A 56,917-nucleotide genomic window follows, 5' to 3' on the forward strand; every position below is an offset into this window, starting at 1 on the left:
GGGTGAGGCGCCACACGTCGCGAGGTTGCCTCTCCTTCGGCCTCGACGTGCGGTGCGAAGCTGTATGGACAAGCTCCTGTGTGCCCGGGACGGCTCCCGAGGCCCCCACGCGTTGCCGCGACGCCTAGGACAGCCGCTTGACCGCCGCGTCCACGCGCTCGTCCGAAGCCGTCAGCGCCACCCGCACGAAGCGGTCCCCGGCCGGCCCGTAGAAGTCGCCCGGCGCCACGAGGACGCCGAGCTCCGCGAGGTGCGCCACGGTCTCCCAGCACGGTTCGTCACGCGTGGCCCAGAGGTAGAGGCTCGCCTCGCTGTGCTCGATCCGGAAGCCGTGCGCCTCCAGCGCCGCCCGCAGGACCGTGCGCCGCCGCGCGTACCGCGCCCGCTGCTCCGCCACGTGCGTGTCGTCGCCCAGTGCCGCCACCGTGGCCGCCTGGACCGGGGCCGGCGTCATCATGCCGCCGTGCTTGCGGATCTGGAGCAGCTCACCGAGGACGGCCGCGTCACCCACGACGAAGGCCGCGCGGTAACCGGCGAGGTTGGAACGCTTGGAGAGCGAGTGGACGGCGACGATGCCCTCGTACGTGCCGCCGCAGACGTCCTCGTGGAGCACGGAGACGGGATCGGCCTCCCAGCCGAGCTCCAGGTAGCACTCGTCGCTGAACACCAGCACGCCGTGCTCGCGCGCCCAGGCGACGATCCGGGTCAGCTCGTCCTTCGGCAGGACACGGCCCGTCGGGTTGGACGGAGAGTTGAGCCAGAGCAGCTTCAGGCCCTCCGGGTCCAGCTCCGTCGGGTCGTCGTAGACGACGGGCTCCGCGCCGCAGAGCCGCGCGCCGACCTCGTACGTCGGGTAGGCGAGCCTCGGGTGGGCGACCTTGTCGCCCGCGCCGAGACCCAGCTGGGTCGGCAGCCAGGCGACCAGCTCCTTGGAGCCGACGACCGGCAGCACGTTCCCGTGTGTGACACCCACCGCGCCGAGCCTGCGCTCCGCCCAGCCGGCCAGGGCGTCCCGCAGCGCCTCGGTGCCCCACACCGTCGGGTATCCGGGGCTGTCCGCGGCGGCGGTCAGCGCCTGCTGGACGAGCTCGGGCACCGGGTCGACGGGCGTGCCGACCGACAGGTCCACGAGGCCGTCCGGATGGCCCGCGGCCGTCGCCTTGTAGGGCGCGAGCTTGTCCCACGGGAAGACCGGGAGGCGGGAGGAGACGGGAACTGCTGCGGACACGGAACTCTGCTTTCTCGTACGGGGGCGGGGCGCCCCGGGAAACACCTCGGTCCCGCACGGGGACGAGCCGTACGGGACCGGGCGGCGCGCGTGCGGCCGCTTACTGGTTCTGCGGCGGCAGCGCGGCGATGAACGCGTGGTCGCGCTCGATGAGACCCAGCTTGGAGGCGCCACCCGGGGAACCGAGGTCGTCGAAGAACTCGACGTTGGCCTTGTAGTAGTCCTTCCACTCCTCGGGGGTGTCGTCCTCGTAGAAGATGGCCTCGACCGGGCAGACCGGCTCACAGGCTCCACAGTCGACGCACTCGTCCGGATGGATGTACAAGGACCGTGAGCCCTCGTAGATGCAGTCGACGGGGCACTCTTCGATGCAGGCCTTGTCCTTCACGTCGACACAAGGCTGCGCGATGACGTAGGTCACGCTGTCGTTCCTCCTCGGTAGGGCGTTGGCTCTCGCGCGGGAGCGCGGCGTCGTCGATGCCCGCCCCTAGTATCTCCGTTCCGGGGCACGATCCGTACAGGAGGGGCAGACAGGGCTGTGGAATTCACCATGAGCGGACGGCTCGAAGTGCGCTTGACCCCCGCTGACGTGGGAAAACGAGTTTCCGTGCGATGCGTCGTCGGCACTCCGGCCGAGGGCGCGCGGCTCACCGACACGGTCGGCGTTCTCACATCGTGGGACGGCGGGGTGCTCTCCGTCACGACGAGGAGCGGCGAGGGCGTCCGCATCGCCGAATCCTCACTGGTCGCGGGCAAGACGGTGCCCCCCGCCCCGGCGCGCCGCCGCGGTCCCGCCGCGTCCTTCGCCGAACTCGCCCTGGTCACCGCACGTGCCTGGCAGCCCGTGGAGAGCGAACTCCTGGGCGAGTGGCGGCTGCGCGCGGCCGGCGGTTTCACCCGCCGCGCCAACTCCGTGCTGCCGCTCGGCGATCCGGGCCTTCCGCTCGGCGAGGCGCTCGGGCGTGTCCGGCGCTGGTACGCGGAACGGGGCCTGCCCGCCCGCGTGCAGACCGCCACGGGCGCCGAGGGCACGCAGGAGCGGCTCTGTGCGGGCCTGGAGGAGCACGGGTGGCGGCGTGAGGTGACGGCCGAGGTGCGGATCGCGGCCCTGGCACCGGTCGGCGACCTGGACCCGGACGTCTCCGCCGTACGGACGGGGCGGGAGACGGACGATGCCTGGCTCTCCCGGTACCAGCGTTCCGGGACCCCGGGCCCACACGTGCTGAAGGTGCTGGGCAGCGGCCCTTCGGTGTGGTTCGCCTCCGTGCCGGGCGACGGTCCGGACGGGACGCCGGCCGCGATCGGGCGCTGCGTGGTGGACGGCCGCTGGGCGGGCTTCATGGCCGTCGAGGTCGGCCCGGAGTACCGGCGCCGCGGCCTCGCCACGGCCGTCATGACCGCGCTGGCACGCAGGGCGCTGGAGGAAGGCGCCTCGGCCGCGTGGCTCCAGATGGAGGCGGACAATGAAGGTGCCCGTGCGCTGTACGACGGCATGGGCTTCACCACCCACCACCGCTACCACCACTTCCGCCCGGGTGGCGGGAACAGCAGCAGGGATACGGACAGCACATGAGCGTCGAGGATCGCGGCACGGCCGAGCGACGGCAGCGGTTCGCCGAGGAGGCGCGCGCCGAGCGGCCGGACGTCGCCCTGCTCTGCCTGCTGCTGGGCGCGGAGGCCACCCCACCGCTGCCCGGGAACGCGGATCCGTACGGCGTCGACGCGGCGCAGATCGAGCTCGACCGGCTGGCCGGCCTCCTGCCGTACGGCGCCCGCGGGGCCCGCGCATGGGCGTCGGCGCTCGCCGAACTGCTCGGCGAACGCTGCGGATTCGCCGGTGCCGCCCAGGACTACCAGCGGCTGGACTCCTCGCTGCTCCAACAGGTGCTGCGGCGTCGCAGGGGGCTGCCCATCCTGCTGTCCGTGGTCTGGACCGAGGTCGCGCGGAGGGCGGGGGCGCCCGTGTACGGGGTGGCTCTGCCGGGCCACTACGTGGTCGGTTTCGGCGATCCGGCGGAGCGGGTGCTGGCCGACCCCTTCGCAGGTGGCGCCCCGCTGAGCCCCGAGGACGCCGAGCTGATGGTGACGGGGGCGACCGGAGCACCGCCCGAGACGTCGACACCGGTGCCCGCCAGGCCGCTGGAGACGGTACTGCGGATCCTGAACAACGTCCGGGCCTGGGCGGCGGCACGCCCCGAGCGTACGGACGTGGCGCTGTGGGCGCTCGAGCTCTCCCTGCTGCTGCCCTCACACCCGGCCAGGCTCCGTTACGAGCGCGCCCAGCTCCTCGTGCAGCGCGGGGAGTTCCTGCGCGGGGCCGCGGAGATGGACGAGTACGCCGAGATCGTCGACACCTTCGAGCCGACGGCGGCCGAGGCCATCCGCCACCGCGCCCAGGCCGCCAGGGCGCTGCTCAACTAGCGACCGCGCCCGAGGCGGCGGGCCGGAGGCACCCGGGTCCGAGGCGCAGGAGCCTGTGAGCGGACCGGTCCCCGTAGCCAGGCACCCGGAACGGGGGATCGGCCGAGCGGTCACCCTGTGAACTCACGTGCGGTGCGATCTGCTGACGAACCGGCCCTTATGCCTCACCGCCGACGCCAGATGTTGCCCTTGTCGCAATCGAACGAGGCTCCTTCCGCACACCTCTTGACGTGTCCAGGACGACAGCGGTTACATCGGCAGCGCGAGAGAGAGCGCTCTCTCGCTTCTCTCAAGGTTCCGTCGTGCACCCGTACCACGACCCAGGAGACGTCATCCATGCAAGTTCCCCCCACACATCCCGCACCCCCCACCGCTCCTCGCCGACACCGTCGCTCCAGGGCGCTCGGATTCGCCGCGCTCGCCGTCTCGCTGCTCATGGCCTTCCCCACAGCCCAGTCGGCGTTCGGCGAAGAGGCCGAGGCGATCCCCGGCGGGGGCGATCTCGGCCCCAACGTGCTGGTCTTCGACCCCTCGACGCCCGACATCCAGGGCAAGGTCGACGAGATCTTCAAGAAGCAGGAGTCCGCGCAGTTCGGCAGCGACCGCTACGCGCTGATGTTCAAGCCCGGGACGTACGCCAACATCAACGCCCAGATCGGCTTCTACACCTCCATCGCCGGACTGGGCCTGAAGCCCGACGACACCACCTTCAACGGTGACGTCACCGTCGACGCCGGCTGGTTCGACGGCAACGCCACCCAGAACTTCTGGCGTTCGGCCGAGAACCTCGCCCTCAATCCCGTCAGCGGCACCAACCGCTGGGCCGTCTCCCAGGCAGCCCCCTTCCGCCGCATGCACGTCAAGGGCGGACTCAACCTCGCACCCGACGGCTACGGCTGGGCCAGCGGCGGCTACATCGCCGACAGCAAGATCGACGGCCAGGTCGGCCCCTACTCCCAGCAGCAGTGGTACACCCGCGACAGCTCCATCGGCGGCTGGGGCAACGGCGTCTGGAACATGACGTTCTCCGGCGTCGAGGGCGCACCCGCCCAGAGCTTCCCGGAACCGCCGTACACCACCCTGGACACCACCCCGGTCTCCCGCGAGAAGCCGTTCCTGTACCTCGACGGCGACGACTACAAGGTCTTCGTCCCCGCCAAGCGCACCAACGCACGGGGCGTCTCCTGGAACGGCACACCCCAGGGCGAGTCCATCGCCCTCGACCAGTTCTACGTGGTCAAGCCCGGCGCCACGGCGCAGACCATCAACGCCGCCGTGGACCAGGGCCTGCACCTGCTGTTCACCCCGGGCGTCTACCACGTCGACGAGCCCATCGAGATCAACCGCGCGAACACCGTCGCGCTGGGCCTCGGGCTCGCCACGATCATCCCGGACAACGGGGTGACCGCGATCAAGGTCGGCGACGTCGACGGCGTCAAGCTCGCCGGCCTCCTCGTCGACGCCGGAACGCAGAACTCCCCGGTCCTCGTCCAGGTGGGCCCCGAGGGCGCGTCGGCCGACCACTCGGCCAACCCGACCAGCCTCCAGGACGTCTTCGTCCGGGTCGGCGGCGCGGGAGCCGGCAAGGCGACCACCGGCATGGTGGTGAACAGCGACGACACGATCATCGACCACACCTGGCTCTGGCGCGCCGACCACGGCGACGGGGTCGGCTGGGAGACCAACCGGTCCGACTACGGGCTTCAGGTCAACGGCGACGACGTGCTGGCCACCGGCCTCTTCGTCGAACACTTCAACAAGTACGACGTCCGATGGTCCGGCGAGAACGGGAAGACGATCTTCTTCCAGAACGAGAAGGCGTACGACGCCCCCGACCAGGCCGCCATCCAGAACGGCGACATCAAGGGCTACGCCGGCTACAAGGTCGACGACTCCGTCACCACCCACGAGGGCTGGGGCATGGGCAGCTACTGCTTCTTCAACGTCGACCCGACCATCCGTCAGCAGCACGGCTTCCAGGCACCGGTGAAACCCGGGGTGAAGTTCCACGACCTGCTCGTCGTCTCCCTCGGCGGCAAGGGACAGTACGACCACGTCATCAACGACACCGGATCCCCCACTTCCGGTACGGACACCATTCCGTCCCAGGTCGTCTCGTTCCCGTAGCACCGGCAGCGCGGGGCCCGGTCACGCTCGTGGCCGGGCCCTGTCCCGTTCGTGGCCGGGCCCTGTCCCGTTCGTGGCCGGGCCCTGTCCCGTTCGGAGCAGGCGCCGGCTCAGAGCACGCAGAACTCGTGGCCCTCCGGATCGGCCATCACCACGTGGTCGGGCCGCCCCCGCAGTTCGTGCACCCGGATCACCGTGCCGCCGGCGGCCGTCAGCCGCTCCACCGCCCCGGCCACCCGGGGCCATCTGATCTCCCACGGGATCTCCCGGCCACCGCCCGCCTGCACATCGAGGTGCATCCGGTTCTTCGCCGTCTTCGGCTCCGGGACCTTGAGGAAGGACAGCCCAGGGCCCGTGCCGTCCGGGTCGGACAGGTAGGCGCCGTCGTCCCACTCCTCCTCCGGGACGTCGTGGTGGCTGAACCACTCCTCCCAGCTGCCGAAACCGACGGGTGGCGGCTTCTCCACGTACCCGAGCGCCGAGGCCCAGAAGGCTGCCAGTGATTTCGGGTGCGCGCAGTCGATCGTCAGGCTCCACCTGGTGGACACGGGCTCTTCCTCCTCTGCCGGGCCGTACGAAGCCGCCCCCGCCCGGAGATCCGGACAGGGGCGGCCGTACGGCGGTGACGGGGCCGGTCAGCCCTCGCCGTCCAGGTTGATCGAGACGGTGCGCTCGGCCGTCGTCCTGCCGAGCAGCGCGCCCTGCATGGCCTGGGCCACGTCGGTCGGGCTGACCTGGTGCTTCTGCCCGTCACCCTTGGTGATCATGATGCCGTCGAAGACACCGTCGAGCAGCTTGTCGATCGCTTCCCTGTCGTAGACCGCGACCAGCTTGCCGTCGACGGGCTTCATGGACAGGATCTGCGGCAGGGACCTCGCGGGTCCGAAGTCGATCTGCTTGGGCCCGGCCTTGATGGTGATCAGCCCGGACATCGCCGGCTCGGCGAACTCCTTCATCGCCCGGTCCAGTTCGGCCTTGGTGATGGTGGGTTCGGTGGCCGCCACCGGCAGTTCGACGACGGCCGGCTCGCCCGTCTGGACCTGCGCCCGGTAGGCGTCGCGTACGGAGATCAACGACCGGTTGACGTCCAGCGCCTTGCCCGCCTTGCCGGGGACGGCAACGGCCTTGCCGGGCAGGAACTTGATCGTGCCGTCGTTGGCGGAACCGGAGACGCCCGCCAGGTCGGACAGCGCGACCCCGAGCTTCTCCTCGTCGACCGGGATCACCGGGTCGGCGGAGCGTGCCCCGCCGAACAGGGAACCGATCACCGAGACCGGGTTGTAGTCGCTGCCCGCGGCGCCGCGGACGGTCTCCTGGCTGTCCAGGGTCAGACCGGCCTTGTCGGGGGCGAGCTCCTCCGCCTTGCCGTCCACGGTCAGCCGGAGAGGGCTCTGGGCCCGCTTGCCGAGGGCGGCGTCGAGCTTGGTGACCGCCTCCTCCTTCGTGCCGCCGCCGATGTCGACGCCGAGCACGGTGGTCCCCTTGGGGACCTCGGAGTGGTTCATCAGCAGGCCGGCTCCGTAGGCGACGCCGAACAGCACGACGACACCCGCACCCAGGAGGACCAGCTTGGAGCGGCCCTTCCGGGCGGGCGGGACGGCCTTCGGAGCGGGCCTGGGGGAAGGGGCGGGCGCCTGGGCGCGTTCGCCCGCCGGTCCGCCTCCCATCGGCCCCTCGGGCGGCCGGACCCCGCCGGGCCCTCCCGGGAACGGCGTGCGGGGCTCCGCGGGGATGACCGGGATTCCGCTCGTCAGCGTGTCGCCGGAGACGTTGCCGCCGGGGCCGGACCCGGGGGCCGGTGCGGGTGCCTGCGGCGTGAGGATCGCGGTGTCGTCCGACATCCGCGGAGGTACGCCGCCGGGGCCCCCCGGCCGGGGGCCGGACGGACTGCCGGGCGCCGGCAGGCCGGCCGCACCGGGAAGCCGGTCGAGGTTCGGCGTCAGGGACGAACTTCCGGTGGCCGGGCCGGTGGTGGGCCCGGAGGGACCGGAGCCGGGGCCGGCGGGCGGCCGCACGCCGGGGCCCGGCGCGGACCGCGGACCGGCGTCCAGGTCGTCGAGGGCGCTGCGGCCCGGACGGGGGGCGCCGCCCCTGTCGCCGGGCTGCTGCGGACCGTCCGGGAAGTACGGCGCGTCCGGACGGGACGGCGCCGGGTGCCCGGAATCCCGGCCCGCGCCGGAAGGACCGCCCGAAGAGGGACCACCGGGACCGGAGCCGGGCGTCCCCGCAGCCGCGGGCGCCGCACCGGCGCCGGGCGGAGGGGCCTTGCGCGGGGCGAACCAGTCGCTTCCGCTCTTCTCCCTGGCCGGCTTCTCGGACGGGGCCTCGGAGGCCGGGCCACCGTCACGCACGTCCGGGCCGGTGCCGGGAGCCCCGCCGGACGACGGCGCGGGTGCGCCGGGCCGCAGGGTACTGCCGGTCCGCTCGGAGGCCGGACGCCCGCCGGACGCATCCGTCTCACTCATCGGCGTACGCATGACGACGGGCGGGATCGGACGCGAGCCCGGGATGTTGATCCGGATACGCGTCGTCAGCGTCGTCTCTGTTCTGGGCTCCTCGGACCGAGGCGGATCCACAGGCTCCGGAGTGTCCTCCGGCCCGTCCTGAGACGGGTGCAGCGACGGATACTGGCGTGATCCGTACGGCGGCGTACCCGATGGGTACGCGGCTCCGCCGCGCCCCTGAGGCCCGGAGGACGAACTGTCAGTTTCACGACTCAAAGCAGGTTCTCCCGATTGGCTCCGCCGCCCGTACTTCCCCCGTGCCGCAGGCCAGGGGACGGCTCGGCGCGCGCACCACCATACTGGCCGCCACCGTAAGACTCTCCGCGCCCGGGGGGAACAAGAATGCACCCACCACCGCACGGAGGGGCAATCCGGGGGCGGACATACCACATCACGCGCCAGGCCGACCGGTGGCGTCGGCCGGATACGGCAGCCGCGACATCGTGGCACAGATCACAGCCGCGGCCATCCCTCCGAGCATGAAGAGGGCCAGGCCGATCTCCTCGCCGAAGACGTAGTCGCCCTCGGGCCGCCCGCCGAGGAGGACGATGACGGCGATGAACCATCCCACCGCGGGCACCAGCGCGCCGAGCTGCGTCCTGGTCAGCACCCGGCCGCCGTAGAACAGTCCCGCGGACGCGGCGAGCGCCAGCAGCAACCCGCCCGGGAACAGGGCCGCCTGGACGAGGGTGCCGGCGAGCCCGACGGCCGCGCCCAGCACCGCGAGACCCACGTACAGGGGAATCCGCCGGGGGTTAGGGGGCGCCGCGAGGCCGGACGGCTCGGGGCTCCTGGGCGGGGCGTTGGTGCGCGGAGACTCCGACGAGGCGCGCTGCCTCTGCCTGCCGCTCATGCCCGTGCCCCCGGTGCGAGGGGCTCTTCCGGCAGGCCGGCGAAGAGGTCGCGCTCCCTTTGGCCTTCCTCCACGCCCGGGGTGCCCCGAACCAACTCGTAGTACTCGGTGGTGAAAACGGGCTGCCCGAGGTCGTTCGAAAGAGCGAAGAACGTTCCGTCCACGGCGATCTGGGTGGCGTGTGCCCGCATCGCGGCGGTCTTCGCCCCGGCGTACGCCGTGCCGTCGATCTCCGTGGTGATCCCGGCGTCGTCCACGACACCGGGTACGTCGTCGATCGCGGCGATCCCGGGGAAGGCGTCGGCGGCGGTGTCCCTCAGCCGCGCGAAGGCGTCCTCGGCCACGGAGCGGGGCACCCGGTTCCAGTAGATCTTGGCGACGGTGTGCGGGGCTCCGGCTCCGGCGTCGTACGCGGGATCGGCGGCCAGGTCCGCCGCACGCGTCGCGACGCGGTGCGCCTGGATGTGGTCGGGGTGGCCGTAGCCGCCGTCGGGGTCGTACGTCACCAGGACCTGGGGGCGCAGGGACCGGATCACCCCCACGAGGTGGCCGGCCGCCTCGTCGACGTCGGCGGCCCAGAAGGCACCCGGCCGGTGGTTCTGCTCCGTGCCCGTCATCCCGGAGTCGTGGAACCGGCCGGGACCGCCCAGGAAGCGGTGGTCGGTGACCCCGAGCTTCCGCATGGCGGCTTCGAGTTCACCCGCGCGGTGTTCGCCCAGGCCGCCCTCCCGGTCCGCTGCGAGATGCGCGAGACCGGGCGGGATGACCTCACCCTCCTCGCCGAGGGTGCACGTCACCAGGGCGACGTGGGCGCCCTCGGCCGCGTATCTGGCCATGGTGGCGCCGTTGATGATCGACTCGTCGTCGGGGTGGGCGTGCACCAGGAGCAGACGGCGGGCGGGAAGGTCCTTCATGGGACCACCCTACGAGCAGGCGGCCCCACGGACCGAACGCCCACGGTGTTCCGGGGCGCCCGTCAGAACTTGATCCCCCCGATCATGCCTGCCACGTTCGACGTCACCTCCGAGATGGTCGGGGCGATCGACGAGCTCGCGAGGTAGAACCCCAGCAACATGCAGACCACCGCGTGTCCGCCCTTCAGTCCGGATTTCCGGATCAGCAGGAAGACGACGATCGCCAGCAGCACCACCGCCGAAATCGAGAGTGCCACGGCGGTTCACCTCCATCAGTACGGTCGGGACGGGCAGCACACATGGAGCCAGCGGGTTCTTACCCACCGAGCGCTACGGATCATAACTATCCGTGCCGACGCATTGATCGGGGCACAGCAGCACGAGGGGCGCACGGACCGCCCGCCGAGGGCTAGGTTCGGTGCCATGACCTCGCAGAAGCTGTCTTTTCCCCGCCAGCACGCCCGGACCCAGAGGTTCACTCTCGGCGCACCGCGGGCTTTCACCGTCTCACCGGATGGGACGCGGGTGCTCTTCCTCCGCTCGTCCTCCGGCAGCGACCGGGCGACTCGGCTGATGGTGCTGGACACCACCACGGGAGAGGAGCGGGTCGCCGCCGATCCCGTGGCCCTGCTGGGTGGTTCGGTGGAGAAGCTGTCGCCGCAGGAGCGGGCGCGGCGCGAGCGGACCCGGGAGGGTTCGGCGGGCATCGTGGGCTACTCGGTGGACGACGCGGCCGAGTTGGCCGCCTTCGCCCTCTCCGGAAAGGCGTACGTCGCCGAGCTGAGGGCGGGCACGGCGCGCGCCCTGCCGGTGCCGGGCCCGGTGATCGATCCCCGCCCCTCCCCCGACGGCCGGCACATCGCCTACGTCGCGCGGGGCACGCTGCGCGTCGTGGGGGCGGAGGGAGACGGTGACCGGCCGGTCGCCGAACCGGAGGACGCCCACACCTCGTACGGCCTCGCGGAGTTCATCGCGGCCGAGGAGATGAGCCGCTACCGCGGTTTCTGGTGGTCGCCGGACTCGGACCGCCTGCTGGTCGCGCGGGTCGACGACAGCGCCGTACAGCGGTGGTGGATCGCCGATCCCGCGCACCCCGGGAACAAGCCCGCGGAGGTGCGCTATCCGGCGGCGGGAACGGCCGACGCGGAGGTGCGGCTCTTCGTGACCGACCTGGACGGGAACCGCACGGAGGTGGTCTGGGACCGGTCCCGCTTCCCCTATCTGGCGCGGGTGCACTGGTCCTCGCACGGCGCCCCGCTGCTGCTGGTGCAGGCCCGTGACCAGCGCAGCCAGCGGTATCTGGCCGTCGACACCGAGAGCGGCGCGACCCGCACGGTGCACGTCGACGAGGACGACGTCTGGCTCGACCTCTTCGCCGGGGTGCCCGCCTGGGCGCCCGACGGTCAGCTCGTACGGGTCGCCGACGAGGGGGGCGCACGCGTGCTCTCGGTCGGGGACAGGCCGCTGACCGGCGGCCGGCTGCACATCCAGGCGGTCCTGGACGTCGGGGAGTCGGACATCCTGGTGCAGGCCGTCGCGGGCGAGGACGCCGCGGACCCGGAGACCGGGCAGAGCCATGTGTACCGGGTCAACGAGCTGGGCGTGGAGCGCGTCAGCGAGGGCGTCGGGGTCCACTCCGCGGTGCGCGGGGGCGGCGTGACGGTGCTGGTGTCGGCTTCTCCGGAGTACCCGGGAACGGCCGTACAGGTACTGCGTGACGGCAAGCGGATCGCCACCGTGGCGAACCTCGCCCAGGAGCCGGTCCTGACCGCGAGGGTCCGGCTGACAGAGGGGGGCGCACGGCGGATTCCGTGCGCCGTGTTGCTCCCCACCGGCTACAGGGAATCAGACGGGCCGCTTCCGGTCCTGATGGATCCGTACGGCGGCCCGCACGGACGCCGGGTGGTCGCCGCCCACAACGCGCATCTCACGTCGCAGTGGTTCGCGGACCACGGTTTCGCCGTGGTCGTCGCGGACGGCCGGGGCGCGCCGGGACGTTCGCCCGGCTGGGAGAAGGCGGTCCGGGACGATTTCACCCTCACACTCGACGACCAGGTCGAGGCGCTGCACGCGCTGGCCGCCCGCTTCCCCCTGGACCTCTCGAAGGTGGCGATGCGCGGCTGGTCGTACGGCGGCTACCTCTCCGCCCTCGCGGTGCTGCGGCGCCCCGACGTCTTCCACGCGGCCGTCGTCGGCGCGCCGGTGACGGACTGGCGGCTCTACGACACCCACTACACCGAGCGCTATCTCGGCGACCCGGCGAAGCAGCCCGAGGTGTACGCCCGCAGCTCCCTGGTGACCGACGAGGGGCTCTCCGGACCCGCCGGCGTGGCACGGCCCATGATGATCGTCCACGGAATGGCCGACGACAACGTGGTGGTCGCCCACGCGCTGAAGCTCTCGTCCGCGCTGCTGTCCGCCGGACGCCCTCACGAGGTCCTGCCGCTGAGCGGGGTGACGCACATGACGCCACAGGAACAGGTCGCCGAGAATCTGCTGCTGCTCCAGGTGGACTTCCTCAGGCGGTCCCTGGGGCTGCCCCGGCCGTAGGGCCTGGCTACCAGCCGGGCGGCGGGGACGCGGGCTGCGGCGGGGTGCCTGCGCCGCCGCCCGGCGGCCGGCCGTGGCCGGGCGGAGCGCTCGGCGGGTACCCGTAGCCCTGCGGGTAGCCGTAGCCCGTGGCTCCGCCCCAGGGTGAGCCGATGGTCCAGACGCCCGGCAGCCGCAGGACGAGCGTGACCAGTCCGGTGGCCACCAGCGCGGACGCGGCGACAGGGGAGCGCAGCGCGGCGATCAGGGCGAGCACGTGGACGACGAGGAGCATGGGATCGGCCTGCGGGGTGGCGGGCTGCTTCTTCGGCCATCCGTCCGAGTAACCGGCCCGGTAACGCAGCAGCGAGCGGATCGCCGACGGCCCGCAGATCCCGCACGATCCAGCCCGCGACGACGGCCGCGAGCACGGCGCAGAGCACCGCTCCGGTGACTCCGGCTCCCCGTGTGAGTATCACCCCAGCGATACTCCACCGCGGTCCGCCGATGGACAAGGGGACCTGTGGGGCGGCGGGGTGGGAAACCGGCCGGGGCGACGTGATGAACGCCCCGGCCGGTTCACGGCACCCGCACGGCCGTACGTTCACCATGGTGGGACGTTCGTATATCGGCGTGGCGACGGTCGAGTTGCCTGTGTGTTAACGGATCTGAGGCCCGTTCACCAGCCCTCGTCAGCCGGGATCCGGCCCTTCGGGATCCCCTTCGCCCGGGGACGACGGCGGCGGCTCCTCGTCCTCGGGCGTCTCCCGAAGCCCTTCCGGCGGCACCACCTGCTTCTCCTCGGCGAAGTGGCAGGCCGAGTCGTGCCGGGCCGGTGTCTCCGATTCCCGGAAGACCGCCGGTACGGCCAGCAGCGGCACCTCGAGCCGGCACCGCTCCTGCGCCTTCCAGCAGCGGGTGCGGAAGCGGCAGCCGGACGGGATGTTCGCCGGGGAGGGCACGTCTCCGTGCAGGATGATCCGTTCGCGGTGCTCACGGGCCGTCGGGTCGGGCACCGGGACGGCCGACAGCAGGGCCTGGGTGTACGGGTGCGTCGGGTGGTCGTAGATCTCCTCGTCCGTGCCGATCTCGACGATGCGGCCGAGGTACATGACGCCGACCCGGTCCGAGATGTGCCGGACGATGGACAGGTCGTGCGCGATGAACAGGAAGCTCAGGTCGAATTCGGCCTGCAGCCGGTCCAGCAGGTTGACGACCTGGGCCTGGACCGACACGTCGAGCGCGGAGACCGGCTCGTCCGCGACGATGATCTCCGGGTTGAGCGCGAGGCCGCGTGCGATCCCGATGCGCTGGCGCTGGCCGCCGGAGAACTGGTGCGGATAGCGGTTGATGTACTCCGGGTTCAGACCGACGACGTCGAGCAGGTCCTGGACCTTCCGCAGCCGGCTCCCCTTGGGCGCCACCTCGGGGTGGATCTCGTAGGGCTCCCCGATGATGTCGCCGACCGTCATCCGGGGGTTCAGCGAGGTGTACGGGTCCTGGAACACCATCTGGATGTTGCGGCGCACGGCCTTCAGCGCGCGGCCGGACAGCTTCGTGACGTCCTCGCCCTTGTAGCGGATCACGCCCCCCGTCGGAGGCTCGAGGTGCACGAGCATCTTGGCGACGGTCGACTTGCCGCAGCCGGACTCCCCCACGATGCCGAGCGTCTCGCCGGCCGCCAGGTCGAAGTCCACGCCGTCGACGGCCTTGACCGAACCGACCTGCTTCTTGAAGAGGATGCCCCTGGTCAGCGGGTAGTGCTTGACCAGGCCGCGCACCTCCAGGATCGGGTCCCCCCCGGCGTACGGCTTCGTACGGCCCGCCTCCCGCGCCTCGGAGAGCAGCGTGGAGCCCCCCGCGGCGTCCTCGCGTCCGGTGTCCTCAGCGTGCATCGAGCGTCTCCTTCCAGAAGTGGCAGGCGCTCCGGCGTTCCTCGTCCACGGTGTAGAGCGGCGGCACGTCCGTGCGGCACACGGCCTGGGCCATGGGGCAGCGCGGGTGGAAGGCGCAGCCGGGCGGGATGTGGAGCAGGTTGGGCGGCAGCCCCTTCACCGCGTACAGCTCCCCGCCCTTCTGGTCCAGCCGGGGGATCGAACGGAGCAGGCCCTTGGTGTACGGGTGGGCGGGCGCCCTGTAGATCGCGTGCACGGGCGAGGTCTCCACGATCCGGCCGGCGTACATCACCGCGATCTTGTCGGCGACGTCGGCGACCACGCCGAGGTCGTGGGTGATGAGGATGAGCCCCATGTTGAGCTCGCGCTGGAGTTCGGCGAGGAGGTCCATCACCTGGGCCTGGACGGTCACGTCGAGGGCGGTGGTGGGTTCGTCCGCGATGATCAGCGACGGCTCGAGCGCCATCGCCATGGCGATCATGATGCGCTGGCGCATGCCGCCGGAGAACTGGTGCGGGTAGTCACCGACCCGCTCCCGGGCGGCGGGGATGCGCACCCGGTCCATCAGCTCGATGGCTTTGGCCCTGGCGTCCCCCCGGGACATCCCGCGGTGCACGACGAACATCTCGCCGAGCTGCTGGCCGACGCTCAGCACCGGGTTCAGCGAGGACAGGGCGTCCTGGAAGATCATGGCCATCTCCTGGCCACGGATCCTGCGGCGCTCCTCGGGCTTGAGCTTCAGCAGGTCGCGGTCCCGGAAGAGGATCTCGCCCCCGCTGATCCTTCCCGGCGGCATGTCGAGGATGCCCATGACCGCCTGGGCGGTGACGGACTTGCCCGAGCCGGACTCCCCGAGGACGGCGAGCGTCTCGCCCTCGGCCACCGAGTAGTTGACCCCGTTGACAGCCTTGGCCACGCCGTCCCGGGTGTGGAACTCCACGTGCAGATCGCGCACTTCGAGCAACATGGCAGCGGGCTCCTCAGCGCAGCTTGGGGTCGAGGGCGTCGCGCACCGCGTCGCCGAGCATGATGAACGCGAGCACGGTCACGGCCAGCGCGCCGGCGGGCCACAACAGCATATGCGGCGCGTTACGGACGTACTGGGAGGCAGCGGAGATGTCGATGCCCCAGGAGACGGCCGGCGGTTTCAGGCCGACCCCGAGATAGGAGAGGGTCGCCTCCAGCGAGATGTACGTCCCCAGGGCGATGGTCGCGACGACGATGACGGGGGCGATGGCGTTGGGCGTGATGTGGCGCAGCATCATCCGCGAGTTGGAGGCTCCCAGCGCCCTGGCGGCCTGGACGTAGTCGTTCTGCTTGGCCGTGATGACGGAGCCGCGTGAGATACGGGCGATCTGGGGCCAGCCCAGCAGCACGATGAAGCCGATCACCGGCCAGACGGTGGAGCTGGTGACGACGGACAGGAAGACCAGGCCCCCGAGGACCACGGGGATACCGAAGAAGACGTCCGTGATGCGGGAGAGCACGGCGTCCCACACCCCGCCGAAGAAGCCGGCGAGACCGCCCAGTACGCCGCCGAGCAGCGAGACTCCGAGGGTGGACAGGACACCGACGGTCACCGAGGTCCGCGCGCCGTAGACGGTGCGGGTGTAGACGTCGCAGCCCTGTCCGTCGTAGCCGAAGGGGTGCCCGGGCTGGGAGCCCTCCTGGGCCTTGGCGAGGTCGCAGTCGAGCGGGTCCTGGTCGGTGATCAGCGACGGCCAGATCGAGATGATCACCAGGAAGAGGATGACCAGCCCGGAGACGATGAAGACGGGGTTGCGGCGCAGGTCGCGCCAGGCGTCGGACCACAGGCTGCGCGGCTTGCCGGCGGGCCCGGTGCCGTCCGGACCGCCGGGCGTCTTCTCCAGTGTGGTGCCCTCGTCGACGGCGAGGTCCATGGCCCCGCCCGCTCCGGCCCCCGAGATCGCTCCGTTGCCCGTCGTCCCGTCCCACGGCTTCTGCTCAGGCATAGCGGATCCTCGGGTCGAGTACGGCGTACAGGAGGTCGACGATCAGGTTCGCCGCCAGGAAGACGAGGACCAGGACGGTGACGAACCCGACGACGGTCTGGGAGTTCTGGCGCAGGATGCCCTGGTAGAGCTGGTAGCCGACCCCGTGGATGTTGAAGATCCGCTCGGTGACGATCGCCCCGCCCATCAGGGCACCCACGTCGGTTCCGATGAAGGTGACCACGGGGATGAGGGAGTTGCGCAGCAGGTGCCGCACGACCACCCGCCGCCGGGGCAGCCCCTTGGCGACGGCGGTGCGGACGTAGTCGGCGCGTGCGTTCTCGGCGATCGAGGTCCGGGTGAGCCGGGTGACGTAGGCCAGGGACACGGACGCCAGGACCAGCCCGGGGACGATGAGCTCGTCGAGCGGTGCCTCGGAGGAGACGGACGGCTTGATGATGCCCCACTCCACGCCGAGGAGGAGCTGGAGCAGGAGGCCGGTGACGAAGGTCGGTACGGCGATGACGACCAGGGTCAGGATCAGCACGGAGGTGTCGACGGGCCGGCCGCGGCGCAGTCCGGTGACGACGCCGAGGCTGATGCCGATGACGATCTCGAACACGATCGCGACGATGGTCAGCCGGATGGTGATGGGGAAGGCGGTGGCCATCAGTTCGGTGACCTTCTGCCCGTTGAAGGCCGTGCCGAAGTCACCGGTGAAGATGTTGCCCATGTAGGTCAGGTACTGCTGCCAGACCGGCTTGTCGAGGCCGAACTCGGTGCGCAGCTGGGCGGCGGTCGCCGGGTCGCACTGGCGGTCACCGCAGAGGCCCGCGATGGGGTCGCCCATCACGTTCACCATGAGGAAGATCAGCAGCGTGGTGCCGAAGAAGACGGGGATCATCTGCAGCAGCCGCCGGATCACATAACGTCCCATGAGGGGCTCCGGGGGTCGGGGCGAGCGGGCGGACGGACCGGAAAGCCGGGGGCCGGTGCGGGACGCCGCACCGGCCCCCGGCTTCAGGGGGTCACTTGACCTTGATCTGGTCGTACACCGGGACGCTGAAGGGGTTCAGCGAGACGTTCTCGACCCTGTCCGAATAGCCCGCGCTGCCGTTCTGGTACCAGAGCGGGATGACGGGCATCTGGTCGACGAGGACCTTCTCGGCGTCCTGGAAGGTGGTGACGGCCTTGGCCTTGTCGCTCTCCGCGTTGGCCTTGTCGACCAGGTCGTCGAACTTCTGGTCGCTCCACTTGCCGTCGTTGGACGGGGCGTTGGTGTAGTAGAGCGGCTGCAGGAAGTTCTGGATGAGCGGGTAGTCCATCTGCCAGCCCGCACGCCAGGCCCCGGTCAGCTTCTGCGTGGAGACCTGGCTGCGGAAGTCGGCGAAGGTACCGACGGGCCCGCCGACGCACGCCTTGTTGTTCCCCATGACGTTGTTGATGCTGTTGCAGACCGCGTCGACCCACTCCTTGTGGGAGCCGGTGTCCGCGTTGTACGAGATCTTCAGCTGGCCGCCGGGGATGCCGCCGCCCTCCTGGATCAGCTTCTTGGCCTCCGCCTTGTCGTACTCGCACGCGGAGCCGCAGAGTCCCTTCTTGAAGCCGCCCTCCTCACCGAGGACCGGGGAGGTCCAGTCGGAGGCGGGGGTGCGGGTCTTCTGGAAGATCTGGTTGGTGATCTGGTCGCGGTTGATCGCCATCGACAGGCCCTGGCGGACCTTGACCGCGTCGGGGGTGTCCCATGCCTTCTCGTAGAACGGGAAGGCGAGCGTCTGGATGATGCCGGCGGGTGTGTTGATGTACCGGTCGCCCAGGTCGGCCTTCACGTTCTTGAGCTGCGCCGCCGGGACGTCGTCGACCAGGTCGAGGTTGCCCGCGGTCAGGTCGGTGTAGGCGGTGTTGTTGTCGGTGTAGACCTTGAGGTCGATGCCGCCGTTCTGCGCCTTGTCGGAGCCGGGGTAGTCGTCCCACCGGCGCAGGTTCATCGAGGAGCCCTTGGCGTACTGGTCGATCGTGTAGGGACCGTTGCCGATCGGCTTGGAGAGCCAGGCGTCGTGGTCGGAGTAGAAGGCCTTGGGCAGCGGCACGAAGGCCGCGTAGCCGAGGGTGTCGGGCCAGAGCGAGAACTTCTGCGACAGCTTGGCCGTGAAGGTCGTGCCGTTGACCACCTTGAGGCCGGAAAGGGTGCCGGCGGTCGCGCTGCCGGACTCGGGGTGGACCTTGTCGTAGCCGTCGATGTACTGGAAGAAGTAGGCGTTCTTCTGGTTGTTCTTCAGCGCGGCGCCGTAGTTCCACGCGTCGACGAAGGACTTCGCGGTGATCTTCTCACCGTTGCTGAAGGTCCAGTTGTCCTTGATCGTGATGGTGAAGTTCTGGGAGTCGGTCGACTCGATCTTCTCGGCGATCTCGTTCTGGGCCTCGCCCGTCTTGGGGTCGTACCGCACGAGCCCCCGGAAGACCATGTCGAGGACCTTGCCGCCCTGCACCTCGTTGGTGTTCGCCGGCTCCAGCGGGTTCTGCGGATCGCCCCAGGACGAGCTCACGATCCCGTCGGCGCCACCGCCACCGCCGCTGTCCCCTCCACCGCAGGCCGTGGCCGTCAGGGCGACGGCTGCGGCACATGCGGCCCACCTGGCTCGTGTGGCTCCGCGCATGGAGTGCCTCCTAGGTGTCCCTTGAGTTGCCCAATGCCCCATATCACCCCATCAGCCATTCCGTCGCACGTTCACTACGGCCGTCCGTGGCGCCCGGGGCCGAGGGGACCCCGAAGAGGGCTGCCGGTCCCCTGCGAAACTGTGGCGGTCCGGCATCGGCGAACAGCGGGGGCACACATGACGGCACGTCCGGAGCACGGGACACCGGCCGGCGGCTTGATCATCTTCTTGAACGGCACCTCGAGCTCCGGCAAGTCGAGCATCGCCCGGGAGCTTCTCGGCGTCCTCGGCGAGACGTACTTCCACATGCCGGTGGACGCCTTCCACGCCATGCGCCGGGGCCCCGAGCTCCCCCGCGACGAGCTCGCCGCCATGCTCGAACGCACCTGGAGAGGATTCCACCGGGCGGTCGCCGGCATGGCCGCGGCAGGGAACAACATCGTGGTCGATCACGTCTTCAGCGAGCCGTGGCGCCTCCATGACTGCCTCGGCCTCTTCACCCCCCGCGACGTCGTCCTCGTCGGGGTCCACTGCTCCCTGCCCGAGCTGGAACGGCGCGAGCGGGCTCGGGGCGATCGCCCGGCAGGACTGGCCGCCCGGCAGTTCGACCGCGTCCACGCCCACGGCATCTACGACGTCGAGTGCGACACCGGGTGGGCGAGTGCCTCGGAGTGCGCCCGGCGGATCGCGGAGTTCCTTCCCGGGCGGCCGCGCCCGACCGCGTTCGAGCGGATGAGGGCGGAGCCGGGCCCACCGCCACCGGGGGCACCGGGGCCGCTCCGGGCAGGAACGCCGTAGCCGCGAACGCGTCCGGGGGGCCGGGACGCCTGAAGCGTCCCGACCCCCCGGACCTGCGACCGGAGCCTACGGCTACTCGGTGTCCGCGTCCTTCTCGAGCTGCGCGAGCGCGGGGTCGAGAACGATGTCCGCGCCGGTCTTCGCGGTCGTCGGGTCCTCCGGGAAGTGGCAGGCCGTCAGGTGGCCTTCGCGGTTGCCGGAGATCTGGACCAGCGGCGGCTCCTCCGTCGCACACTTGTCCTGAGCCTTCCAGCAACGGGTGCGGAAGCGGCAGCCGGACGGCGGATTGACGGGCGAGGGCACGTCGCCCTCGAGCCGGATCCGCTCCTTGCTCGCGCTGTCCACGTCCGCCTCGGGAACGGCGGACAGCAGGGCGTGGGTGTAGGGGTGCCGGGGCCGGTTGTAAAGGGAGTCGCGGTCGGCGACCTCCACCACCTTGCCCAGGTACATCACGGCCACGCGCTCGGAGAAGTGCCGGACGATGGCCAGGTCGTGGGCGATGAAGACGAAGGCGATGCCCATCTCCCGCTGAACCTTCTGCAGAAGGTTCACCACCTGCGCCTGGATCGAGACGTCCAGGGCCGACACCGGCTCGTCCGCCACGATCAGCTTCGGCTGGAGCGCGAGGGCGCGCGCCACTCCGATGCGCTGGCGCTGGCCGCCGGAGAACTCGTGCGGGAAGCGGTTGTAGTGCTCGGGGTTCAGACCGACGAGCTCCAGCAGCTCCCGTACCCGGTTCTCCCGGCCACCGGCCGGGTTGATGCCGTTGACCTCCATCGGGCTCTTGATGATGGTGCCGACGGTCTGCCGCGGGTTCAGCGAGGAGTACGGGTCCTGGAAGATCATCTGGATCTCGGACCGGATCGGGGCCAGCTGCCGGCGCCCGGCGTGGGTGATGTCCTGGCCCCGGTAGGTGATCTTCCCGCCGGTCGGTTCGAGCAGGCGGGTCATCATCCTTCCGGTGGTCGACTTACCGCAGCCGGACTCGCCGACGAGGCCGAGGCTCTCGCCCTCGTACACCGACAGGTCGATGCCGTCGACGGCCTTGACGGCGCCGACCTGGCGCTTGAAGGGGAAGCCGCCGTAGATCGGGAAATGCATGGCCATGCCCTCGACCGAGAGCAGTTCGCGACGTTCACGAACCCCGTCCGTGGAACCCTGCTGTTCAGGCAGAGTGACGTTTTCACTCATGTCTCTGCGTCTCTCCTAGCCCAGCCGGGGCTTGATGTCGTCGATGAAGATCGTGCGCTTCTGCTCCGGCGTCAAGTGGCAGGCTGCCGCCCGGCCCTCGGCCAGTGACGGCCGCTCGGTGCCGCACAGTCCCCCGTCGACCTTCTCGGCGAAGGCACAACGCGGATGGAACGCGCAGCCCGAAGGCGGGTTGAGAAGGCTCGGAGGCGAGCCGGGGATCGGCATGAGCGCCTCGTTGATGTCACCGCCCAGCCGCGGCATCGAGCTCAGCAGACCCCAGGTGTAGGGGTGCTTGGGCTGCTGGAGCACCTCACGGACGGTGCCGCGCTCGACGGCCCTGCCCGCGTACATCACCAGCAGGTCGTCCGCCATGTTGGCGATGACCCCGAGGTCGTGGGTGATGAAGATGATCGCGGAACCGAACTCCTGCTGCAGGTCCTTGAGCAGGTCGAGGATCTGGGCCTGCACCGTCACGTCGAGCGCGGTGGTCGGCTCGTCCGCGATCAGCAGATCGGGGTTGCACATCAGCGACATGGCGATCATGGCGCGCTGCCGCATACCACCGGAGAACTGGTGCGGGTAATCGTCGAAGCGCAGGGCGGGCTGCGGGATACCGACCTTGGTCAGCATCTCGATGGCCCTGGCCTTGGCCTCCTTGCGCGAGGCACCCGTGTGCTTCCGGAACGGCTCGGCGAGCTGTCTTCCCACGGTGTAGTACGGGGAGAGCGCCGTCAGCGGGTCCTGGAAGATCATCGCGGCCCGGTTTCCGCGGAGCCGCTCCATCTCCTTCTCCGAGGCCGCGATCAGGTTCTTGCCGTCCAGCAGGATCTCTCCCGTGACGTCCGAACTCTGCGGATTGTGCAGCCCGAGGACGGCCAGGTTGGTCACGGACTTGCCGGATCCCGACTCACCCACGATACCGAGCGTCTTGCCCCGCTCGACGTCGAACGAGAGCCCGTCGACCGCCTTGACGACGCCGTCCTCGGTGGAGAACCGCACCCGCAGGTCGCGTACCGAGAGGAAGGCGTCCGGCCCGGTCGGGGCCGGAGTGTCTTCGGTCTTGGTCAGTGTGGTCACGGTCGTTCTCCTAGGCGAGGCGCACGCGCGGGTCGATGTAGGCGTATGCGAGGTCGACGATGATGTTCAGGATCAGGATGAAGAAGGCTCCGAACAGCATCACCCCCATGGTCACCGGAAGGTCCTTGGTCAGCGAGGACTCCACCGCGAGACGCCCGATACCTGCCAGGTCGAAGGTGAACTCGGTGACCACACCGCCGGCGAGGAGTCCGCTGAGGTCCATGCCGAGGATGGTGACGATGGGAGCGAGCGAGCCTCGCCAGGCGTAGCGGAAGAAGACGTACCGCTGAGGCATGCCCTTGGCGCGTGCCGTGCGGACGTGCTCTTCCTGGAGCTGTTCGATCATCGTGGAGCGCGACATACGGGTGTACTGCGCGGTGAAGATCGTCGCCATGACGGCCCACGGGATCAGCAGCGCGAGGGCCCACTTGAGCGGGTTGTCGAGGAACGGCAGGTACTTCGGATTCTCCATCCAGCCCGTGCTGTAGACGAAGATGCCGAGGACGATCGGACCGAGGAAGTAGATCTGGAACGAGCTGAGCACCATCGAGGCGCCGCTGACAGCCTTGTCCAGGGCGGTACCGCGCTTCCACGCCGCGAGCAGACCCGAGCCGAGGCCGATCACCAGGAAGATCACCAGGGCGCCGACGGTCAGCGACAGCGTCAGCGGGAACCGGTCCATGATCGAGTCCCACACGAAGTCACCGGTGCTGAAGGACTGTCCGAGGCACGGAGCCGCGCAGTGTCCGACGGCGAAGTCACGGCCGGCGACGATACCGCGCATGAACTCCCAGAACTGCGTGGTGATGGGCTTGTCGAGGCCGAGGTTCTCACGGATGACCGCAATGTTCTCCGGCGAGCAGTTCTTGCCGCAGGAGAGCTGGGCGAAGTCCTGAGGGATTGTGTAGAACAGGAAGAACGTGAAGGCGCCGATCAGGAACATGATGACGACTGCGCCGGTCAACCTGCGGATGAGGAACTGAAGCATCGCGGGAGGCTGCTCTCTTCGGAAGCGGCGGGTTGTAAGGAGGGGTCCGTGGGGGTGCGCTCCGCCTGGCGCGCACCCCCACGGAGTAGCCGATCTGAGGTGTTACGGCTTCTTCAGGTACAGACGGTTGATGTCGATGTAGCTCGAGTTGGTGCTGTACCGGGCGCCGCCGATGTTGGAACCGAAGAGCTGGAGCTGCTTCGAGTAGTAGACCGGGGCGGCCGGGTTGATCTCCTCGACGATGCGCTTGTGCGCCTCTTCCCACTTCTTGGCCGCGGCCTCGGGCTCGAGGACCAGCGCCTCCTGGATGAGGCTGTTGACCTTGGAGTCGTTGATGTGGGAGTAGTTCGGCTGACCGTCGGCGACCAGGGTGCCGTCGTAGACCGGGGTGACGACCGTGGACTGGGAGGCCCAGTCCTGACCCCAACCGGTCATGTACAGGTCGAAGCCGTTGTCGATCTTGCCGATCTGCTCGTAGAAGGTCGCGCGGTCGATCTCCTTGGCCTGGACATCGAAGCCGACCTTGGCGAGCGCGTCCTTGATGATGACCATCTGCTTCTGGCCACGCGGGGTGTTGGAGTAGGCGTAGGTGAGCTTCGTGCCCTCGGCGACACCCGCCTCCTTCAGCAGCGCCTTGGCCTTCGCCGGGTCACCGTTGGGCTTCTTCAGCTTGCCGAACGGGTCGTACGTCGCGTCGTAGCCCGGCAGGGTCGGCGCGAACAGACCGCCGGCGAGCTCGCCGCCGTACTTGCCGCCGTCAGCCTGGATCATGGACTGGTTCGGGATCGCGTAGGTGATCGCGTCGCGGACCTTCTTGTCCTTGAGGCGGTCCAGGTTGAAGCTCATCTGCCACACGTAGGGCTGGTAGCCCTTGATCGTGCGCTTGTTGACCGCCGCGTCACGGATCACCGAAGACGTCTGCGCCGGGTCCACGGAGTCCGTGAACTGCATGGCGTTCTTCGCTTCGCCCTGGTCGGCGATCAGACGCTTGGTCTGGCTGGGCTGGTCGATCGTGGTGGTGAAGTCGTAGCCGTCCACGTACTGGTGGCGAACGGCGTCCGTCTTCGGGTCCCAGTTGGTGTTCTTGACCAGCTTCAGGGACTTGCCGGACTTGTACTCGGCGATCTTGTACGGGCCGAGCGACTTGGGAGCCTTGTCGTACTTCTCCTTCGTGTCCGCCTTCTCGGGCACGATGGCGTAACCGGCCATGGAGAGCGCCTGGGGCAGGTCCGGACGCGGCTTGTCGAAGTTGAAGACGATCGTCTTCTCGTCCGGGGTCGACAGCACGCTGTCGGGAAGGTGCTTGCCCTTGTACGGGCCGTCCGGCAGCGCCTTGCGGTAGTCCGAGCCCGAGAGCCAGGTCTGGACGAAGGACGGGCCGTCGAAGATGACCTTCGAGTACTGACGCTCGAAGGTGTGACGGACGTCGGCCGAGGTGATGGCGTTGCCGTCCTCGTCCTTGATGCCGTCCTTCAGCGTGTACGTCCAGGTCTTGCCGCCGTTGGAGGACTTGCCGGCGTCGGTGGCGATGTCACCGACGACCGTCAGGTTGCCCTTGTCGTCCTCCTGGTAGTTCGTCAGCTTGCGGTGGACCAGGTTGGCGAACTGGCCCGCGTCGCTGACGTAGATCTGACCCGGGTCCATGTGGGACAGGTCGGACTGCGTGTAGATGTTGATCATGCCGCCGGGCTTGGCGCCCGGGACCTCGGCCGCCGGGCCGGTCGAGTCAGCGGCCTCGCCGTAGACGACAGGCTTCGACTGGGACGCGGCGTCCTTCTGGGACTTGGACTCGTCCTTTGCGTCCTTGCCACTGTCCTTCGAGCAGCCGGTGAGCGCCAGCGAACCGGCAGCGGCCGCGACGACGATGACGCGTGCGGAACGCGATCGAATGGGATTCATGATGCTCTGTGCACCTACCTGTCGGTTGTTATCCAGAGAAGTGCTGCCTGACCGTCCGGTTGCCCGGTGCGGGGGCGGCAGCCACCCCCGCCCATGGACGTCACCGTCCGGTCTTGGGGTCGAACGCGTCCCGGACCGAGTCACCAAGGAGGTTGAAGCACAGAACGAAAACCACCATGGCAATGCCCGGGAAGAACATGAAGGCCGGATCCTGCTCGTAGATCTCGGCACCGATCGCGAACATCCGGCCCCAGTCGGGTGTCGGCTCGACGAAGCCGACACCGACGAAGGAGAGGAACGCGATGCTCAGGATGGAGCTGGGCAGGGTGTATGTGCCCTGCACGAGGATCGGCGTCACGATGTTCGGCAGGATCTCCTTGCGCACGATCCGCCACCGCGAGGCGCCCGAGACCTTGGCCGCCTCCACGAACTCCCGCTCACGCAGGGAGAGCACGGAACCGCGGACCAGACGGGCCATGCCCATCCAGCCGAGGAACCACATCACCAGGAGGATCGCGACGGCGCGCATGTACGTGGGCGTCTCGTCCGTCGGTGAGACGAACAGCGCGGTCACGACCGGCATGAAGGCGATGAAGAAGAGCTGGCTGGGGAAGGAGAGGAAGAAGTCGGTGACACGGCCGAGCCAGTAGTCGACCTTTCCTCCGAAGTACCCGCCCACCATGCCGATGAGCACGCCCGTGAAGACGCTGAGCACCGTCAGGACCAGGGCCATGTACAGCGACGTCCGCATGCCGTAGAGCAGCATGGTGAAGACGTCCCGGCCCAGGTTCGGCTCGACACCGAACCAGAAGTCCCCGGACATCCCGCCGAAGGAGCCCGAGGGCATGGCGAAGTCGTCGAGCAGGAACGGGTAGTCCGGCTCCTGCGCGTAGAGCGTGTACGGGTCCTTGCCGTACAGGCTGGAGATCACCGGGGCGAGCGCAGCAATGGCGAAGTAGAAGATCACTACGACCGCGGAGATCATGCCGGTGCGGTCGCGCTTGAAGCGCATCCACATCAGCTGCCCCGGGGACCGGCCTGCGGGAGCACCGGTCTCAACGGCCTTGCTGTTCGCCGGGGTCTCATCGTCCAAGGCGACAGAGGCCGTGGCGTCCTCGGCCTCGATTGGACTGGTCATGATGCGTCCATTCACAAATGTCGGGTACCGGCGCCCGGTCAGGCCGCGCGGTGGAGTTCGGTTCACTCACTGCGTCATGCCTGCTGTGTGGCGGCCCCTCCGAGCCGGCCGCATCCTGTGACCGGGTGCGGCGGCACGACTGTCCGCCTGTCGGGAATTACCTCAGGACTCAACAGTCGAAGGAGCGCCAACAGGAGTGGGTTTCACTCCCGGACGCGCGTAGAGCGAGTGGGACGGGCCGGAACGCCGTCAGGCGTCGCCGACCACAGGACCGGGTGAGCCGAGATGTACGAAACCGTGCGGTCGCGCCGTACCGGACGGCTCGACCGCGTTATTACCCAGGGCGGCGCACATGGGTTCCTCCTCGTGAGTCCACGTAAAACAGTTGCGGCACCTGCTGCCCGTCGACACCCCTGACGACGGGAAGAGGGACACACCGTGTGCTCGCGAGCCGACACCTTCGCAGTGCGTGACCCGTTGACCCGAGCTCAACTGAGCCAACTATTGAGCACAGTCGGGCCGTAAACCACACTTAAAGGGTCTCGGTTTGACAACATCAGGAGACCCCGGATGGTCAAAATTCGGACAAAGTGATCCTAGACAGACACGCCCGAAACGGACCGTTAACACACGCTCCGGTGAACCATGCACGATATCCGGACGTCTGACGCGGGAAAACGGGTTGCGCACCCACGGTCGCGGGGGTGGGGCACCGGGGCGACGGAGCGCCCCCGGCACCCCGTCGAACTCGGGTCACCGGGGGCGCGGCCATGCCTCGGGCCAGGAGGTCAGCAGTACTTCTTCTCGGCGACCGCCGGGGAGGTCTTGGGCGGCTTGGTGGCGCAGCGCACCCCGCCCTCGGTGGAGACCGTCCAGCTCTGGGCCTTGCCGTAACGGCCCGTCTTGATCCACTTCGTACCGCGGTCGCAACGGTGCTGCGTGTAGTAGCCCTTGGCCTTCTTCGTGCCGGCGTAGAAGACGTAGGTGCCGTCCTTCGTCACCCGGAAGCTGACGGACTCGGACTTCTCACGCGTCCAGCTTGCCCTCGGCCATCAGCTCCAGGCCCAGGGAGCCCTCCAAGCCGGCCATGACGACCGTCCCGCTCACCTTCGCCCCGGCCGTCGCGGTCACCGAGGCGCCGACCTCGGTCACCTTCTGCGCACTGTACGTCTTGGTGGCGGTGCCACCGGTGTAGTTCTCCAGCACCTTGCGGTGCGTCACGACCCAGGCCTTGCTCTTCTGGGCCCACGTCAGCTTGGTGCTCCCCGGATTGCACATCGGGTCGCTGCCCGCCGCGCCGGCGAGTGCGGCAGCTACGACTTTCTGCATCTCTCCCCCTTGCATGTGCGAATGGAAACGATTCGCACAGCAGTCGAATGTCACATGACCCGACGTGACGACGACCACTCCGTCGCCCCGCCAGGGACATCTCCAGCGACATGCGCAAGGCCTGAGGTACGCGTGACGAGTCACGCACGTAAGGTAACTGGACGTTTTGCGTCCGCTAATTGCCCGGCGTGGCGCATCCGAATGCGCAGAGAGGGGTGAGGCGCATGACTGAGGCCCAGGTACCCGTGGGTACCTGGGCCTCAGTCATGCGCCTCACCGGCGCACCGGGTCGGTCAGCCGTTCTTGGCGCGCGAGGCGGTACGGCCACGCTGCTTCGCGTCCAGGACGACCTTGCGGATACGCACGGTCTCCGGGGTCACCTCGATGCACTCGTCCTCGCGGCAGAACTCCAGGGACTGCTCCAGCGACAGCTTGCGGGCGGGGACCACGTTCTCCGTGGTGTCCGCGGAAGCCGCACGCATGTTGGTGAGCTTCTTCTCCTTGGTGATGTTCACGTCCATGTCGTCGGCGCGGGAGTTCTCGCCGATGATCATGCCCTCGTAGACCTCGGTGCCGGCCTCGGTGAAGATGACACCGCGCTCCTGGAGGTTGACCATGGCGAACGGCGTCACCGTGCCCGAGCGGTCGGCGACCAGCGAACCGTTGTGACGGGTGCGCAGCTCACCGAACCAGGGCTCGTGGCCCTCGAAGATGGAGTGCGCGATGCCCGTACCGCGGGTCTGCGTCAGGAACTCCGTGCGGAAGCCGATGAGGCCGCGGGAAGGCACGATCCACTCCATGCGGACCCAGCCCGAACCGTGGTTCGTCATGGTCTCCATACGGCCCTTACGGGTCGCCATCAGCTGCGTGATGGCACCGAGGTGCTCCTCGGGCGAGTCGATCGTCATGCGCTCGATCGGCTCGTGCGTCTTGCCGTCGATCTGCTTGGTGACGACCTCCGGCTTGCCGACGGTCAGCTCGAAGCCCTCACGGCGCATCTGCTCGACGAGGATCGCCAGCGCGAGCTCACCACGGCCCTGGACCTCCCAGGCGTCCGGACGCTCGGTGTCGAGGACGCGGAGCGAGACGTTACCGATCAGCTCGCGGTCCAGACGGTCCTTCACCTGGCGGGCGGTGACCTTGTGGCCCTTGCCGCCCTTGCCGACGAGCGGCGAGGTGTTCGTACCGATCGTCATCGAGATGGCGGGCTCGTCGACCGTGATCAGCGGGAGCGCGATCGGGTTCTCGGGGTCGGCCAGGGTCTCGCCGATCATGATGTCCGGGAAACCGGCGACGGCGCAGATGTCGCCCGGGCCCGCCTTCTCGGCCGGCTGACGGGTGAGCGCCTCGGTCATCAGGAGCTCGGTGATGCGCACGTTGGAGATCGTGCCGTCACGCTTGATCCAGGCGACCGTCTGGCCCTTGCGCAGCTCGCCCTGCTCGACGCGGCAGAGCGCGATACGGCCGAGGAAGTTGTCGGCGTCCAGGTTGGTGACGTGGGCCTGCAGCGGGGCGGCCTCGTCGTACTCGGGGGCCGGGACCGTGGAGAGGATCGTCGTGAAGAACGGCTCGAGGCTGTCGCTGTCCGGCGGGACCGTGCCGTTCTCGGGCTTGGTCAGCGACGCGACGCCGTCACGGGCGCAGGCGTAGACGATCGGGAACTCGATCTGGTCCTCGTCGGCGTCCAGGTCCAGGAAGAGGTCGTAGGTCTCGTCGATGACCTCGGAGATCCGGGAGTCCGGACGGTCCGTCTTGTTGATGCAGAGGATGACCGGCAGCTTGGCGTCGAGCGCCTTGCGCAGGACGAAGCGGGTCTGGGGCAGCGGACCCTCGGAGGCGTCGACGAGCAGAACGACCGCGTCCACCATCGACAGACCACGCTCGACCTCACCGCCGAAGTCGGCGTGGCCGGGGGTGTCGATGATGTTGATCGTGATCGGGTCCCCGCCATCCTTGGGGTGATACTTCACCGCCGTGTTCTTGGCGAGGATCGTGATGCCCTTCTCACGCTCCAGGTCGTTCGAGTCCATCATGCGTTCGTCGAGGTTCTCGGCGGCGTGCGCGGCGAAGGCGCCCGCCTGCTTGAGCATGGCGTCGACCAGCGTGGTCTTGCCGTGGTCGACGTGGGCGACAATGGCTACGTTACGGATGTCGTGGCGCGTGGGCATGGGTGGCTTGCGCTTCTCTCAGATCGTGGGATCAGGCGTCTCAGTCGGTCTTCGAGTCCTCGTACGCCCGCCGGGCGGCACGCCACGGCTAGTCCAATGGTACGGGCCCGACGGGCCCGGGGCTTCCCGACCCGATCCACAGGACAGGGCTGCAGCCACAATTCAGCCGATATTCAGACGGTATTACGTCATCGTCCAGCCGGTTCGAGGCCGGACGGCAAGGGGTGTGAGAAGACGAGCGGCCCGGGTCGGGGCGGGCACCACCTTGCCCGCCGGGGCTGCCGGCGGGCAAGGGATTTGAGGTGTATCTGAGCTTCGGATGAGGCCCTGACCTGCTACTTCTTCCGGTTCGCGGGGGAACCTGCCGCTTGGCGCCCGGTGAAGCCGATGTCCTCGTAGCGAGGTGCGGCGAAGCCGAAGGCGCCGATGTTCGCCAGCTTCTTGTCGACGGCGACCAGTTGTGGCCTCTGATACAGCGGAATCGATCCTGCGGCTGCCCAGATCCGTGCGTCGGCCTGCTTCAGCAGATCTCTCGACGCGTTGGCGTCGAGCTCGGAGACCGCCCGGTCGAAGAGCTGGTCGATGTGGTCGGAGCCGACCCGCGTGTAGTTCTGCTCGACCAGCAGCGAGCCGTCGGTGGCGGGCTCCGGCTTGGCGAAGATCGGGCGGCCGTCGGTCGCCGGGTAGGCGGTCGCGGGCCAGGAGTACAGCGCGAGGTCGTAGTCGCCGGAGGCGATGTGGTCCTTGAAGTAGCTGTCGTCCTCGACCTTGATGATCTGCGTGCCGATGCCGACCGAGTCCAGCATCTCGACGATCTTCTCGCCCACGGTGCGCAGCGACTGCGATCCGGGGCCCGAGGGCAGCACGAAGCGGAGGCTCAGGGGCTTGCCCGCCTTGCCGAGGCGTTCCTTGGCTGAGACGGGGGCCGGCGCGGCGGTCCCCTTGGGGGCGTAGGCGCCCTGGGCGCCACCGGCCTGCTTGTCCTGGGCCGTGACCTCACCGCCGTCGGCCGGACGGTCGCCCGGCTTGTCGTCGCCGACGACGTACGTCCCCTCGTCGCGGGATGCCTTGCCGTCCTTCTCCGCCTTCTCGTCCTTCTCCGCCTTGCCGTCCTTCTCCGCCTTGCCGTCCTTCTCCGCCTTCTCGCCCGTCTCCTTCCCCTCGGCCGTCTTCTTCCCCTCGGCCGTCTTCTTCCCCTCGGCCTTGCCGTCCTTCTCCGCCTTCTCGCCCGTCTCCTTCCCCTCGGCCGTCTTCTTCCCCTCGGCCTTCCCCTCCTCGGCCTCGCTGCCCGCCTTCGTGTCCTCGGTCCTGCGGGTGGCCCCGCCCGGGGTCCATCCGGCGTCGGCCAGCAGCGCCTGGGCCTCCTTGGTGTCGTGTTCGCCGAGTGCGCCGCTGCCGTCCTTGTAGCCCGGCTGCCCGGCCAGCGCCAGGTGGCTGCCGGGCAGCTCCGCGGGCAGGCCGAGAGGCTTGAGCACCGTGTCGGCGAGCTCCTGCCGGTCCAGGGAGCGGGCGATGGCACGTCGCACCCGGTCGTCGGAGAGGGGCCCGGACTCGCCGTTCAGCGCGAGCTGCGTGTAGGCGGGCTCCAGAGACTTGCGCACGGCGAAACCGCTCAGCGTCTTCTGCTCGGCGGCGTACACGGCGACGGCTTCCTGGTTCTCCGCGCGGGCGGCCTGTTCCGTCTCGGCCGCCTCCTCGTCCGAGCCGTGGGCCAGCGCCCAGGACCGCAGGGCGGAGGCCGGGGTGACGTCGGATCCGGGCCCGTGCGCCGGAGGCCCGCCGTTCCCGCCGCGGTAGCGGGCCGCCCGGGCGATGCCGTCGGCCGTCGCCGGGTCGATGTCGGCGACGTCCACCGTGCCCTCGGTCAGTGCCTCCGCAAGGTCCCCGGGCTCGACCGCGCGGAAGACCAGGGATTCGAGCTTGGCCCTGTCGCCCCACCAGCGCGGGTTCCGGTCGAGCACGACCGTCCCCTCGGGCTTGTTCACACTGCGCAGCCGGAACGGCCCGGCGGTGTTCTTGAGGGTGGCCCGGGCGCCGTCGTTGAAGGTGCCGGGAGATCCGGTCACCTCCTTCGGGTACAGCGGTGAGAACAGCGAGCGCCAGTCGGCGTACGGTTTCGAGAAGGTGACCCGGACCTGCAGATCGTCCTTGCCGCGTTCGATCTTCTCGATCCGCTCGTATCCCGCGTTGCGCGCGGTCCAGAAGGCCGAGTCCTTGCCGCGCAGCGCGCGCCACTGGGCGACGAAGTCGGGGGCGCCGATCTCCCGGCCGTCGCTCCACACGGCCTGCTGGCTGAGCTTGTAGAGGACGACCTGTCTGGGCTCACGCTCGATGACCTTGGCCGACTCCAGGTAGTCGGGGTTGAGCCTGGGCTCCCCCTTGGCGTCCATGGGGAAGAGCGAGGGCAGCAGGGCACCGGTGATCCGCGTGGTCGCGCTGTCGGCGTCGGCCTGGTAGGCGTTCAGGGTGGCGGGCACCCCGTCGATCGCCCACGTGACGCTCGAGCCTTCGGTGATCCGGTCCCGGGAGGCCGGGGCGATGTCCTGAGGGACGGCCACCGAGGTGGGGCCCTCTCCGTCCGAGGAACAGCCCGCCAGTACCGGGATCGTGAGCACACCTGTCGCCAGGAGCGCGACCGAGCGGCGCTTTCGGGCCGTCCCGCGTGGGACGCCGACGTGGGCCATGGCTGTTACCTCCGGAGCCGGCCCGGTCCGCCCCGTACCGGAAGGGACCGGATGATGCGTACTGGTGGCATTTGCAGTTGATCAGACTGATTCGCTGATCCACTGAACGCACGTGTACGCGCGGGAGGAGGCAGACGCGGCCGGTGGGCGCCACGGATGTCACCCACGCGGCCCCGGGACCGGCCCGGCCGCGCCCGGGACGGGAAGCGGCGGGTCTCGGCGCGGCCTCCTCGACGTTCGCGGCGGCGCGGCGCCCAGACCCGCGAGCGGGCGCTGCGGGCAACCCGCGAACTCGGCCACGTACCGAGCCGGGACCCCCGGACCGGCGAGCCGTGCCACCGGGGTCCTGGGTCTCTGCTTCCCCGACTGTGCCCGGACGCCGAGGCCGACGCGAGACCGGCAGCGGGGCCGACGACGCCGCGATGCCGCACTCCGACCAGGTCATCCGCGGCATGGCGCGTGCGGCCCGCCGCCACGGCTACGCCCTTCTGATCGCCGCGTCACTGCAGGGCGGTCCGGAGGTGGAACCGGCCGCCGTACAGCGCGGCAGGTGTCGGGTCGCGGGTGCCGACACGCGGACATAGCCTCCCAAATGTGACGCCGCCTTCGAGCCGCACCGGGACGTCCCGGTTTTCGATACCCGGCAGGATCCTCCTCGCCGCCCTCACGGCGGCGCTGTGGATCGCCCTGCCGGGCACCTTGGACGCCCGGGCCGAGGACCCCGTCGCCCTGTCCCGCGAAGGGCAGATCACCGACAAGGTGGACGCGCTGGGCGATCGCGAGCCGCAGACCGAGGCCGCACTCGATCGCTTGTTCGAAAGACAACAGGTACAGCTCTTCGTGGCGTACGTCCGCGACTTCTCCGGGCGCAACGCGCAGACCTGGACCGACGAGACCGCGGACCGCAACGGCCTGGGCCAGGAGGACGTGCTGCTGGCCGTGGCCACGCACGACCGGCAGTACGCCTACTCCGTCGGCCAGGGGTCACGCCTCACCGACGCCCAGCTCCAGAAGGTGTCGAGCACGGCGATCGAGCCGGCTCTCCGGCAGAACGACTGGGCGGGAGCCGCGATCGGCGCCGCCGACGGCTACGCCGCGGTGCTGGCCGGCGATCCCGTTCCGGCCCCCGCCGTCACTCCGGGCGCCGCGGACCCCGGGGACGGTTCCGGCGCGGGCGCCTCGGCCGGTCTGATCGTGCCCCTGGCCGTGGTCGTCGTCGCGGGGGCGGCCGCCGTCCTCGTCTTCACCCGCCGCCGGCGCCGCACGAGGACCCGGACGACACCGGCGGCGGGCGGCTGGGGCGACGGGGCCGGAGCAGCGGCCGAGCCCTCGGTCCCGCTGCCGGAACTCGACACACGGGCCAAGGAGGACCTCGTCGACACGGACGACGCCGTGCGGACCAGCGAGGAGGAACTGGGCTTCGCCACGGCCCAGTTCGGCGACGAGGCCGCGGCTCCGTTCGCCGCCGCCGTCCAGCACGCCAGGACCGCACTGACCGAGGCCTTCCGGCTCCGGCAGCAACTGGACGACGCCTTTCCCGAGGACGACGCGACCCGGCGGCGGATGCTCGACGAGATCATCAGCCGCTGCTCGGACGCCAACACGCGCCTGGACGCCGTGTCCGAGGACTTCGACCGGTTGCGCGCCCTCGAACAGACCGCCCCGCAGGCGGTGGCCACCGCCGAGGCCACATACCGGGAGCTGCTCGCACGCGCCTCCGCCGCGGAGACGGCTGTCCGCGCGATGCGGCACCGGTACGCGGAGACAGCGGTCGCTCCAGCCGCCGAGGACGTCGCACAGGCCAAGGACCGGCTGGTCTTCGCCACCTCCGTCCTCGACCAGGCGCGCCAGGCCGTGGACAGCGGCGACAACGCCCGGGCCGCCGTCCACGTCCGTGCCGCCGAGGGCGCGATCAAGCAGGTGTCCACCCTCGTGGACGCGGTCGGCCGGCGGGCCGGGGAGCTGGCCGAGGCCGCTGACAAGCTGCCGGGCGCGCTCACCGAGACGGAGACGGACCTGGCCGACGCCGGAGGGCTGCTCGACGGCACCCCGGAGGGTGCGCCGACCGCGGATCTGCGGGGCCGGGTGGCCCGTGCCGAGGCGGTCGTCGCCACGGTGAAGGGGGAGCTGGACTCGGGCGCGTACGACCCCGTCGACGCGCTGCGCAGAGTGGAGGAGGCCGACGCCGCACTGGACGAGGCGCTGGCCGGAGCCCGCCGGCAGGAGCAGGGCGGCCTCCGGGCGCGTTCACTGCTCGACCGGGCGCTGCTCACCGCGAGGGCCTCGATCGGCGCCGCCGCGGACTACATCACCACCAACCGGGGCGCGGTCGGCAGCCAGGCACGCACCCGGCTCGCGGAGGCCCAGCGCCGGTGGGAGAGGGCAGGGCAGCTGTCCGGGGCGAACGACCCCCAGGGCGCCCTGGCCGAGGCACAGCAGGCGGACGCCCTGGCCGTGCAGGCCCGGAGCCTTGCCGAGCGGGACGTGGGCGACTACCGCGACCGGAGCGGGTTCGGCGGCGGTTACGGCGGCGGCGGAACGGGCGGCGCCGTGCTGGGCGGCATCATCCTCGGCGGGCTGCTCGGCGGCGGGCGGAGCGGGGGGCCCGGGGGTGGTTTCGGCGGCGGGTTCGGCGGCGGCCCGGGCAGCTTCGGCGGCGGCGGTACCCGCGGCCGGCGGGGTGGCGGGGGCCGCTTCTGACGCACCACGCCACACCGCTCGAGCACGGCAGCACGGCAGCACGACAGCAGGCCACGTCCGTTTCCGTCCGGCAGTACGCCACACCGACTGTCCGGCAGCACGCCACACCGGCTTCAGCACGACAGGATTCCGCGCAAGGAGAGGTGCCATGACCAAGCAGACCGTCGTCGGCCGCGTCACCCAGTTGGCCCGGGCCAACATCAACGCCCTGATCGACCAGGCGGAGGACCCGCAGAAGATGCTGGACCAGCTGATCCGCGACTACACCGACAACATCGCGGAGGCCGAACAGGCGGTGGCCACCACCATCGGCAACCTCAGGCTGCTGGAGGAGGACCACCGGGAGGATGTCGACGCGGCCCGGGAGTGGGGACAGAAGGCGCTCGCCGCCAGCAGGAAGGCCGACGAGCTGCGGGCCGCCGGGGCGGGCGTGGACGCCGACAAGTTCGACAACCTCGCGAAGGTGGCACTCGGACGGCAGCTCCAGTCGGAGCAGGAGGCGAAGACGGCCGAGCCGACGATCGCCTCGCAGACGGTGGTGGTGGACAAACTGAAGTCGGGCCTCGACCGGATGAGGAACAAGCTGACCGAGCTGAAGTCCAAGCGTGACGAGCTGGTCGCCCGCGCAGCTTCCGCACGGGCTCAGAACCGGATGATGGACGCGGTGAAGAGCATCGACGTCATGGACCCGACGAGCGAGCTCGGCCGCTTCGAGGACAAGGTGCGGCGTGAGGAGGCCAGGGCGGTCGGCAAGCAGGAGCTCGCCGCGTCGTCCCTGGACGCCCAGTTCGAGCAGCTGGACAGCCTCGGCGACAGCGCGGAGATCGAGGCCCGGCTCGCCGCCCTGAAGTCCGCCTCGTGACCGGCGGCGCCCCGGCGCCGCCGCGACGGGCCCGTCAGTACATGCTCAGGAGCTGCTCCACGGAGAGCTCGGCGGCGGGCGCCCCGTCGGGCAGCGCCAGCTCGAACCACACCGTCTTGCCACGCGGGGTGCGCCGTGAGCCCCAGGCCGCGCTGAGCAGACCGACCAGTTGCAGTCCGCGCCCACCCTCGTCGGTGTCGCGCGCCCGCCGTCGCCTCGGCTGGACGAGCCCCGCGTCCCAGACCTCGCAGACGAGCGTGCGGTCGCGGAGCAGCCTGAGCCTGATCTCGCCCTCGCCGTAGCGCAGGGCGTTGGTGACGAGTTCGCTGACGAGCAGTTCGGTGGTGTCCACCAGGTCGTCGAGGCCCCAGGCGGTGAGCTGTGTGCGGGCGAGCTCGCGTGCGCGGGCGACGGAACGGAGCTCACGCGGCAGCCGCCAGTCACCCACCGCGTCCGGGGCGAGGCCCTGGATACGGGCCATCAGCAAGGCGATGTCGTCCTCGCCGTGCCGGGTGTCGAGGGTCGACAGCACGTGGTCGCAGACGTCTTCGAGGGGCTGGGACGGTTCGGCGAGGGCCTCCCGGAACGCGTCCAGGCCCTCGTCCAGCGGATGGTCGCGGGACTCCACCAGCCCGTCGGTGTAGAGGGCGAGGAGGGCACCCTCCTTGAGCTCCACCTCGACCTCCTCGAAGGGTTCGCCGCCGACTCCGAGCGGCATGCCCGGCGGTACGTCGAGCAGCAGGGCGGGCTCGCCCGGCTCAGCCACCACAGGGGGCAGATGACCGGCGTTGGCGAAGGTGCACCGGCGGGTGACCGGGTCGTACACCGCGTACACGCAGGTCGCCAGGTAGACCTCGGAGAGGTCGGCATCGCGTGACTTGTGGGCGGCGCGCGAGGGCCACTGGGCGCCGCCGCCCGCACCGAAGCCCTCGCTCCGCCCGCCGCCGCCCGGGGTGCCGAGGCCGCGGGCGACCTCGTCCAGGGCGGAGAGCACCTCGGCCGGTTCCAGATCCAGGAGTGCCAGTGTCCTTACGGCGGTGCGCAGTTCGCCCATGGCGACGGCCGCCCGTAGTCCACGGCCCATCACATCGCCGACGACCAGGGCCGTGCGGTGGCCGGGGAGTTCGATCACGTCGAACCAGTCGCCGCCGACCTCGGTGGCCGTGTTGCCCGGAAGGTATCGGCAGGCGATGTCCAGCCCGGCCGCCTCGGGGTCTCCCGGCGGCAGCAGACTGCGCTGGAGGATGAGCGCCCGCTCGTGCTCCCGGCGGTAGAGGCGGGCGTTGTCGATGCAGACGGCGGCGCGGGCGGCGAGCTCGGTGCCGAGAGCCCGGTCGCGCTCGCCGAAGGGTTCGCTGCCCTTGGTGCGGGAGAACTGGACGAGGCCGACGACGACGTCGTGCGCGACCATCGGCACGGCGAGGGTGGAGTGGACGAATCCGCGCTCGTCACCCGGCACGTCCTCGACACGGCCCGTGCGCAGGGCGACGGCGCAGGGCGAGTGGAAGGCGTAGCGGTGGACCGAGCCGAGCGCGGGCGGGCCCGCGTCTCCGTCTGCGGCGGTGACACCGCCGCCGCCGGGGAGGACTCCCGCGAGCCCGTCGGACACGGCGCTGGCGTGGGCGACCCGGCGCAGATCCGCCGAACCCGTGCCCGACTCCTGGTGGTGCCTGCCCCAACTGGCGGGCGAGGCCTCCTCGCCGGTGAGCAGCCCCTGGTAGAGGTCGACGGAGGCGAGGTCGCAGAAGCCGGGCACGGCGACGTCGAGCAGTTCGCGGGCGGTGGTCTCCAGGTCGAGGGAGTTGCCGATGCGCGCGCTGGCCTCGTTGAGCAGGGCGAGGTTGCGGCGGGCGCTGGCCGCCTCGCGGGCGGCGATGTGCCGTTGTGTGACGTCGGTGGCGAGTCCGGCGATACCGACGGGACGCCCGGAACCGCTGTGCACCCGGTAGAGGTTCATGGACCAGTGGCGGCGGCCGACGGAGCCGGGCGGGGTGCCGACGAGCTGGAGATCGGTGACGGCCTCGCCGGTCTCGAGAACGCGCTCGAGTGTGGCGGAGAGGCGTTCGGCCTCCGTGCGGGCCAGGTAGTCGTCCACCGTGCGGCCGCAGTGGTCGTCGGCCTCGCCGCCGAAGACGGTGGCGAACCGCTTGTTGGCGCGCACGACGGTGAAGTCGGTACCGAAGAGGACGAAACCGAAGGGAGATTGGCCGAAAATCGCCTGCGAGGCGGCGAGATCCGTCTCGATCCGCCGTAGCGCTCTGACGTCGACGACGATGCAGAGCGCCGCGCGCTCACCGGTTTCCGTCTCGCTCGGCATGACGTAGATCTCGGCCAGCCCGCGCACCGCGTTCTCGCCCGGGATCCGGAACGGGACGAGGCCCGTCCACTCCTTGCCGTCCAGGATCTCGCCGACCCGCCGGTGGGCGTCCGGGCGCAGCTCGGTGGGCATGAACGCCTCAACCGGGTCCCTGCCCACCACCTCGTCGGAGGCCATGCCGAAAAGACCGGCGGCACGCCGGCTCCACTGCTCGATCAGACCGTCGGCCCCGATCGAGAAGGAGGCGACCTTGATGTAGTCATATATCGAGCCGGGCGGGCTGCTCTGCCACATGACGTCGCCCGCCGTCCCAGGTATCTCGCTCACGCGACCGTCCCCTCCAGCTCACACACCGGACCGGTCCTGCCCGCAGTATTCAGCACTACGGGCCTCACCGGCACGGCGTTCACGATCACAGCACGGTCTCAGTCCCTTTCAGCCAGATCCTGCCCGACCTCCGGTGATCGCTGTGCGTCCCCTTCCACTCCTAACCAGGCAGAGCGAGCTCGAACCACACGGTCTTGCCACTCTTTCCGCGCCGGGTCCCCCAGCTACGCGCGGAACATGCCACGAGCTGCAGCCCACGGCCACCCTCGTCCTCGGGTCCGGCACTGCGTTCGGTGGGCGGATCCGGAACCGGATCGGAGACTTCCACGAGCAGACCCCGCGCCTCGGAGCCCGTGCCGGGCCCGCCACCACGAGGATGCGACCACCTCAGCCGGACCCCGATGGGGCCCTCCGCGTGGCGCAGGGAATTGGTCACCAGCTCACTCACGAGCAGTACGGCGACATCGCCCACCGCCGAGTCGAAGCCCCACTGGTGCAGTGCGTCACGGACCGCATGCCTGGCGCTGCGCACGGAGCCCGGCACCGCCGGGAAGCTCCACTCGGCACAATCACCTTCGGTATCGGTCACGCCGATCACTTCCCAGGGCCGGCAGCGGGGTCGCACCCTATCCAAAGGGTCTAATCGGCACATACCCGATATCCGAAACAACCTATCGCAGACAGTGACCTATCGTTCTCACGCCTGCGCGCCTTCCCGACCGCGGGGCACGCGAGGGCCCCCCCTGGCCACGGGTCGTCGCGGCCGGAACTCAGACCTGCGAGGCATCCAGCAGACGGCGCACGGCTTCGGCCACAGCGGGGCGGTCCTGGTCCAGCCAGTCGACGGTCCCCGCCTCCCCGGGAGCGAGCCAGCGCAGCTCGTCGTGGTCCTCCAACGGGCGGGGCTCACCCGACAGCAGCCGGACGGTCCACACCTGGAGCACGAGGCCCGGCTTGAGCGGCCACTCCCCCGGGATGCGCTCCAGAGGCTCCGCCTCCACTCCGAGCTCCTCCCGGAGCTCCCGCACGAGCGCCTGCTCGCCACTCTCCCCCGGCTCCTGCTTGCCGCCCGGCAGCTCCCAGCGCCCGGCCAGCTCCGGCGGCGCGCTACGGCGGGCGGCGAGGAGCCGCCCGCCGTCGCAGACGGCCCCGGCCACCACCACGGAATCACTCATGCGCCGGAGCGTAATCGCTCTCCGGGCCCGCACCCGAGGATCCGTCCGGATCATGCGAGGCTCGCGTGCCCCCGGCACCGCACCCCGCTCCGGCCGGGAGCGACCGAGAGGCCTTACGGGCGCGCGCTCCGGCTCGTCCGCTCCACCCAGTACAGCTGCTTGTGTCCATGACGGTCGAGGCCGTCAGCGATCTTCTGTGCCTCGTCCTGGGTCGCGTAGCGCCCGACGCGGTACCTGTTGCCGTTGTCGTCCTGTCTGATGACCAGCCAGGGGAGCACGGCGCCGCTGTCCGTCATGGCGTCCCTCCCCAGCATCTCGCCCCTCTCCCCACCGGCGTGCACGTCTCTAAGGATCCCCAGGAAACCGCTGTACGCATATGCCCGAGCGTACGCCTGACCTTCACTCAGCGGATGCGTGTTTACACAAAGAGATACGCATCCGGTCACAACGAAGAGGGGCGCACCCCCCGAATGCGCCCCTCGTGTGAGCGGGCCGGTACCCGCGTCGCCGTCATCGGCGTCACCACCGGGCCGACTGCGGACCACGTGCGGCTCGCACCTCCGCACTCCGCCCCTGGCGAGCAGCACAGGGGCGGACCCTCCCCTGGCGGACCGGCCAGTCATGCCACCGGGCGCCGTCCCCCTGACCGTCGAGGCGACCAGCACCGGGAGAAACCGCGGTCGTGGCGGAGGGACGGCGGGTGATGGCCCGCACTTAGCGCGGCGCAGAAGAGTCGAACGCCGGCGGTCATTTGACCGGCAGATGGTAGGCGATCCGGTAGCGATCGGCGGGCACGACCACATCGGCGGTCTCCACCGCCAGCCCCGACGCGTAGTACGTCCGCCCGATGACCATGACCACATGGCCGGGTACGCCGCCGAGCGCCAGGAGCTCCTCCGCAAGCCCCGGGCGGGCGCCGACCTCCTCCGCCACGTTGTCGACGACGACGCCGATCGCCGCCATGCGGTCGACGACCCCACAGCCCCCCAGCGGCCCCTCCTCCGGCAGCATCACCGGCGTGCGTCCCGTGACGGCCAGGGGCTCCCAGGACGTCGACAGCATCATCGGCTCGCCCGCGTCCCGGAAGACGTACCCCGTACGCATCACCCGGTCGCCCGGCTCGATGCCGAGCCGCTCGGCGATCTCGGCGCTCGCCCCCTCCTGCTCACTGCGGGACTCCCAGGTCCCGCGCGCCCCGTCGGCCGTCTGCTCCTGGCGGAACGGGGTGGCCCCCGCCCCCGGCCGGTAGCCGGAGCGGGCGATCGGGCGCGGGACCGGACGCGCGCGCACATAGGTGCCGGAGCCCGACCGCCCCTCGACGAGCCCCTCGGCCATCAGCACCTTGCGCGCCTCCAGCGCCACGGTGTCCGAGACGCCGTACTCCTCGCGGATGCGGGCCTGCGACGGCAGACGCGTATGGGGCGGCAGCGCGCCGTTGACGATCTTCGTCCTGAGATCGCTCGCCACGCGCAGATAGGCGGGCTGCTCACCGAAAGGCACAGGCCACTCCCAACAGGTTGACAGACAGCAACAGCGTTGCAACCGTGGGTTGAGTACCGCAAGCACGGGCCAGAGTTTCACTCGAAGTGATGATTTCCCGCTCACCAGCGCATACCTGACCCAGGTATGCGCCAGGTATGCCATGGCCGCCACCCGCCGGGGCTGGGAAACGGGCACGGCAGGGAAATAGATTCGTCCCATGGCCGACACCCGCATGCCCACAGCGACGTACATCTGCCCGCAGGACGGCTCCCGGGCCGACTCCACCACGCTGGCCTGGTGCTGTCCTGTCTGCGGGGGTCCGTGGGACCTCGACACCGGCGCCCTGCCACCGGTCCGTCTCGAATCCCTGGGCGGGCGCGTCAACTCACTGTGGCGTTACGAGGAGGCGCTCCCCCTCGCCGCTCCCGCCGTCTCCCTCGGGGAGGGGCGGACCCCTCTCGTCCCTCTCACCGGCAACGTCTCGGCCAAGCTCGATTTCCTGATGCCCACGCTCTCCTTCAAGGACCGCGGCGCGGTGATGCTGGCCGAACTGGCCCGCCGACTCTCCCCGGACCGGGTCGTCGCGGACAGCAGCGGCAACGCGGGGACGGCCGTCGCCGCGTACTGCGCCCGGGCAGGGCTGCCGTGCACGGTCTACGTCCCCGAGGGGACCTCCCCCAAGAAGACCGAACAGATCCGCGCCCACGGCGCCCGCCTCCGGACCGTGCCCGGCGGCCGGGAGGCCACGGCTGCGGCCGCCCGGGCCGCCGCCGGTGCACCCGGCACCTTCTACGCCTCGCACGTCTTCAACCCGTACTTCCTGCACGGCACGAAGACGTACGTCTACGAGATCTGGGAGGAGCTCGGCGGCACCCTGCCCGATGCCATCGCCGTACCGGTCGGCAACGGCACCCTGCTCCTGGGTGCGGCCCTGGCCACCGCGGAGCTGCTGGCCCACGGCCTGATCGACCGCCGCCCGGCTCTGATCGCCGTACAGGCCGAGGCCGTGTCCCCGCTGGCCACCGCCTTCCGGGCGGGGGCCGACGAGTTGTCCGGCGCCCCGGAGCGGGCAGCGCCCACCCTCGCCGAGGGGATCGCCATCCCCCGGCCGCCGCGTGCCCGGCAGATCCTCGCCGCCGTCCGCGAGTCGGGCGGCACCTTCCTGACGGTGACGGAGGACCGGATCCGAACGGCGCAGACGGACCTGGCCGCACGGGGCTTCTTCGTCGAGACGACCGGTGTAGCCTGCTGGGCGGCCGTGGGCGACGTGACGGACCGGAGCGTGGTCGTCCCGCTCTGCGGAGCCGGCCTCAAGACTGGCCTCGCGGCCTGGGGCCCCGCGGGGCCTGATCCAGCCTGATCCGAACGGAAGACCCCGGGCGGGTGTCAGCCCGTCCAGTACGTGTCGTGCTTGATGAAGAACTCCGCCCGTTCCTTCTCCGGCCAGTCGGAGACCTGTCCCACCTTCTCGAAGTACTCCTCGCGCGGCGCCCCCGGTGTGAAGAGCAGCAGCATCGAGGCGGGTTCGTCGGAGTCGTTGCGAAATGCGTGCAGGCCGCCCTGGGGCACGTACAGGAAGTCGCCGGCCGTGGCGTCGGTCCAGCGCTCGCCGTCGTAGATCCGCACCGTCCCGTCGAGGATGAAGAAGGACTCCGAGATCGACCGGTGGAAGTGCTCGGCCGGGCCTCCGGCCCGTGGGCCCATGTTGATCCGGTACAGCCCGAACTCGCCGTGCGTCGACTCCGTCGTGGCCAGGTAGTGGGTGCTGCCGCCGCTGCGCGTCAGCAGATTCGGGGTGGTTCCGGCCGGACGGTACTGCGCGTTGATCTCGCCCGCGCCGTCCGTGTAGACGGGTTCCGGATACGACATGCCGCTCTCCCTGCCTCCGGTCCTGGACCGGTCCGCTCGTCCCGCGCGCCGTTACCGCACCGGGGGCGTAGCCCTGCCTACCTTCGTGCGGTGAGACTCAAGCGCATCTCCGTTCTCGTGCCCCTGGTCGCGGTCGCGTTGGCCGCCCCCCTGCCTCCGCTCTCGTACGCCGCCGAAGGACCCGCCCCGGCCCCCGTGTGCGGAAGGACCGGCGCTCCCTCCGACGCCTCGTGGACACCGACGTCCACCACCTTCGGCGAGGCCCGGGGATACGACCCCTACGTCGGCAACGGCTACCTGGGCCACCGGGTGCCCGCCACCGGCGCGGGATACGCCGCCACCGGCGAGAAGACGGGCTGGCCGCTCTACACACCACGGTACGACGGAGCCTTCGTCTCCGGGCTCTACTCCCGCGACAAGGACCTCGCCGAGGGCCGTGAGGTGATCGCCGCGCTGCCGTCCTGGACCACGCTCGGCGTACGCGTCGGCTCCGAGACGTACGGCTCCGCCACGCCCGCCGGCCGGGTCTCGCGCTACCGCCAGACCCTCCATCTGCGCTGCGGCGTCGTGGTCACCTCCCTGCGGTGGACCACGGCCGACGGCCGCGCGACCGACCTGACCTACGAGGTGCTCGCCGACCGCTCCGACGTGCACACCGGCGCCGTACGCCTGCGGATGACACCGCACTGGACCGGCACCGCGACGGTCACGGGCCGGCTGGACGAGCGCGGGGCGCGCCGGGTCACGGTGGCCTGCGACGGCACCTTCCGCACGCTCGGCACGGGCACGGAGGGCGCGATCGCGCAGCGGGGCACCGTCGGCGCGCGCACCTCCCGGGTCAGGGCCGGACGTTCGTACACCTTCGAGAAGTACGTCGGCGTCGACACCTCGCTCACCTCTCGCACCCCGCTCGCGTCCGCGGCAGCCGCGGCGGAACGCGCGGTCCGGCGTGGCTGGCCCGGGGTCCTCGTGGACAACGCCGCCGCCTGGCGCCGGGCCTGGGCGTCCGACGTCCGAACGCCCGGCAGTCCGGACCTGCAGGCCTGGCTGCGCGCGGCACAGTACGGGCTGCTCGCCAACACCCGGCCCGGTTCGTCCGACAGCATCGCCCCGGCCGGTCTGACCAGCGACAACTACGCGGGCATGGTGTTCTGGGACGCCGAGACCTGGATGTATCCGGGGCTGCTCGCCACCCGCCCCGAACTGGCCCGCTCCGTCGTCGAGTACCGCTACCGCACCCGGGGTGCCGCCCGCGCGAACGCGGAGAAGCTGGGCCACGCGGGACTCTTCTACCCCTGGACGAGCGCGAGCAGGGGGCGCCTGGACTCCGAGTGCCAGAGCTGGGACCCGCCGCACTGCCTCACCCAGAACCACCTCCAGGGCGATGTCGCCCTCGCCGTCTGGCAGTACTACCTGGCCACCGGCGACCGCGCCTGGCTGGCGGAACGGGGCTGGCCACTGCTGAAGGGCATCGCCGACTTCTGGCAGTCCCGCGCCACGGCGAACGCCGACGGCAGCTACTCGGTGAAGAACGTCGCGGGCCCGGACGAGTACAGCAACGGTGTCACGGACGGCGTCTTCACCAACGCGGTCGCCGCCACCGCCCTGCGCAACGCCACCCGTGCCGCCGGGCTCCTCGGCCACCGGGCACCCGCCGGCTGGACCCGGGTCGCCGACGGGCTGCGCATCCCGTACGACGCCGAGCGGAAGCTGTTCCTCCAGTACGCCGGCTACAACGGCTCGACCATCAAGCAGGCCGACACGGTGCTGCTGATCTACCCGCTGGAGTGGCCCATGGCCGAGGGCGCCGCAGCCGCGACGCTCGACCACTACGCCGCACGCACCGATCCGGACGGCCCCGCGATGACCGACTCGGTGCACGCGGTCGACGCCGCCGCGATCGGGGAGCCGGGCTGCGCCACGTACACCTACCTCCAGCGCGCCGTGCGCCCGTTCGTCCGGGGGCCGTACAGCCTCTTCTCAGAGGCGCGGGGCGAGAAGTCCGGTGCCTCGGACCCGCTCTCGGGCTTCCCCGCCGAGGACTTCCTCACCGGGAAGGGCGGCTTCCTCCAGGTCTTCACGCACGGCCTGACCGGCCTCCGGCTGCGCGAGGACGGCGTACGTCTCGACCCGCTCCTGCCCCCGCAGCTCCGCGAGGGCGTGGAACTGACGGGGCTGCACTACCGGGGCCGTACGTACGACATCGCCGTCGGCCCCCGCAGGACCACGGTCCGGCTGACGGGCGGCGCGCCCTTCACCGTCCACACCCCTGCGGGCCCGCGCCGTCTCTCCGGCACCCTCACCCTGCCCACCCGCCGCCCCGATCTCGACCCGACCACCGACAGGGCCCGCTGCCGTCCCGTGACGGCGACCTCCGAGGCCCCCGGCCTGTACGCCGAGGCGGCGGTGGACGGCAGCCCGTCCACCTCGTGGTCACCGGACGGCGCGAAGGGCACGCTGACGGTGGCCCTGCGCCACGTGACGCGGATCGCCTCGCTCACGCCCCGCTGGACGGACGTCGCACCGGCCTCCCACGCCCTGGAGACCTCCCTCGACGGCCGCACCTGGCACCCGTACCGGCAGGGGGACGTGGCCCGCCAGGTCCGGGTGACGGTCGACTCGGCGGATGCGGAGAAGCCGGCGGGAGTGAGCGAACTGACCGTCACCGCAGCCGGGTAGAGGCCCCGGTCGCCGGTCGTGAATCAGGTCTTGGGGCAGAGAGGCTCTTCACTGCCCTTGCGGTCGCGGGCGTACTCCGCTCCCGTCTGCCTGTACCACGTGTCGGGCATGTGAGAGCCCTGGTACCTGCACGCGAGGGGAGGGAAGTAGACGTTGCGGTAGCCCGACATGTCGCCGAGCCGTCCGGTCAGCTCGAAGGGCTTGCCACCCGGAGCACCGATCGTCATCTCGGCCGTGCTGCCTCCGACTTCGTAGCGCACGCGGTAGCGCCAGCGGCAGTAGCCGTCCTCGGACGTCGCATGGACGATGAAGGCCTCGGTCTCGTTCTGGTTCAGCGTGATGTGCTTGGCCCCGGGCCCGGTGAAGTAAGGCTCCGCCGCCTTGCCGTCCTTCTTGGATGCCTTGAGGCGGGGCTGCGGTGAGTCCACCGCCACCTCCAACGGGATGACGTCCATGACTCCCTGGGACGGAGCATTGACGAGGCTTCCGCGGAGGGGCGCCTTGCACGAGCCGCCCTCCAGCTCGGGGACGACGTCGGTGATCCGGACCTGCTGCGCCGCGCGGCCCTGCAAGGTGATCATCCAGTACGCGTCGTCGACGTCGACCGCCTTCCGGTTCTGCCACCAGTCGGCCGAGGACAGCTCTTCGAGCAGTTTTCCGTCCGCTCCGTCGCGGACCAGATAGAAGCCGAAGTCCTTGACGTCCCTGACCTCGACCACATCGATGGCGTTCTGCGGTGAGAGCCGGTCCGGCACCCGGTCCAACGGCAGGATCGTCTTCACCGAGGCCGCCAGCACGTCCTGGAAGGTCACGGTCACCACCGCCAGGAGAATGCCCACCAGCCAGGTGGCCGGGCTCCTCAGGTACCGCATCCGGCCCGGCGGCTCCTCCGCCGGCGTGTCCTCGGCCCCGGCCGGGCGCGTCCCGGCACCCCTGCGCACGCTCGCCCGGGTGAGCGCGTCCGTCCTGCGGGCAACACGTCGGTTCCTAGGCATCGTTCAACTGCTCCTCGACCACGTCCGCACCCGGCGCCGCACGGGCTCCACGGCGCCTCGTCAACAGAACCGCTCCCAAGCACGCGAGCCCCGTCGCCCACCCCCACGCTGTCCCGAACCGCACGGCGTCACCGACCGCCACCCACAGCGGTGACGCGGAATCCGCTCTGCGCGGGGCGAACCACTGCAGCAACCAGCCGTCCACGAGGGCCGCGGCGACGGCAGCGAGCAGCATCGCGTACCAGCCCTTCATGAACAGACGCAGGAGCGCCGTCGCGCTCCCCCGCACGGCCGTCGCGCGCCGGGCGACGGAGCGGAGGGCGACCGCCGTCGCCACGAGAAAGACCACGCAGACCGCGAGCGTCGCGATCCAGCCGGCCGCCCTCTCCGTGTCGAGCGGGCGCAGACGCAGGGCCGGATAGAGGACGCCGCTCCACTCCTCGACCAGGGCCGGCGGGCTGTACGGGGCCCAGCGGTGCGGGTCGAAGGTGATGGAGTCCGGCACGCCCGACGGCCGCACATCGGTGTGCCGGAGGAACTGACCGCCCGCCACGGCCAGCAGCACCGGCGGGATCAGCCCGGCGTACACCAGGTCCCGCCGCTCCCGCGCGGCCGCGAGCAGGGGGACGGGTTCCTCGGCGCTCGCCCCTGCGCCTTCCGGCAGTCCGAAGAAGGCCCTCACGGACGGCCGGCTCCGGCACCGCCACACGAGGAACCAGATGGTGACGGGCAGCCAGAGGGTGCAGAGGGCGAACTGCGCGGCCACAGCCGGCTCCGCGCCCAACTGGGCGCTGCCGAGCCACTCGCCGTACGTGGGCAGGGCTCGACCCGTTCCCGGTGCCAGTGCCGGACGGACCAGCGTCGCCACACCCGCGGCCAGCAGTACGGCCCCGGCCAGGGCGAGGACCGTCCGCGGATGCGGCTTGAGTCCCGGCGCGCCCCGGAACACGCCGTAGGTCAACAGGCCGCTCGACACGATGAAGACGAGCTGCGGCAGCCAGCCCTCGACGTGATCGAGGCCGCGCACCGCGAAGCCGTCCAGCGACAGCCCCAGTACCCGGACGTCCCCGATGCTCGCTCCGGTCACGAGCGTCCCGGTGATCCACCGCTTCATCGGGTCGAACAGGAACAGCAGGATCGCCTGACTCCAGGCCCCGTACGCGGCCAGCGCCATGGACAGGCGTCGATTCACCCTCGCACTCCCCCGAGTTGGCCGCTCACGCCGAAGACTCCGGCTTCGAGTCTGCCGCACCGGAGGTGTTCCGGTACACCGAACTAGCTTCCGGGCGACGGCCTGTCGGGGGGACCCGCGGTCAGGTGACGCGTGAGAGCCTCCCCGGTCCCGGGAGAGAGCGGAGGGGAGAAGTCCAGGCCGAGCCGATCGGCGAGATCACCGGCGAAGACGCGTACGACCGCCTCCAGAAGGGTGGCGTAGGTGTCGCAGGCCATGCGGGTGCGGTGCCGGGCGGTGAGGGCGAGAGCCGTCGCGATGACGGCCGCGGGCCACCACCACGGGGTGAGTGCCAGATAGAGCAGGGCCCAGGCGGCGAGCGCCGTAGACCGGGTGACGGCCTGCCGGGCGACGATGACCTCGGCGCGGATCTCCTCGGGCAGGACCAGCCACACATGGGGCCAGACAGCGGCGACGTCGAGGTGGTGATCGCGGTCCAGGCGTACGGCCACGGCGTGCACGCGGTCGCCGCTCCAGCTCGGGCGGTCCGGCCTCTCGAGGGAGATCCGGACCATCGCGGCGTGGGCGTCCCGACGCGCCGCCGGGTCCACTCGTCCGCCGTGGGCGAGTGCGCGAGCGGCCTCTTCCCGCTCCTGGTGCCAACGCGTGGCCGCGCGGTCCCAACGCTGCTGCCGCCGGACCGTGAACCGGTGCGCGAGCCGGCGCGCCGGCCCGGGCCAGCTGTGCCGGTCGGAGGCCAGTTGCAGCCGTTCGGCCACCGCTCCGAGCGTCTGCGCCACGAGCCCCACGGCGGCCGAGCCCGCCAGGACGGCGGCGAGCAGCACGACCTGTCCGCCGATTCCGGAGAGGGAGGGGCTGCCGGCCAGGTCGGTGATCCTGTCCGTCAGGCGGCCGAGCCCGAGCGCGTGGGCATGGCCGAGGGCGTGGGCCACCCAGGCCACGGAGAGGTAGAGGACACCGGGGAGCACGAGCAGGGTCAGCCAGCGCTCAGCCAGCTTCTTGCCGAGTTCCGACAGCAGATTGCCCATGGTCAGAGCCGTTCCCTGCGCAAGGGTGCACCCGTGATCACGCAGTCGGGCACCTCGGCAGGCCCCTGCGGCCACCAGAAGCGCGCGCAGCGCCGGGCCGGGCACACGTAGGTGACCTCACCTCCCAGCGCGTCGCCGCCCCCCGATGCCCCGCCGCCGATGCCCACGGGGCGCAGACCACGCGTCACGTTCCCGTCATCGGCGTAGCCGCGAAGGCCCAGGGCGTCGCCACCGGCCCGCAGGGCGGTGTGCAGTGCTTCGAGGGCGGGCGAAACCTCCTCGTCCCTGCCTACAGCACCCAGCACCGCGTGCAGGGTGCTGTCGTCCCCGCTGTCCGCGAGGAGATCACTGCGGATGTCCTCCAGGTGTGCGCACACCACGGCCAGACGCTCGGCCGTGCGTCGCTGCGCTGTCCCGCGCTCCTCGGCCATGACGCCCCGTCCGCGATAGGTCTCCGCCGTCCCCCGGATCGCCCCGGCGGTCCACGCCCTGATGATCCGCCGGTGGAGCCGGGCCGGTCAACTCCTGTGTGGAGGGGCGGGCTTGTGTCAGGATCCTGGTGGAGGGGACCACGGGGGAGTCGCATGCGGGAAACGCTTCTGGCAGCGGTACGTGCGCGGCTGCGGCGGATCGAGGACACGGACGAGGCTGCTCCGTCGGAAGCCGAACTCCGCTCCGCCGGCGCGATGCTGGACGAGTGGTGCACCTCGGGCACGGACGGTGTGCCGGACTCGGCGGATCTGGACGAGGCGGTCAGCCTCTTCTGGGGCGTACTGGAGCACACACCCGCAAGCCACCCACGACGGGCGGGCCTTCTGTCAGGCCTGGGGCTGACGCTGAAGGCTCGCCACGAGAGGACCGGGTCGGCCACGGACCTGAACGCGGCTGTCGTCCGTCTCGCGCAGGCGGTACAGGGACTTCCCCTCCATGATCGCCGTCGTGCGACGGCGCAGTCCGCCCTCGGCACCCTGCTCAACCGGCGCTTCACGTCGACCAGGTCGACGGCCGACCTGGACGCCGCGATCGCTCGCCTCGAGGAAGCCGCACGGGGACTCGCCGCCTCCGGGGGGCCTCTGCTCGCCGCGACGACGCACGAACTGGGGTGTGCACTGCGCACCCGGTACGCGTGGGGCGACGATGTCGCGGACCTGGAGGCCGCGCTCCTGTGGCTCTCGGAGGCGCTGGACGCAACCGCTTCGGACGACCCCGCCCGCGGGGCACGCTCGCTCGACCTCGGTGAGGCGCACCACCGGCGGTTCAGAAGTCTGGGGGCGGCGACGGACCTGGACGCCGCGGTCGGGCGCCATGCGGACGCGGTGGAGGCCACCCCCGTCGACGCCCCGGAGCGTGTGACGCGTCTGTCCCAACTGGGCGTCGTCCTGTGGGAACGCTTCCGGCTGAGGGGGCAGGCGTCCGACCTGGACACGGCAGTCGACTGTCAGCTGGAGGCCCTGCGGGGCACTTCTGCCGACGGACCCGACCGGTCCAGGTACCTGCTCTTCCTCGGGACAGCTCTCCACACCCGCTACGGCGCCCGCAGGGACTCGGAGGACCTGGACGCCTGCATCGACCGGTACCGGGAGTCGTTGGCCGCCCTTCCGGCGGGTGACTCCGGACGGGCGATGCGCCTGCTCGAACTGGGGCGCGCGCTCGACGCACGTTTCGCGGAGACGGAAGCGGCGGCGGACCTGGACGAGGCCATCGCCTGTCACCGGGAGGCCGTGCGGCGCACCCGGGCCTCCGCACCCCGGCGCGCGAACATGCTGGCCGCTCTGGGCAACTCGCTCCACACCCGGTACGCGGCCGCCGAGGAGCCGGCGGACCTCGACGAGGCCGTCAGCCACCTCCGGGAATCGGTGCGGGACACCCGGGCGGACGAGGCCGCCGCCGGAGTGCACTCGGTCGGCCTGGCCCTGGCGCACCTCGCCCTGTACGAGCGGTCGGGTGAGCCGGCGGACCTCGACGAGGCCGTTCACCGCTACGAGCAGGCCATTCGGTACACACCCGCCGGCCTTCCCGAGCACATGGCGCGGGTGACACTCCTGGGGGACGCACTCCGCCGCCGCTACGGCGCCACCGCGGATACGACGGATCTGGATGCGGCCGTCCGCGCCTACAGGGACGCGTCGCAGGGCACCCCCCGCGACGACCCCGCGTACGCGCCCCGTCTCTCCTCTCTGGGACTCGCGCTGGAGACCAGAAGCGAGGCGAACGGCGGGCAGGCGGACCTGGACGAGGCCATCGCGGTCCACCAGGAGGTGGTGGGTGCCACTCCCCCCGACCACCCCGAGCGCGGTGCGCGGCTGATGGTGTGGGGACGGGCACTGTGCCGCCGGCACGACCGCACGGGCGCTCCGGCGGATCTGGACGAGGGGATCCGGCGTCAGGAGGAGGGCGTACGGACCACCCCTGCCGACCACTCCCTGCACGGGGTGCGGCTGACCGCCCTGGGCATGGCTCTGTACAGCCGGTACGAGCGCACAGGGTCGCTGCCGGACCTCGACGCGGCCATCAGCCGTCAGTTGCGGGCCCTGGAGACGATGGCGGCCGGTGATCCGGCACGTGTCCGGCTTCTGGAGTGGCTGGGCGCGACGCACAGCGCACGGTCCCGGCGGACGGGCACGCTGGCGGACGCGGACCGTGCCGTCAGCTGGTACCGGGAAGCCGTGGAGGCCACTTCCGGCCACGACCCCGAAGGCCCCGGCCGGCTCGCCGACCTGGGCACCGCCCTCGTCATCCGGTTCAGCAGGGCGGGAGATCCGACGGATCTGGACGAGGCCGTCCGCCATCACGAGGACGCGGTGGCGTCCCTGCCCGAGGGACACGCGGTTCTGCCCGATCTGCTGAACGCTCTGGGCAGCGCCCTCCACGCACGGTACGAGCGGACCCGGGCCGCGAGGGACCTCCGGCGCACCGTCGAGTGCTACCGCGAAGCCGTACGGCTTTCGGGCGCCGTCGATGCTCCCCGGCGCGCGATGACACTGGCCAACCTGGGCAGGGCGCTGTGGAGTCGCTACGAGCGGTCCACGGTCGTCAACGTACGCGACGACGCGGAGCGGGCAGGGCTGCGCGCCGACCTGGAAACGGCCATCGGCCACTTCCGGGAAGCAGTACGGATCACTGCCGCCGACCGCCCCGAACGTGCCCCCTACCTGATGCTCCTGGGCGACGCACTGGCATTCCGCCACGAACGGACGGGTGAGACCGCGGACCTGGAGGCGATGGCATCCGCCTGGGAGGAGGCGTGGACGGCGGGGGCCGCCGTCCCGTCGGTCCGCGTCACCGCCGCATGGAGGGCTGCGCGGGCACTGGGGCCGGTCGCCCCCGGTAAGGCGGCGGAGGCCGCGGAGGCCGCGGTGAAGCTGCTGCCCCGGATCTCACCGCGCCGGCTGGAGCGAGATGACCAGCAGCATGCGCTCGGCAGGTTCTCGGGACTGGCTGCCGAAGCCGCCGCCCTGGCACTCGCCGACGACCGCGGAACCAGTGGTGAACGCGCGGCGCGGGCGCTGCGCTCGCTGGAAGCGGGCCGCGGAGTGCTGATCGGCCAGGCGATGGACGTACGGGGCGACCTGTCCGATCTGCGCGTTCGGCACCCGGAGCCGGCAGCCCGCTTCATCCGGTTGCGTGACCTGCTCGACCAGCCGTCGGAAACCTCCCGTCCCGAGACCGGAGAGGGCCTGATCCACGAGACGCGGTCTCAGGCAGTCGCGGAGGACCGGATCCGGCTGGTCGCGGAGTTCGAGGAGACCCTGGCGGAGATCCGCGGGCTGGAAGGGCACTCCGCCTTCGCGCTGCCGCCGAGCGCCGAAGCGCTGACGGGCGAGGCGGCCGAAGGGCCGGTCGTGGTCTTCAACGTCAGCCGTCACCGCGGCGACGCACTGTTGCTGACCAAAGACGGCATCGCGCACACGGAGTTGCCCGAGCTGACCGCGGGCGCCGTGGCGAGGAGGGCGAGGGAGTTCCGGCAGGCGCTCATCGCCGCCACCGGAGCGGACAGGGCGGCGCGGAAGCAGGCGCAGGCCACGCTGGTCGCGGTGAACGAATGGCTGTGGGACGCCGCGGCCGGCCCGGTCCTCGACGCACTCGGTCTGCGGGGCCGACCCGTCGACTGCCCCACGGCCTGGCCACGGGTGTGGTGGGTGCCGGGAGGGCTGCTGGGGCAGCTGCCCCTGCACGCCGCGGGCCACCATTTCGACCCGGCCGGTGCGGGACGCCGTACGGTCATGGACCGCGTGGTCTCCTCGTACACCCCGACGGTGCGCGCCTTGAGCCGTGCCCGCGAACTCACGCGCCGACAGCAGCGGAAGCGCAGTGACGTACGCAGTCTGATCGTGGCGATGCCGACCACTCCCGGTCTGCCCGGCGAGGGGCGGCTGGGGTTCGTCGACGAGGAAGTCGCCGCTGTCAGGGACTACTTGCCCCATCCCGTACTGCTGCGTGAGGGGCATCCGGAAGACGTCGGAGCGTCCACCGCCTCGGCCCGCACGCCCACGAGGGAGAGAGTCCTCGCGCTTCTGCCCCAGTGCTCGATCGCCCACTTCGCATGCCATGGTGCGAGCCATCCCACCGACCCCTCGAAGAGCCTGCTGTTCCTCCACGACCACGTCCGGGACCCGCTGACGGTCGCAGGCCTCACACCGGTGCGGCTCGACCGGGCCGAGCTGGCCTATCTGTCCGCCTGCCGGACCGCCGTCGTCGAGGACGACTCCCTGGCCGACGAAGCCATCCACGTGGCCTCCGCCTTCCAACTGGCCGGATTCCCACAGGTCATCGGCACGTTGTGGGAGATCGACGACGACACCGCCGTGACGGTCGCTGCCGCTGTGTACAGCGGCCTCCTCGTCGGACCGGACGAACTGGACCCCCGAAGAGCCGCTTTCGCGCTGCACGGGGCGGTGCGTACGGTGCGGGACATGCTTCCGGGGGTGCCGTCGCTCTGGGCGGGCTATCTGCACTCGGGCGCCTGAACCACGCCCCTCGGTAGTCGTCCTGTCCGTCATCTGGTGCGCACCGGATGACGTACGACTCGCCGTCGAGGTGGTTTCCCGCCTCCCCCGAGTCCGCACACCGGGGTCGCACGGCGAAGCTTCACACATGCGCAGAGGCCGGCATCCCGCACCACTGGAGCATCGAGGCGAGGACGGAGCACCCATCGTCCACGTCTACGAACGTGACGAGCCAACCGCCACCTGTGTACCCGTCGGCATCTCAGTGGCTCACTCACCGGTCGACGGGTGACTGCTCCAGCCACCCGACGGAGCCGAGGAAGAGCAGCTCCTTGGCAATGGGGGCGCGGTCCGCACCAACGATGTCGATCTCGACGCCGTTGGTGCGGGTCCAGTAGCCGCCCACCGCGGGAGCTGCGGGAAGCTGGCCGTCGGGCAGTAGCCGGGCGAGCGCCTCGCGGATGAGCGGCTCAACCGCCCGGCCGCGCCAGCTGGTCCAGCTCGCCCGGATCCGCGCCAAGGTCTCAAACGGCGACTGCCGTACTGTCAGAGACATACGACCACCGGTAGCATCAGCATCATGAGCGGTAGCAAGAAGTACTCGATCAGCCTGCCCGAGGACCTCGCCGAAGCCGCACGCGCCCACGTCGGGCCCGGCGGCTTCTCCGCCTACGTCGCCGAAGCCCTCGAACAACGGGTCGCCATGGACAAGCTCCGGGAGATCGTCGCCGACTTCGAGACCGACAATGACGAGCTCACCCGCGAGGAGGTCGAAGCCGCCCGCACGCTGCTACGCCATGACCACCGACAGGCCGGCGGGGCCGCCGCCTGATGCCCGGCACCCTACTGCTCGACAGCGAAGGCCTCTCGAAGCTCTACCGCAAGGATCGCGCCGTCATGGCCCTGGTCCAAGCAGCATCGGAGGAAGGCGTCCGCGTGGCCACAAGCGCCATGACCACCCTCGAGGCCGACTACGAGCGCATTCACCCCGCCCGCATCAAGTGGGTCCTCTCCCGCGTCGACGTTCACGACGTCACCAAGGAGATCACCGATCAGGCCGCAGTCCTCCTGCGCAGCCACCGCCTCCACGGCCACAAGTACGCCATCGACGCCGCCTTCGCCGTCATCGCCCGCACCGCACCCCAGCCAGTCACCGTCCTGACCTCCGATCCCGAGGACCTGACGCTCCTGTGCGGCCCCGCAGTAGAGGTCGTCAAGGCCTGAACGCCGGCCACGGTCGTACCGAGCAGACCCGTCGCCAACACCTCGACTCTTCGTGGGACGAGGAATCCACGCGGACAGACGCCTGTGCCCGACCCGCCGACAAGCGTGCCCGGGCACATTTCCTGACTGCTCGTCAGACGTTGAAGCGGGATTCCACGACAAGGCTCTGACCAGCGGAAATGTGGGCGCATCCCAGCACCATCCCAGCACGGGAGCCGCGACAAAGTACAAGAAGATCTAGGGCGCCAAGACTACGCACCAGCGATGCAGCCCGCACAGCACTCCACCGCTGTAATAGTTTCTGTACTAGACTGACGTCATGAAGTCACCCCGCCCCGGAGGCACGGAGAACATCTCCGTCTCGATGCCCTCGGAACTCCTCGGTGCTCTGCGCACGCGTACCGGCAAGCGCGGCGTGTCCGCGTACGTCGCCGCCGCGGTCCGACATCAACTGGCGATGGACGGCCTCGCCGAGATCGTGACCGCCTACGAAGCCGAGCACGAACCGCTGAGCGAGGCCGAGATCCAGGCCGCGCAGCACGAATTGTTCGGTGACGCACCGGCGCCGTACGCATCCGGCGACAGCGCCGCATGAAGGAGCCCGCGGCCAGGTCCCTGGTGCTCGACTCCCAGGCGTTGTCGCTCCTCTTGCGCAACGACCGCCAGATGATCACCCGTATCGAGGCCGCTCGGCGTACAGGCGTGCCCGTCCTCGTGTCGGCCCTGACGGTGGTGGAGGCCGTCTACGGGAAGACGGACACCGCCCGGCCGCACTGGATGCTCTCCCGCCTTCAGGTACAGGACGTCACCCAGGCGGACAGCCTCACCGCAGTACAGCTACTGAGCGACGCCGGTGGCCTGCACGGCCACAAATACGCCATCGACGCCCTCGTCGCCGCGATGGCACTCCGCTCCCCGGCGCCCGTGCTCGTGCTGACCTCGGACCGCGACGACTGGTCGAAGCTGTGCGGCGACCGCGTACAGATCAAGGACGTCTGACCTTGCCGTTTACCCCTTCCAGCGAAGACGGCTCGCGACCCGAGAGCGGCTAATGCCGATATCGGTGCCATCAACATTGGCCCCGTGCGCATGGTCGACGAGACCTTCCTCGTGTCCCCGTCGCTGGAACCGTTGCTGGAAGGGCTCCGGCGGACCGGGCCCGGTCTCCACTCAGGGCTGCACCTGGAGCGAGCCGCCATGGCCCGCCACCTGATCGTCCAGGTGTGCGCCGACCGGGAGCGGGCCCTCGCCGACGGCACTCCCACCTATTGGCCCACGTGGCACGACACCGCCACCGGCCTCATCGACGCCATCGTCGGAATGTGGCAGTCACCGGTCTCGTCCTGAAGACCTGCACGCCACCGGCACGGACCAGGGGCACCTGCACGGCCGCCCCTCCACCGACTTCTGGACGTCCGCCCTCGCTGGGGCGTTCGCACTGCCGGAGGGAGAGCTAGCTCCAAAGTGCGGTGCGCAATCTTCTCCGGGCTCGCTGTCCTCATCACACGTGCCACGGCACGCGTCCTCGGGCAGGCGGCCGCCAACCCTGCGAAGCCGGGGCGCGCAGTCAGTCGTTTGCGGGGACGGTGGGGTGGGCCTGCGCGTCCTTGGTGGCTGCCCAGGCGGATAGCAGGCGCAGTGCGTCGTGGGCTGGGGTGCCTGGTTCGGCGCTGTAGGCGGTGAGGGTCAGGCCGGGCTGGGCCGGCAGGGCCATGGCGTCGAAGTCGAGGACGAGGTCGCCGATCTCGGGGTGGCGGAACGGTTTGCGG

48 protein-coding genes and 3 pseudogenes (1 of these 51 cut by a window edge) are annotated in these 56,917 nt (G+C 70.6%); 17 read left to right on the forward strand and 34 right to left on the reverse strand.

What is annotated here, in order from left to right:
* Window positions 1-124: 124 nt before the first annotated feature.
* Window positions 125-1,228 carry a succinyldiaminopimelate transaminase gene (dapC, locus tag ABZ441_RS04420; RefSeq protein ID WP_358968215.1) on the reverse strand — a complete coding sequence of 368 codons (1,104 nt, stop codon included), beginning with the start codon at window positions 1,226-1,228 and terminating at the stop codon, window positions 125-127.
* Between the two features lie 100 nt (window positions 1,229-1,328).
* On the reverse strand, window positions 1,329-1,649 hold the full coding sequence (fdxA, locus tag ABZ441_RS04425; protein WP_014154250.1) for a ferredoxin: 321 nt from the start codon (window positions 1,647-1,649) through the stop codon (window positions 1,329-1,331).
* A gap of 117 nt (window positions 1,650-1,766) precedes the next feature.
* Between fdxA and ABZ441_RS04430 the strand changes: the two genes are divergently transcribed.
* The 3 genes from ABZ441_RS04430 to ABZ441_RS04440 all read left to right on the forward strand — a co-directional run bounded on the left by ABZ441_RS04430 (window position 1,767) and on the right by ABZ441_RS04440 (window position 5,776).
* Window positions 1,767-2,801, forward strand: a complete 1,035-nt coding sequence (locus tag ABZ441_RS04430; protein ID WP_358968218.1) for a GNAT family N-acetyltransferase — start codon at window positions 1,767-1,769, stop codon at window positions 2,799-2,801.
* Window positions 2,798-3,649 carry a transglutaminase-like domain-containing protein gene (locus ABZ441_RS04435; RefSeq protein WP_358968220.1) on the forward strand — a complete coding sequence of 284 codons (852 nt, stop codon included), beginning with the start codon at window positions 2,798-2,800 and terminating at the stop codon, window positions 3,647-3,649. The genes ABZ441_RS04430 and ABZ441_RS04435 overlap by 4 nt, the downstream gene beginning before the upstream one ends.
* A 336-nt stretch (window positions 3,650-3,985) precedes the next feature.
* Complete coding sequence (locus tag ABZ441_RS04440; RefSeq protein WP_358968222.1) at window positions 3,986-5,776, forward strand: coagulation factor 5/8 type domain-containing protein; 1,791 nt, start codon at window positions 3,986-3,988, stop codon at window positions 5,774-5,776.
* 110 nt (window positions 5,777-5,886) lie between these two features.
* Here the strand turns inward: ABZ441_RS04440 and ABZ441_RS04445 are convergent, their stop codons facing one another.
* The 5 genes from ABZ441_RS04445 to ABZ441_RS04465 form a co-directional block, all read right to left on the reverse strand.
* A complete protein-coding gene (locus tag ABZ441_RS04445) occupies window positions 5,887-6,324 on the reverse strand; it encodes a VOC family protein (RefSeq protein WP_358968225.1) in 438 nt (145 codons plus the stop codon).
* An 87-nt stretch (window positions 6,325-6,411) separates the two neighbouring features.
* The gene (locus ABZ441_RS04450; protein ID WP_358968228.1) at window positions 6,412-8,241 is read right to left on the reverse strand and encodes a hypothetical protein; all 1,830 of its coding nucleotides are present in this window, start codon (window positions 8,239-8,241) and stop codon (window positions 6,412-6,414) included.
* Window positions 8,242-8,671: 430 nt separating this feature from the next.
* On the reverse strand, window positions 8,672-9,133 hold the full coding sequence (locus ABZ441_RS04455) for a DUF6113 family protein (RefSeq protein ID WP_358968231.1): 462 nt from the start codon (window positions 9,131-9,133) through the stop codon (window positions 8,672-8,674).
* Window positions 9,130-10,047 carry an N-acetyl-1-D-myo-inositol-2-amino-2-deoxy-alpha-D-glucopyranoside deacetylase gene (gene mshB / locus ABZ441_RS04460; protein WP_358968234.1) on the reverse strand — a complete coding sequence of 306 codons (918 nt, stop codon included), beginning with the start codon at window positions 10,045-10,047 and terminating at the stop codon, window positions 9,130-9,132. Before mshB ends, ABZ441_RS04455 begins: the two co-directional genes overlap by 4 nt.
* A 62-nt stretch (window positions 10,048-10,109) precedes the next feature.
* Window positions 10,110-10,304, reverse strand: a complete 195-nt coding sequence (locus ABZ441_RS04465) for a hypothetical protein (protein ID WP_014154257.1) — start codon at window positions 10,302-10,304, stop codon at window positions 10,110-10,112.
* 166 nt (window positions 10,305-10,470) lie between these two features.
* On the opposite strand from ABZ441_RS04465, the gene ABZ441_RS04470 reads away from it, so the two are divergent.
* Window positions 10,471-12,597 (forward strand): alpha/beta fold hydrolase, encoded by a 2,127-nt coding sequence (locus ABZ441_RS04470; RefSeq protein WP_358968237.1) that lies wholly within the window; start codon window positions 10,471-10,473, stop codon window positions 12,595-12,597.
* A gap of 7 nt (window positions 12,598-12,604) precedes the next feature.
* Here the strand turns inward: ABZ441_RS04470 and ABZ441_RS04475 are convergent, their stop codons facing one another.
* From ABZ441_RS04475 to ABZ441_RS04500, 6 genes are all read right to left on the reverse strand, one after another.
* Window positions 12,605-12,871, reverse strand: coding sequence for a hypothetical protein (locus tag ABZ441_RS04475; protein ID WP_358968240.1), 267 nt, complete (start codon window positions 12,869-12,871; stop codon window positions 12,605-12,607).
* 397 nt (window positions 12,872-13,268) lie between these two features.
* Window positions 13,269-14,471, reverse strand: coding sequence for a dipeptide ABC transporter ATP-binding protein (locus ABZ441_RS04480; protein WP_358968243.1), 1,203 nt, complete (start codon window positions 14,469-14,471; stop codon window positions 13,269-13,271).
* Window positions 14,461-15,438, reverse strand: a complete 978-nt coding sequence (locus ABZ441_RS04485; RefSeq protein ID WP_358968246.1) for an ABC transporter ATP-binding protein — start codon at window positions 15,436-15,438, stop codon at window positions 14,461-14,463. Before ABZ441_RS04485 ends, ABZ441_RS04480 begins: the two co-directional genes overlap by 11 nt.
* A gap of 13 nt (window positions 15,439-15,451) precedes the next feature.
* The gene (locus tag ABZ441_RS04490) at window positions 15,452-16,444 is read right to left on the reverse strand and encodes an ABC transporter permease (RefSeq protein ID WP_358968248.1); all 993 of its coding nucleotides are present in this window, start codon (window positions 16,442-16,444) and stop codon (window positions 15,452-15,454) included.
* On the reverse strand, window positions 16,437-17,360 hold the full coding sequence (locus ABZ441_RS04495; protein ID WP_205018649.1) for an ABC transporter permease: 924 nt from the start codon (window positions 17,358-17,360) through the stop codon (window positions 16,437-16,439). The genes ABZ441_RS04490 and ABZ441_RS04495 overlap by 8 nt, the downstream gene beginning before the upstream one ends.
* Before the next feature lie 91 nt (window positions 17,361-17,451).
* Complete coding sequence (locus ABZ441_RS04500; RefSeq protein WP_358968251.1) at window positions 17,452-19,080, reverse strand: ABC transporter substrate-binding protein; 1,629 nt, start codon at window positions 19,078-19,080, stop codon at window positions 17,452-17,454.
* Window positions 19,081-19,257: 177 nt separating this feature from the next.
* Between ABZ441_RS04500 and ABZ441_RS04505 the strand changes: the two genes are divergently transcribed.
* On the forward strand, window positions 19,258-19,878 hold the full coding sequence (locus ABZ441_RS04505; RefSeq protein ID WP_358968254.1) for an AAA family ATPase: 621 nt from the start codon (window positions 19,258-19,260) through the stop codon (window positions 19,876-19,878).
* 72 nt (window positions 19,879-19,950) lie between these two features.
* Here the strand turns inward: ABZ441_RS04505 and ABZ441_RS04510 are convergent, their stop codons facing one another.
* The 9 genes from ABZ441_RS04510 to ABZ441_RS04550 all read right to left on the reverse strand — a co-directional run bounded on the left by ABZ441_RS04510 (window position 19,951) and on the right by ABZ441_RS04550 (window position 32,352).
* Entirely contained in the window at window positions 19,951-21,069 is a 1,119-nt protein-coding gene (locus ABZ441_RS04510) for a dipeptide ABC transporter ATP-binding protein (RefSeq protein ID WP_358968257.1), read from the reverse strand.
* Window positions 21,070-21,084: 15 nt separating this feature from the next.
* A complete protein-coding gene (locus ABZ441_RS04515) occupies window positions 21,085-22,146 on the reverse strand; it encodes an ABC transporter ATP-binding protein (RefSeq protein WP_358968260.1) in 1,062 nt (353 codons plus the stop codon).
* Window positions 22,147-22,156: 10 nt separating this feature from the next.
* The gene (locus tag ABZ441_RS04520; protein ID WP_358968263.1) at window positions 22,157-23,134 is read right to left on the reverse strand and encodes an ABC transporter permease; all 978 of its coding nucleotides are present in this window, start codon (window positions 23,132-23,134) and stop codon (window positions 22,157-22,159) included.
* Between the two features lie 102 nt (window positions 23,135-23,236).
* Window positions 23,237-25,033: an ABC transporter substrate-binding protein gene (locus ABZ441_RS04525; RefSeq protein ID WP_358968266.1), complete on the reverse strand. Its 1,797-nt coding sequence runs from the start codon at window positions 25,031-25,033 to the stop codon at window positions 23,237-23,239.
* 100 nt (window positions 25,034-25,133) lie between these two features.
* Complete coding sequence (locus ABZ441_RS04530; protein ID WP_358968268.1) at window positions 25,134-26,171, reverse strand: ABC transporter permease; 1,038 nt, start codon at window positions 26,169-26,171, stop codon at window positions 25,134-25,136.
* A 788-nt stretch (window positions 26,172-26,959) separates the two neighbouring features.
* The gene (locus ABZ441_RS04535; RefSeq protein ID WP_358968271.1) at window positions 26,960-27,172 is read right to left on the reverse strand and encodes a hypothetical protein; all 213 of its coding nucleotides are present in this window, start codon (window positions 27,170-27,172) and stop codon (window positions 26,960-26,962) included.
* Between the two features lie 25 nt (window positions 27,173-27,197).
* On the reverse strand, window positions 27,198-27,500 hold the full coding sequence (locus ABZ441_RS04540; RefSeq protein ID WP_358968274.1) for a hypothetical protein: 303 nt from the start codon (window positions 27,498-27,500) through the stop codon (window positions 27,198-27,200).
* Between the two features lie 293 nt (window positions 27,501-27,793).
* Window positions 27,794-29,668, reverse strand: coding sequence for a translational GTPase TypA (gene typA / locus ABZ441_RS04545; protein WP_358968275.1), 1,875 nt, complete (start codon window positions 29,666-29,668; stop codon window positions 27,794-27,796).
* Window positions 29,669-30,003: 335 nt separating this feature from the next.
* The gene (locus ABZ441_RS04550) at window positions 30,004-32,352 is read right to left on the reverse strand and encodes an ABC transporter substrate-binding protein (protein ID WP_358968278.1); all 2,349 of its coding nucleotides are present in this window, start codon (window positions 32,350-32,352) and stop codon (window positions 30,004-30,006) included.
* 252 nt (window positions 32,353-32,604) lie between these two features.
* On the opposite strand from ABZ441_RS04550, the pseudogene ABZ441_RS04555 reads away from it, so the two are divergent.
* The 3 genes and pseudogenes from ABZ441_RS04555 to ABZ441_RS04565 all read left to right on the forward strand — a co-directional run.
* Window positions 32,605-32,873: pseudogene (locus ABZ441_RS04555) on the forward strand (LacI family transcriptional regulator); the annotation flags it as partial.
* Between the two features lie 73 nt (window positions 32,874-32,946).
* Complete coding sequence (locus ABZ441_RS04560) at window positions 32,947-35,052, forward strand: TPM domain-containing protein (RefSeq protein WP_358968280.1); 2,106 nt, start codon at window positions 32,947-32,949, stop codon at window positions 35,050-35,052.
* Between the two features lie 148 nt (window positions 35,053-35,200).
* Window positions 35,201-35,914 carry a PspA/IM30 family protein gene (locus ABZ441_RS04565; protein WP_358968283.1) on the forward strand — a complete coding sequence of 238 codons (714 nt, stop codon included), beginning with the start codon at window positions 35,201-35,203 and terminating at the stop codon, window positions 35,912-35,914.
* A 34-nt stretch (window positions 35,915-35,948) separates the two neighbouring features.
* Here the strand turns inward: ABZ441_RS04565 and ABZ441_RS04570 are convergent, their stop codons facing one another.
* From ABZ441_RS04570 to ABZ441_RS04590, 5 genes are all read right to left on the reverse strand, one after another.
* The gene (locus tag ABZ441_RS04570) at window positions 35,949-38,525 is read right to left on the reverse strand and encodes a SpoIIE family protein phosphatase (RefSeq protein WP_358968814.1); all 2,577 of its coding nucleotides are present in this window, start codon (window positions 38,523-38,525) and stop codon (window positions 35,949-35,951) included.
* Between the two features lie 193 nt (window positions 38,526-38,718).
* A complete protein-coding gene (locus tag ABZ441_RS04575; protein ID WP_358968285.1) occupies window positions 38,719-39,156 on the reverse strand; it encodes an ATP-binding protein in 438 nt (145 codons plus the stop codon).
* Between the two features lie 172 nt (window positions 39,157-39,328).
* The gene (locus tag ABZ441_RS04580; protein WP_205018635.1) at window positions 39,329-39,733 is read right to left on the reverse strand and encodes a (deoxy)nucleoside triphosphate pyrophosphohydrolase; all 405 of its coding nucleotides are present in this window, start codon (window positions 39,731-39,733) and stop codon (window positions 39,329-39,331) included.
* Between the two features lie 113 nt (window positions 39,734-39,846).
* Window positions 39,847-40,029, reverse strand: a complete 183-nt coding sequence (locus ABZ441_RS04585; protein ID WP_033298025.1) for a hypothetical protein — start codon at window positions 40,027-40,029, stop codon at window positions 39,847-39,849.
* Between the two features lie 451 nt (window positions 40,030-40,480).
* Window positions 40,481-41,233 (reverse strand): GntR family transcriptional regulator, encoded by a 753-nt coding sequence (locus ABZ441_RS04590; protein WP_358968287.1) that lies wholly within the window; start codon window positions 41,231-41,233, stop codon window positions 40,481-40,483.
* 199 nt (window positions 41,234-41,432) lie between these two features.
* Here ABZ441_RS04590 and ABZ441_RS04595 point away from each other — a divergent pair, with 199 nt between their 5' ends.
* Window positions 41,433-42,575, forward strand: coding sequence for a threonine synthase (locus ABZ441_RS04595; RefSeq protein ID WP_358968290.1), 1,143 nt, complete (start codon window positions 41,433-41,435; stop codon window positions 42,573-42,575).
* Window positions 42,576-42,601: 26 nt separating this feature from the next.
* Here ABZ441_RS04595 and ABZ441_RS04600 read toward each other — a convergent pair whose 3' ends face one another.
* Window positions 42,602-43,084 carry a cupin domain-containing protein gene (locus ABZ441_RS04600; protein WP_358968293.1) on the reverse strand — a complete coding sequence of 161 codons (483 nt, stop codon included), beginning with the start codon at window positions 43,082-43,084 and terminating at the stop codon, window positions 42,602-42,604.
* 90 nt (window positions 43,085-43,174) lie between these two features.
* On the opposite strand from ABZ441_RS04600, the gene ABZ441_RS04605 reads away from it, so the two are divergent.
* Entirely contained in the window at window positions 43,175-45,763 is a 2,589-nt protein-coding gene (locus ABZ441_RS04605) for a glycosyl hydrolase family 65 protein (RefSeq protein ID WP_358968295.1), read from the forward strand.
* Between the two features lie 23 nt (window positions 45,764-45,786).
* On the opposite strand, the gene ABZ441_RS04610 is transcribed toward ABZ441_RS04605, so the two are convergent.
* From ABZ441_RS04610 to ABZ441_RS04625, 4 genes are all read right to left on the reverse strand, one after another.
* Complete coding sequence (locus ABZ441_RS04610) at window positions 45,787-46,758, reverse strand: hypothetical protein (RefSeq protein ID WP_358968297.1); 972 nt, start codon at window positions 46,756-46,758, stop codon at window positions 45,787-45,789.
* A complete protein-coding gene (locus tag ABZ441_RS04615) occupies window positions 46,751-47,950 on the reverse strand; it encodes a hypothetical protein (protein WP_358968299.1) in 1,200 nt (399 codons plus the stop codon). The genes ABZ441_RS04610 and ABZ441_RS04615 overlap by 8 nt, the downstream gene beginning before the upstream one ends.
* Window positions 47,951-48,033: 83 nt before the next feature.
* Window positions 48,034-48,978 carry a hypothetical protein gene (locus tag ABZ441_RS04620; RefSeq protein WP_358968301.1) on the reverse strand — a complete coding sequence of 315 codons (945 nt, stop codon included), beginning with the start codon at window positions 48,976-48,978 and terminating at the stop codon, window positions 48,034-48,036.
* A gap of 2 nt (window positions 48,979-48,980) precedes the next feature.
* Window positions 48,981-49,409: a hypothetical protein gene (locus tag ABZ441_RS04625; RefSeq protein ID WP_358968303.1), complete on the reverse strand. Its 429-nt coding sequence runs from the start codon at window positions 49,407-49,409 to the stop codon at window positions 48,981-48,983.
* A 153-nt stretch (window positions 49,410-49,562) separates the two neighbouring features.
* On the opposite strand from ABZ441_RS04625, the gene ABZ441_RS04630 reads away from it, so the two are divergent.
* Window positions 49,563-53,945 (forward strand): CHAT domain-containing protein, encoded by a 4,383-nt coding sequence (locus ABZ441_RS04630; protein WP_358968304.1) that lies wholly within the window; start codon window positions 49,563-49,565, stop codon window positions 53,943-53,945.
* Between the two features lie 34 nt (window positions 53,946-53,979).
* Window positions 53,980-54,162 (forward strand): annotated as a pseudogene (locus ABZ441_RS04635) (Uma2 family endonuclease); the annotation flags it as partial.
* Window positions 54,163-54,201: 39 nt separating this feature from the next.
* Here the strand turns inward: ABZ441_RS04635 and ABZ441_RS04640 are convergent.
* A pseudogene (locus ABZ441_RS04640) lies at window positions 54,202-54,447 on the reverse strand (DUF234 domain-containing protein); the annotation flags it as partial.
* A gap of 57 nt (window positions 54,448-54,504) precedes the next feature.
* Between ABZ441_RS04640 and ABZ441_RS04645 the strand changes: the two are divergent.
* The 5 genes from ABZ441_RS04645 to ABZ441_RS04665 all read left to right on the forward strand — a co-directional run bounded on the left by ABZ441_RS04645 (window position 54,505) and on the right by ABZ441_RS04665 (window position 56,495).
* On the forward strand, window positions 54,505-54,756 hold the full coding sequence (locus ABZ441_RS04645; protein WP_358968305.1) for a hypothetical protein: 252 nt from the start codon (window positions 54,505-54,507) through the stop codon (window positions 54,754-54,756).
* The gene (locus ABZ441_RS04650; protein WP_358968307.1) at window positions 54,756-55,148 is read left to right on the forward strand and encodes a DNA-binding protein; all 393 of its coding nucleotides are present in this window, start codon (window positions 54,756-54,758) and stop codon (window positions 55,146-55,148) included. Before ABZ441_RS04645 ends, ABZ441_RS04650 begins: the two co-directional genes overlap by 1 nt.
* A gap of 319 nt (window positions 55,149-55,467) precedes the next feature.
* Entirely contained in the window at window positions 55,468-55,743 is a 276-nt protein-coding gene (locus ABZ441_RS04655; protein WP_358968309.1) for a hypothetical protein, read from the forward strand.
* The gene (locus ABZ441_RS04660) at window positions 55,740-56,147 is read left to right on the forward strand and encodes a PIN domain-containing protein (RefSeq protein ID WP_358968311.1); all 408 of its coding nucleotides are present in this window, start codon (window positions 55,740-55,742) and stop codon (window positions 56,145-56,147) included. The genes ABZ441_RS04655 and ABZ441_RS04660 overlap by 4 nt, the downstream gene beginning before the upstream one ends.
* A gap of 84 nt (window positions 56,148-56,231) precedes the next feature.
* A complete protein-coding gene (locus ABZ441_RS04665; protein ID WP_358968313.1) occupies window positions 56,232-56,495 on the forward strand; it encodes a hypothetical protein in 264 nt (87 codons plus the stop codon).
* 220 nt (window positions 56,496-56,715) lie between these two features.
* On the opposite strand, the gene ABZ441_RS04670 is transcribed toward ABZ441_RS04665, so the two are convergent.
* Window positions 56,716-56,917, reverse strand: partial view of a helix-turn-helix transcriptional regulator gene (locus tag ABZ441_RS04670; protein WP_358968315.1) — the final stretch only. 683 nt of this gene lie beyond the right edge of the window; only the last 202 of its 885 coding nucleotides appear in the window; the start codon falls outside the window, past its right edge; it ends in the stop codon at window positions 56,716-56,718.

Origin of the sequence: Streptomyces sp. NPDC005752 (assembly GCF_040630715.1) — a bacterium.
In the GTDB taxonomy this organism is placed as follows: Bacteria; Actinomycetota; Actinomycetes; order Streptomycetales; family Streptomycetaceae; genus Streptomyces.

Bases quoted from the DNA above. Each gene is read 5' to 3' on its own strand.
- mshB (WP_358968234.1), bottom strand. From the start codon at position 10,047: ATGAAGGACCTTCCCGCCCGCCGTCTGCTCCTGGTGCACGCCCACCCC.
- ABZ441_RS04485 (WP_358968246.1), bottom strand. From the start codon at position 15,438: ATGTTGCTCGAAGTGCGCGATCTGCACGTGGAGTTCCACACCCGGGAC.
- ABZ441_RS04450 (WP_358968228.1), bottom strand. From the start codon at position 8,241: ATGAGTGAGACGGATGCGTCCGGCGGGCGTCCGGCCTCCGAGCGGACC.
- ABZ441_RS04585 (WP_033298025.1), bottom strand. From the start codon at position 40,029: ATGACGGACAGCGGCGCCGTGCTCCCCTGGCTGGTCATCAGACAGGAC.
- ABZ441_RS04480 (WP_358968243.1), bottom strand. From the start codon at position 14,471: ATGCACGCTGAGGACACCGGACGCGAGGACGCCGCGGGGGGCTCCACG.
- ABZ441_RS04570 (WP_358968814.1), bottom strand. From the start codon at position 38,525: ATGTGGCAGAGCAGCCCGCCCGGCTCGATATATGACTACATCAAGGTC.
- ABZ441_RS04505 (WP_358968254.1), top strand. From the start codon at position 19,258: ATGACGGCACGTCCGGAGCACGGGACACCGGCCGGCGGCTTGATCATC.
- ABZ441_RS04455 (WP_358968231.1), bottom strand. From the start codon at position 9,133: ATGAGCGGCAGGCAGAGGCAGCGCGCCTCGTCGGAGTCTCCGCGCACC.
- ABZ441_RS04540 (WP_358968274.1), bottom strand. From the start codon at position 27,500: ATGCAGAAAGTCGTAGCTGCCGCACTCGCCGGCGCGGCGGGCAGCGAC.
- ABZ441_RS04650 (WP_358968307.1), top strand. From the start codon at position 54,756: ATGCCCGGCACCCTACTGCTCGACAGCGAAGGCCTCTCGAAGCTCTAC.
- ABZ441_RS04470 (WP_358968237.1), top strand. From the start codon at position 10,471: ATGACCTCGCAGAAGCTGTCTTTTCCCCGCCAGCACGCCCGGACCCAG.
- typA (WP_358968275.1), bottom strand. From the start codon at position 29,668: ATGCCCACGCGCCACGACATCCGTAACGTAGCCATTGTCGCCCACGTC.
- ABZ441_RS04530 (WP_358968268.1), bottom strand. From the start codon at position 26,171: ATGACCAGTCCAATCGAGGCCGAGGACGCCACGGCCTCTGTCGCCTTG.
- ABZ441_RS04495 (WP_205018649.1), bottom strand. From the start codon at position 17,360: ATGGGACGTTATGTGATCCGGCGGCTGCTGCAGATGATCCCCGTCTTC.
- ABZ441_RS04580 (WP_205018635.1), bottom strand. From the start codon at position 39,733: ATGAGTGATTCCGTGGTGGTGGCCGGGGCCGTCTGCGACGGCGGGCGG.
- ABZ441_RS04610 (WP_358968297.1), bottom strand. From the start codon at position 46,758: ATGCCTAGGAACCGACGTGTTGCCCGCAGGACGGACGCGCTCACCCGG.
- ABZ441_RS04625 (WP_358968303.1), bottom strand. From the start codon at position 49,409: ATGGCCGAGGAGCGCGGGACAGCGCAGCGACGCACGGCCGAGCGTCTG.
- ABZ441_RS04520 (WP_358968263.1), bottom strand. From the start codon at position 23,134: ATGCTTCAGTTCCTCATCCGCAGGTTGACCGGCGCAGTCGTCATCATG.
- ABZ441_RS04600 (WP_358968293.1), bottom strand. From the start codon at position 43,084: ATGTCGTATCCGGAACCCGTCTACACGGACGGCGCGGGCGAGATCAAC.
- ABZ441_RS04440 (WP_358968222.1), top strand. From the start codon at position 3,986: ATGCAAGTTCCCCCCACACATCCCGCACCCCCCACCGCTCCTCGCCGA.
- ABZ441_RS04500 (WP_358968251.1), bottom strand. From the start codon at position 19,080: ATGCGCGGAGCCACACGAGCCAGGTGGGCCGCATGTGCCGCAGCCGTC.
- ABZ441_RS04645 (WP_358968305.1), top strand. From the start codon at position 54,505: ATGAGCGGTAGCAAGAAGTACTCGATCAGCCTGCCCGAGGACCTCGCC.
- ABZ441_RS04490 (WP_358968248.1), bottom strand. From the start codon at position 16,444: ATGCCTGAGCAGAAGCCGTGGGACGGGACGACGGGCAACGGAGCGATC.
- ABZ441_RS04435 (WP_358968220.1), top strand. From the start codon at position 2,798: ATGAGCGTCGAGGATCGCGGCACGGCCGAGCGACGGCAGCGGTTCGCC.
- ABZ441_RS04630 (WP_358968304.1), top strand. From the start codon at position 49,563: ATGCGGGAAACGCTTCTGGCAGCGGTACGTGCGCGGCTGCGGCGGATC.
- ABZ441_RS04620 (WP_358968301.1), bottom strand. From the start codon at position 48,978: ATGGGCAATCTGCTGTCGGAACTCGGCAAGAAGCTGGCTGAGCGCTGG.
- ABZ441_RS04510 (WP_358968257.1), bottom strand. From the start codon at position 21,069: ATGAGTGAAAACGTCACTCTGCCTGAACAGCAGGGTTCCACGGACGGG.
- ABZ441_RS04595 (WP_358968290.1), top strand. From the start codon at position 41,433: ATGGCCGACACCCGCATGCCCACAGCGACGTACATCTGCCCGCAGGAC.
- ABZ441_RS04660 (WP_358968311.1), top strand. From the start codon at position 55,740: ATGAAGGAGCCCGCGGCCAGGTCCCTGGTGCTCGACTCCCAGGCGTTG.
- ABZ441_RS04550 (WP_358968278.1), bottom strand. From the start codon at position 32,352: ATGGCCCACGTCGGCGTCCCACGCGGGACGGCCCGAAAGCGCCGCTCG.
- ABZ441_RS04565 (WP_358968283.1), top strand. From the start codon at position 35,201: ATGACCAAGCAGACCGTCGTCGGCCGCGTCACCCAGTTGGCCCGGGCC.
- ABZ441_RS04475 (WP_358968240.1), bottom strand. From the start codon at position 12,871: ATGCTCCTCGTCGTCCACGTGCTCGCCCTGATCGCCGCGCTGCGCTCC.
- ABZ441_RS04525 (WP_358968266.1), bottom strand. From the start codon at position 25,033: ATGAATCCCATTCGATCGCGTTCCGCACGCGTCATCGTCGTCGCGGCC.
- ABZ441_RS04655 (WP_358968309.1), top strand. From the start codon at position 55,468: ATGAAGTCACCCCGCCCCGGAGGCACGGAGAACATCTCCGTCTCGATG.